The sequence below is a fragment of the Sphingopyxis sp. BE235 genome (genome assembly GCF_031457175.1).
Taxonomy (GTDB): domain Bacteria; phylum Pseudomonadota; class Alphaproteobacteria; order Sphingomonadales; family Sphingomonadaceae; genus Sphingopyxis.
This window is the reverse complement of sequence record NZ_JAVDWC010000003.1, coordinates 389120-446790: the sequence shown is the minus strand read 5'-3', so window position 1 is coordinate 446790 and position 57671 is coordinate 389120. Positions and strand designations below refer to the sequence as shown.

Sequence of the window (57671 nt, the reverse complement as noted above, 5' to 3'; positions counted from 1 at the left end):
ATCACCATAGCCGGCCGAAACCGGCACGAGTGATATAGGGTGCCCGCGCGCCGATGGAAAGGGCGCGCGTGCAATTCATCGTGGATAGGTCACGCCTTCTTTCTCAGCTCGTCGCGGATTTCGGTAAGGATATCAATCTCGGTCGGGCCGGCAGGCGCCTCCTCGGCCGGCTTGATGAATTTGGCCGCCTGCCGCACCAGCAGGAACACCACGAAGGCGAGCAGGATGAAATTGATCACCGCGGTGACGAAGCTGCCGAGCGCCATCACATTCGCGCCCGTCGCCTTCGCCGCGGCCAGCGTCATGCCCGCGGCCACCTTGTCGCCGCCCGACAGCACCAGATACTGGTTGGTGAAATCGACCCCGCCGCCGGTGACGAAGCCGATGAAGGGCATCAGTACATCGTCGGTCAGCGACTTGACGATCGTCCCGAACGCCGCGCCGATGATCACACCGACGGCCAGCCCCATCACATTGCCCTGGTTCAGGAATGCCTTGAAATCCTTGATCATGTACCAACCCCTTTGGTCGCTGCGCCTGTCATTCCAGACTGCATGACACGATTATCCGCGTCAATGATTGCGGGGTGCGAAGCGTCTTACTATATTAAACCAGTTGGCGCGGCGCCCTGCCGCGCGGAGGGAGTGTCCGACCATGACTTTGCGTTCCGCCCGTTGGTTGATCGTGCCCGTTGCCGCGATGTCGCTGTCCGCTTGCGGCATCAACAGCGTTCCCACCAAGGAAGAAGCCGCCAAAGCCAAGTGGGCGAATGTCGAAGCCGCGTACCAGCGCCGCGCCGACCTGATCCCCAATCTCGTCGAAACCGCCAAGGGTGCCTCGCAGATCGAGCAGTCGACGCTCGAAGGCGTGATCCAGGCGCGCGCCTCGGCGACGCAGGTCAAGCTCAGCACCGACGACCTCGAAGATCCCGCGAAGGTGCAGGCGTTCCAGCAAGCGCAGGGCAATGTGTCCGGCGCGCTTGGCCGCCTTCTTGCCACGGTCGAAGCCTACCCCGACCTCAAGAGCCAGGCGCGCTTCGCCGACCTGATGACCCAGCTTGAGGGCACCGAAAACCGGATCAACGTGTCGGTTCAGGATTATAATGGCGCGGTGCAGGATTATAACACGACGATCCGCACCTTCCCCGACATCATCGGCGCCAAGATCGTCCATGGCGCGCAGCCGATGACCCCCTATAAGGCGATCACGCCGAACGCCAACCAGGCGCCGAAGGTCGATTTCGGCAAATAAGGTGGCCCTGACCGCCCTTTTGCGTCCACTGGTAACAGCGGCCCTGACCGGGCTGCTGGTACTGGCGGGACCCGCCGCTGCGCAGACCTTTCCCAAGCTCGCGGGCAATCCGGTCGTCGACCAAGCCGACATCATCCCCGCCGGCAAGGAAGCGGCGCTCAACACGCAGCTCCTCGAACTCGAGAAGACGACCGGGCACCAGCTTGTCGTCGCGACGGTCAGCGACCTCGAAGGCAATGATGTTTCGGAATATGGCTACAAGCTGGGCCGCGCCTGGGGGATCGGCGACGAAGCGAAGGACGACGGCGTCGTTTTCCTGATCGCGCCGAACGAGCGGCGGATGAATATCGCGGTCGGCCTCGGGCTCGAACCGGTGCTGACCGACGCGCTGTCGGGGCGGATCATCCGCGACGTTGTGACGCCCAAGTTCAAGGCGGGCGACATGCCCGGCGGCATCCAGGACGGCGTCAATGCGATCGCGCAGCAGATCCAGCTGCCGCCCGAGGAGGCCGCGGCACGGGCGAAAGCAGCGGATTCCGCCGAACGCGACCGCGCCAACGACGGCAATTTCGGCGGACTTTTCTTCGTCGGCTTCATCATCCTGATCTTCTTCGTCCTGCCGATGCTCTCGCGCCTCGGGCGGCGGGGCAAGAAGCGGGGCAAGGGCCGGCCATGGGATGCGCCGATCATCATCTGGGGCGGCGGCGACGACGACCATTGGGGCGGCGGCGGCTGGGGCGGTGGCGGCGGTTCGTCATGGGGCGGCGGGGGCGGCGGCTTTGGCGGCTTCTCGGGCGGCGGCGGCTCCTTCGGGGGCGGCGGCGCCTCGGGCGGCTGGTAGGGGACGCAGGATATGCCACATAAAGTCAGCCATGTGAGCGAGGCCGATCACGACATCGTGACCGCGGCGGTCGCCGCGGCCGAGGCGCACACCAGCGGCGAGATCGTCACTGTCGTTGCGGCGAAGTCGAACGATTATGACGATGTCGCGCTCGTCTGGGCGAGCGTCATCGCGTTCATCGCGATGTCGGTGATCGCGCTGTTCCCCGAATTCTACCGCGGCGTGTACGACCGCCTGACCGGCGGCTGGGGGCACGATCTCACCGCCAATCAGTGGCTTGGAACGGTGATTGCCGTGGGCGTGCTCAAATGGATCGGCATGTGGCTGATATTGCTGTGGCGCCCGCTCCGGATGGCGCTGACCCCGCGCGCGATCAAGGCGCAGCGCGTCCGCGCCCGCGCGATCGACCTGTTCAAGGTCGGGACCGAGGCCAAGACGCTCGGCCGCACCGGCGTCCTCCTCTACCTCAGCCTGAAAGAGCATCGCGCCGACATCGTCGCCGACGAAGCGATCGACGCCAAGGTCACGCCCGAAATCTGGGGCAATGCGATGGCCGCGCTGATCGAGCGCGTGCGCGTCGGCAAGCCCGGCGAAGGCATGGCCGAGGCGGTGCGCCAGATGGGCATCGTGCTCGCGCAGCATTTCCCCAAGGGCGATGAAAATCCCAACGAACTTCCCGACCGCCTGATCGAGATTTAAGCCCATCGTCATTGCGAGGGCCGAAGGCCCGTGGCAATCCAGAGCAGTGCAAGGCCGCTCTGGATTGCTTCCCCCGGCCTTCGCCGGGGTCACAATGACGATAAGGACAGATATGACCCGCCCCTCCCCCGACGCCCCCATCGAGACGCGATGGGAAGGCCGCTTTATCTCCGTCAAGCAGCAGGGGACGTGGGAATATGTCTCGCGCGCCCGCGGCATCCACGCCGCGGTGATCCTCGCGATCGACGAGGATAGCGACGGGCGTCACGTCATATTGGTCGAACAATATCGCGTGCCGCTGAAGGTGAATTGCCTTGAGCTACCCGCGGGGCTGGTCGGCGACGACACCGCCGGCGAGGCATCGGAGATCGCGGCGCAGCGCGAACTCGAAGAAGAGACCGGCTATCGCGCCGACCATTGGCGTGTCGTCGGCGAATTCTACAGCTCGCCGGGCATGGTCAGCGAAAGCTTCACCTTGCTGATCGCGACCGGATTGACGAAGATAAGCGAAGGCGGCGGGGTCGATGGGGAGGATATCATCGTCCACCGTGTCCCGCTGGACAGTGTCGCCGATTTCGTCGCGGCAAAGCGCGCCGAAGGCTGCGGGATCGATGTACGCGTCGCGATGCTGCTGGCGGGCGGATTGCTGGGGAACCTCTAACCCGTTCGTGTCGAGCGAAGTCGAGACACCGTGAGGTCGAGCGCAAGCGAGAGGCATCTCGACTTCGCTCGATGCGAGCGGAATTTTAGGACCCGCTATCTCGCCCCGAAACGCCAGCGGAGCAGCGGGCGCGCAAGCAGCAATCCGGCAAGGAACCCGCCGACATGCGCCCATATCGCGACCGCGCCAAAACCGCCGCCGCCGGCGAAACCAAGCAGCAACTGAAGCCCGATCCACGCCGCGGCGAGCCATAAAGCGCGCACCCAATGCCCCGGGATCGGTCCGATCGCGGGCGCCTGCGAGCGGCTGAAGATCAGCGCGTACACCGCGATCAGCGCCGAGATCGCGCCGCTGGCGCCGATCATCGGCACCGCCGACTGCGGGTCGGAAAGAAATTGCGCGAGCGCGCCGCCATAAGCGCCGGCGAGCAGCACCACCGCCATCGCCTTCGCCCCGAGCGGCGCTTCGAGCTGGCGCCCGATGAACAGCAGCACGATGACATTGAAGACAATGTGCAGCACCCCGCCGTGCAGCAGGGCCGACGTCAGCGGAGTCAGGATGAAGGGCACCATCGTCCCCGGCGGAAGGATCAGCTCGTTACCGAAACGCGCAGGGATAAACCCCGCGCGCACGATCGCGTCGACCTGAAATCCCGTGATCGACAGCAGGACAAAGACGATGACACAGACGAGCGCGTAGCCCGTGACCAGCGGCGCTTCGTGCGGCTTCATCGTCAAAAACCCATCAGATGAATTCGATTTTCTTCACCAGATAATATTTATCGCCCGCGGGCACGGTGACTTCGATCTCGTCGTCGACGCGGCGGCCGATCAGCGCACGGCCGAGCGGCGAATTATAGCTGATCTTGCCATCCTTGGCGTCCGCCTCGGCCTGACCGACGATCTGATACTTCACCGGCTTGTCGTCCTCGTCGGCGAGCGTGACGGTCGCGCCGAACACGATGCGGTCGCCCGACAGCATCGTCGGGTCGATCACCTGCGCACGCGAGAGCTTGTCTTCGAGGTCGCCGATCGTCGCTTCGACCTGGCCCTGACGCTCCTTCGCGGCGTGATATTCGGCATTTTCCGAAAGGTCGCCATGCGCGCGCGCTTCCTCGATCGCATCGACGATCAGCGGTCGCTCGGCTTTGAGCGCGGTGAGCTGCGTGCTCAGCTTCTCATAGCCTTCTGCCAGCATCGGCACCTTTTCAACGCTTGCCATTATCCTGTTGTCCTTCGTCAATAATCCAGCGCCAGCGAAGTTTCGCCGGGCGGCTGCGCCGCTGATCCGTCAATGTCGGGGGGTGGAGCGGTGGTTCAATAATAGTCCTGAAGCGGCTTCACTTCAAGAGAGTGCGAGCGGAGCGCCCCGATCGCCTGCGTCGATGCATCACTCGCAGCAGCCGTCGTGTAGTAGGCGATATCGGCCGCCAACGCCGACGCGCGGATCGATTGCGAGTCCTGCAGGCTCTGCCAGCCTTCGGTCGTGTTGAAGATCAGCTGGACGTCGCCATCCTTGATCCGGTCGACGATATGCGGGCGGCCTTCGGCAACCTTGTTGACGCGCTCGACCTCGATGCCCTGCTCGATCAGATAGTCGGCGGTGCCGCCGGTCGCGATCACCTTCCAGCCCCAGTCGGTCAGCTGCTTCACCGCGCCGATGATGCGCGGCTTGTCGCTGTCCTTGACCGACACGAAGACGCGGCCCTCGGTCGGCAGGCGGTCGCCCGCGCCGAGCTGCGCCTTGGCAAAGGCAAGGTTGAAATTGCTGTCGATTCCCATGACTTCGCCGGTGGACTTCATTTCGGGCGACAGCACCGGATCGGTGCCGGGGAAGCGCGCGAAGGGGAAGACCGCTTCCTTCACCGCGACATGCGCGATGTCGCGGTTGATCTTCGGCAGGTCGGCGAGTTTTTCGCCCGCCATCACGCGCGCCGCGATCTTCGCGATCGGCGAACCGACGGCCTTGGCAACGAAGGGCACCGTGCGGCTGGCGCGCGGGTTGACCTCGATCAGATAAACCTCGTCGCCCTTGACCGCGAACTGGATGTTCATCAGCCCGCGAACTTCGAGCGCGCGCGCCAGCGCCTCGGTCTGGCGCTCGATTTCGGCGACGATTTCGGCCGACAGGCTGTACGGCGGGATCGAGCAGGCGCTGTCGCCCGAATGGACGCCGGCTTCCTCGATATGCTGGAGTACGCCCGCGACGACGACGTCAGTGCCGTCGCACAAAGCATCGACGTCGACCTCGATCGCGTCGCGCAGATAGCGGTCGATCAGAACGGGGCTGTCGCCCGACACCTGCACCGCGGTCTCGATATAATTTTCGAGCTGCGCCTGATCGTCGACGATCTCCATCGCGCGGCCGCCAAGCACATAGCTCGGGCGCGTCAGCACCGGATAACCGATGCGCGCCGCGACCGCGACGGCTTCCTCGCGGCTGCGCGCGATGCCGTTTTCGGGCTGTTTCAGGCCGAGCTTGTTGACCAGCGCGGCGAAGCGTTCGCGATCTTCGGCGAGGTCGATCGCGTCGGGCGAGGTGCCGAGGATCGGGATACCTGCGTCCGAAAGCGCCTGCGCGAGCTTCAGCGGGGTCTGCCCGCCGAACTGGACGATCACCCCGACGAGTTCGCCCTTCGACATTTCGACGTGGAGGATTTCGAGGACGTCCTCGGCGGTCAGCGGCTCGAAATAGAGGCGGTCCGATGTGTCATAGTCGGTCGACACCGTCTCCGGGTTGCAGTTGATCATGATCGTCTCGTAACCCGCCTCTTCGAGCGCGAAGCAGGCGTGGCAGCAGCAATAGTCGAACTCGATCCCCTGCCCGATCCGGTTCGGACCACCGCCGAGAATGACGACCTTTTTGCGGTCGCTCGGGTTCGCCTCGCACTCGGGCTCGCCGAAGGTCGGGGCTTCGTAGGTCGAATAAAGATAGGGCGTCTTTGCAGCGAATTCGGCGGCGCAGGTGTCGATCGTCTTGAACACCGGACGCACGCCGAGCTTGTGGCGCAGCGCGCGCACTTCGGCCTCGGTAACGCCGCCGGTCATCGCCTTCACCGCGTCGTGGATCAGCCCGCTGCCGCGCGCGGTCGCGCGGCGCGTGCCGGGATGGAGGTTCGCCGACTGGAGCGCGAGATAGGCCAGGCGCTTGTCGGAGAAGCCCATCGCCTTCAATTTACGCAGCGCTTCGGCATCGCGCGGCAGGCCGTTGGTGCAGACGTCCACCTCGGCCGCGACGATCTCGGCGATGCGTTCGAGGAACCACATGTCGTAACCCGCGACGCGGTTGATCTCGGTGAGCGGCAGGCCTTCGCGGATCGCCTGCGCGGCGTTGAGCAGCCGGTCGGGGGTGCGCTTCGCGAGTTCGCTGCGGAGCTGGTCGTGCGTCGCGCCCTTGAGGCGGTCGACGAAGTTGAAGCCGCTAAGCCCCGTCTCCAGCCCGCGCAGCGCCTTTTGCAAAGACTCATGGATCGTGCGGCCGATCGCCATCACCTCGCCGACCGACTTCATCGCGGTCGACAGCGTCGCCTCGGCGCCCTTGAACTTTTCAAAGGCGAAGCGCGGGATCTTGGTGACGACATAGTCGATCGTCGGTTCGAACGACGCGGGGGTGACCCCGGTGATGTCGTTCATGATTTCGTCGAGCGTGTATCCGACCGCGAGCTTCGCCGCGACCTTGGCGATCGGGAAACCCGTCGCCTTCGACGCGAGCGCCGACGAGCGCGACACGCGCGGGTTCATCTCGATCACGATCAGGCGGCCGTCCTTGGGATTCACCGCGAACTGGACGTTCGACCCGCCCGTCTCGACCCCGATCTCGCGCAGCACCGCGATGCTCGCGTTGCGCATGATCTGATATTCCTTGTCGGTCAGCGTCAGCGCCGGCGCGACCGTGATGGAATCGCCCGTATGCACGCCCATCGGATCGACATTTTCGATCGAACAGATGATGATGCAATTGTCCTTGCGGTCGCGCACCACCTCCATCTCATATTCTTTCCAGCCGAGGAGCGATTCCTCGATCAGGACTTCGGTGGTCGGCGAGGCGATCAGGCCGCCGCGGACGATATGCTCGAACTCCTCGCGGTTATACGCGATGCCGCCGCCGGTGCCGCCCATGGTAAAGCTGGGGCGGATGATCGACGGCAGGCCGGTGCGTTCGAGCACCGCGAATGCCTCGTCGAGCGTGTGCGCGATGCCCGAGCGCGCGCTTTCGAGCCCGATCTTGTCCATCGCGTCGCGGAACTTGATCCGGTCCTCGGCCTTGTCGATCGCCTCCGCATCGGCGCCGATCATTTCGACGCCATATTTCTCCAGCGTCCCGTCGTTGAACAACGCCAGCGCGGTGTTGAGCGCGGTCTGTCCGCCCATCGTCGGCAGCACCGCGTCGGGGCGCTCCTTCGCGATGATCTTCGCGACGATCTCGGGCGTGATCGGCTCCACATAAGTCGCGTCGGCGAGGTCGGGATCGGTCATGATCGTCGCGGGGTTGGAGTTGACGAGGACGATGCGATAGCCCTCCTCCTTCAACGCCTTGATCGCCTGCGTCCCCGAATAGTCGAACTCGCACGCCTGACCGATAACGATCGGGCCGGCGCCGATGACGAGGATGGATTGGATGTCGGTTCTTTTGGGCATTATACGAGCTCAATTCCAAATTTCGTTATCGCGTCGCGGACGCATTTTTCTTTTGCTTCGTCGAGTGGTGGCAGCAGCACTGGGCCGACGACGGTGATTTTTGCGGCGGTCGGGCTTAGAGCCTTCAAATGATAGCCATCGAGACCGCCACATTGGACTTCAATTCGATCAAGCTGAGCTTGCAGTTCTTCTTCGGAAGAAAAAGTGCTTCCAGGCCCGCACCCCGCGAGAAAAAGCAAGCAAAGTGGAGCAATAAGCCTCACTTCAGCCCGCCCACGAACTTCTCAAACAGGTAAAAGCTGTCCTGCGGCCCCGGACTCGCCTCGGGATGATACTGCACCGAGAATGCGTTCTTGCCCGTGATCGCGATGCCGCAGTTCGATCCGTCGAACAGGCTCTTGTGCGTCTCGACCACGCCGGCGGGCAGCGTCGAGGCGTCGACCGCGAAGCCGTGGTTCATGCTGGTGATCTCGACCACGCCGTCTTCGGCACGCTGCACCGGATGGTTCGCGCCGCGGTGGCCCTGATGCATCTTAACGGTCTTGGCGCCCGCCGCGATGCCCAGCATCTGGTGGCCGAGGCAGATACCGAAGATCGGCACGTCGCGCTCGAGCAGCCCCTGGATCACCGGCACCGCATAATCGCCCGTCGCCGCGGGGTCGCCGGGGCCGTTCGACAGGAACACGCCCGCGGGCTTGTGCCCCAGCACCTCGTCGAGGCTCGCGGTCGCGGGGACCACGGTGACGCGCGCGCCGGCTTTGACGAGATTGCGGAATATATTGTCCTTCGCGCCATAGTCGATCGCGACGACATGCGGGCGTTCGCCGTCGTCCTCGGTCGCATAGCCATGCCCCAGCGTCCACGCGCCGCCGGTCCAGTCGCCGGTGTCGGTGCGGCTGACCGTTTTCGCAAGGTCCATGCCCTCGAGCCCTGCCCAGCCGCGCGCCATGGCGAGCAGCTCGTCGATGTCGAACTTGCCGTCGGGGCTGTGCGCGATCACGCCGTTCGGCGCGCCCGCGTCGCGGATGCGGCGCGTCAGCGCGCGCGTGTCGATGCCCGCAAGCCCGATGACGCCCTGTTCGATCATCCACTCGGGCAAGGTCTGCACACTGCGGAAGTTGCTGGGCTGCGTCGGCAGTTCGCGCGTGATGGCGCCGAGCGCGCCATGCACGCCGCGTTCCATATCCTCGGGGTTCGCACCAACATTGCCGATATGCGGGAAGGTGAAGGTGACGATCTGACCCGCATAAGAGGGATCGGTCAGGATTTCCTGATAGCCCGTCATCGACGTATTGAAACAAATCTCGCCCACGGCGGCACCGCTCGCGCCATAGCCGACGCCCCACAGGATCGTGCCATCGGCAAGGACGAGGACGCCAGTCGCGCCAGATGGCTGGCTTTTGGGCGCGGCAGAGGGGTTGGCTGGTGCCATTCAACATGCTCCGGACGGGGGGCTAAACGGCCGACCAAGTAGGCGCCAAAAAAGTGATTCACAAGCTATCGGATTAGGAAACTTCTCGCTAGAGAGGGCCTTTCCGAAATTTGCAGCGCATGGGGACACGCATGATTCGTGACGACATCAAGGCTGCGCAGGTCGCCGCGATGAAAAGCGGCGACAAGGCGCGGCTCGGCACCATCCGGCTGATGCTGGCCAAGATCAAGGACAAGGACATCGAGCTACGCACCGGCACCGCGCCGGCCGACGACGATGTGCTCGTCACCGACGTGCTCCAGAAAATGGTCAAGCAGCGCCGCGAATCGATCACCATGTTCGAACAGGGCGGCCGTCAGGAGCTCGCCGACATCGAGGCGGCCGAGGTCGCCGTGATCGAGGATTTCCTGCCCGCGCAGCTCTCCGACGACGAAGCAATGGCCGCGATCAAGGCGATCGTGGTTGAACTCGGCGCCGAGAGCCTGAAAGATATGGGCAAGGTGATGGCCGCGGTGAAGGACCGGCTCGGGAGCCAGCTCGACATGAGCAAGGCGAGCGGGTGGGTTAAGGCGGCGCTCTCCTGAGACACGCCCTCCCCTAACCCCTCCCGTAAGCGGGAGGGGGACTGGTCGGCCGCGAGCGTATATTCTCCCCTCCCGCTTGCGGGAGGGGTCGGGGGAGGGCCTGTTTGGACAAGGGCTACAAACGACCGACGATGCGCTCCCGCGAGCTGAGGCTGAACGCCACTGACGCGGAACGGAAGCTTTGGGCCCAGCTCAGCGCTCGCAAGATAGCCGGTGTCCGCTTCAATCGCCAATTTCCGATCGGCCCGTTCATTTGCGATTTCGTCTCGCGGTCGGTCAAACTCGTCATCGAAGTCGATGGCGGGCAACATGCGGTTGATGTAGAAAAAGACCAAGCCCGCACGGCCTATTTGGAAGCACAGGGATATCGAGTGATCCGGTTCTGGAACAATGATGTGCTGGACCGGATCGAGGGCGTCGTGAGCGAGATCGAGGCTGCTCTGGAAACATGCCCTCCCCCGACCCCTCCCATAAATGGGAGGGGAGCTAAGTGACCCTCACCCCGCAATGGCTGGACGAATTGCGATCGCGGATCACGCTGTCGACCCTCATCGGGCGGACGGTGAAGGTCACGCGTGCGGGCCGCGAATACAAAGCCTGCTGCCCCTTCCATAACGAGAAGACGCCCAGCTTCACGATCAACGACGAGAAGGGCTTCTACCACTGCTTCGGTTGCAGCGCGCATGGCGACGCGATCCGCTGGATGACCGACCAGCGCGGGCTGTCGTTTATGGACGCGGTAAAGGAACTCGCCGCCGAAGCCGGGATGGAGGTCCCCGCCGCCGACCCGCGCGCCGCGAAAAAGGCCGAGGAGGCGGCGAGCCTGCGCGATGTCGTGCAGGGCGCGGCCGATTGGTTCACGCAGCAGCTTGGCAGCAGCAACGGCGCCCCGGCGCGCGAATATCTGGCCAAGCGCGGCATTTCGGAAGCGACGCGCAAAGCCTTCGGTTTCGGCCTCGCGCCCGACAGCCGCAGCGCGCTGAAAGAGGCGCTCAAGAAATTTCCGACCGCGATACTCGTCGAATCGGGGATGCTGATCGCGGTCGAGGAGAAGGAACCCTACGACCGTTTCCGCGGCCGCCTGATGATCCCGATCCGCGACGCCCGCGGGCGCGTGATCGCGTTCGGCGGACGCATTTTGGGCGATGGCGAGCCCAAATATCTGAACTCGCCCGACACGCCTTTGTTCGACAAGGGCCGCGTCCTCTATAATCTCGACAAGGCGAGCCCGGCGTCGCGGCAAACGAACCGGATCATCGTCGTCGAAGGCTATATGGACGTGATCGCGCTCGCCGAGGCGGGGATCGCCGACGCCGTCGCACCGCTCGGCACCGCGCTGACCGAGGCGCAGCTTGGGCTGATCTGGCGGATGGTGCCGGTGCCGGTGCTGTGTTTCGACGGCGATGCCGCGGGGCAGAAGGCGGCGATGCGCGCCGCGATGCGCGCGCTGCCCCTGCTCCGTCCCGGCTTCAGCCTTGCCTTCGCAACGCTGCCGGCGGGGCAGGATCCCGATGATATTGTGCGTGCGCGCGGTGCGGAGGGGTTCAACGCGATCCTGAGCGAAACGCAGCCGCTCGTCGAGCGCCTGTGGGCGCACGAGGTCGCGGCGGGGCCGCTCGCGACCCCCGAGGAACGCGCCGCGCTCAAGACGCGCCTCCTCGCGCACGCCGATGCGATCGAGGACGCCGACGTCCGCCACCATTATCGCGAGGCGTTCCGCGAGCGGCTCGATATGCTGTTCGCGCGCAAGCAGCCCGAGCGCGCGCAGCGCCAGCCATGGACGCCGAATCCGCCGCGCGGGGGCGGCAATCGCCGCTTTGGTCCCGACCCGCGATTGCAACCTCCGGCCGACGAGACGCGTTCCATCGGGCAGGCCGGGATTTCGGCGCCTTATGTCGCGGCGTTGATCGGCGGATTGCTGCGTTACCCCGAAGCGCTCAGGCGCAACGAGGAGGCGCTGACGCGGCTGCCAGTGAGCGATTCAGGCGACGCCGAACTGCTCGGCGTAATGCTTGACAGCGCAATGCGTCAGGAAGGGCTTGATTGCGAGGGGTTGCTTGCCATATTGGAGCCAATGAAAGTGTATAATAGGGCGATGACATTGCTCAGAGCCGACGGAATGCACTTCTCGTTCAATCGCAGGCTGGAAAGCAAGGAAGAGGCCGCAGCGGCGCGGGAAACGGCGCTTCGCGACCTTGACGAATATATCGGCGTGCTGGTGACCCAGCCCGAAATCCGGGAGCGGCTTGCCGAAGCCACCGCGGATTTCCAGCGCACGATGGACGACGAAGGATTCGCGCGGCAGCAGAAGCTGTCCGCCATGGATAAAGAATTGACCCGCCGCCTGGCTGCGCTGTCCGAAGACAGCAACCAGAGCTGAACGATTACGCCCTTAGGCAGGAACCACGAATGGCCACCAAAAGCACCGCCGACACCGATACCGACACCGACAGCCCGCTGATCGACCTCAACGAGGCCGACGTCAAAAAGCTGATCGCGCGCGGCAAGAAGCGCGGTTACCTGACCTATGACGAGCTGAATGCGGCGCTGCCGCAGGACGAGATGTCGTCCGAGCAGATCGAGGACATCATGTCGGCGATCTCCGACATGGGCATCAACATCGTCGAAAGCGACGAGGATGTGCAGGAAGAGGCCGACCAGGAGCCCGACGACGAAGTCGACGTCAGCGCCGGCACCGGTTCGGTTTCGAACCCCGCGATCGAAAAGAAGAAGGAAACGGTCGATCGCACCGACGATCCCGTTCGCATGTACCTGCGCGAAATGGGCGCGGTCGAGCTGCTCAGCCGCGAAGGCGAAATCGCGATCGCGAAGCGCATCGAGGCGGGCCGCGACACGATGATCCTCGGGCTTTGCGAAAGCCCGCTGACCTTCAACGCGATCATCGACTGGTCGACCGCGCTGAACAATGGCGACATGCAGCTGCGCGAGATCGTCGACCTCGAAGCGATGCTGTCGAAGGACCCGGCGCCCGAGAATCTTGAGGAAGAAGGCGCCGACGACAACGGCGAAATCAGTGAGAAGACCGCCGGCGTTTCGTTCAAGGACGAGGACGAGGTCGAGGAAGAACCCGCGGCCGACGGCGACGACGAGGATGGCGAAGGCTCGTCGGGCAAGCGCGAAAGCTTCGAAGAGGATGAGGAAGACAACACCCTCAGCCTCGCGGCGATGGAAGAGCTGCTGAAGCCCGACGCGCTCGAAAAGTTCGCGAACATCACCAAGAGCTTCAAGGCCTTCTCGAAGCTGCAGGAAGCGCGCCTCGAAGCACTCTCGGGCGGCGAGGAATTCCCCGCGGCGTCGGAAAAGAAGTACCACAAGCTGCGCGAGGAACTCACCGCGCAGGTCGAGAGCGTGCAGTTCCACGGCACCAAGATCGAATATCTCGTCGACCAGCTCTACAGCTATAACCGCCGCCTGACCGCACTCGGCGGCCAGATGCTGCGCCTTGCCGAGCGCCACAAGGTGCCGCGCAAGTCGTTCCTCGACAATTATGTCGGGCGCGAGCTCGAAGAAAACTGGATCGAGAGCGTCAGCGGGCTCGACAAGAAATGGGCCGCCTTCGCCGAGAATGAAGCCGGCGCGGTCGACCGCATCCGCATCGAGATCAGCGAAATCGCGCAAGCCGCGGGCATGAGCCTGACCGAATTCCGCCGCGTCGTGAACATGGTCCAGAAGGGCGAGCGCGAAGCGCGCATCGCCAAGAAGGAAATGGTCGAGGCGAATTTGCGCCTCGTGATTTCGATCGCGAAGAAGTACACGAACCGCGGCCTGCAATTCCTCGACCTGATCCAGGAAGGCAATATCGGCCTGATGAAGGCGGTCGATAAGTTCGAGTATCGCCGCGGCTACAAATTCTCAACCTATGCGACCTGGTGGATTCGTCAGGCGATCACCCGCTCGATCGCCGATCAGGCGCGCACGATCCGCATCCCGGTCCATATGATCGAGACGATCAACAAGCTGGTCCGGTGCAGCCGCCAGTTCCTCCATGAGAGCGGCCGCGAGCCGACCCCGGAGGAAATGGCCGAGCGTCTGTCGATGCCGCTCGAAAAGGTCCGCAAGGTGATGAAGATCGCCAAGGAGCCGATCAGCCTCGAGACGCCGATCGGCGACGAGGAAGACAGCCACCTCGGCGATTTCATCGAAGACAAGAATGCGGTCATCCCCGTCGACGCCGCGGTGCAGTCGAACCTCAAGGAAACGGTCACGCGAGTTCTGGCGTCGCTTACGCCGCGTGAGGAGCGCGTGCTTCGCATGCGCTTCGGCATCGGGATGAACACCGATCACACGCTGGAGGAAGTCGGCCAGCAGTTCAGCGTGACGCGCGAACGCATCCGCCAGATCGAGGCGAAGGCGCTCCGCAAGCTGAAGCACCCGTCGCGCAGCCGCAAGATGCGCAGCTTCCTCGACCAGTAAGGCCGAAGACGGCGAAATTTGAGGGGCGGTCCGGTAACGGGCCGCCCCTTTTCCATGCCTTTGCGAGATTGGAAGCCGTCGCTGCTTCACCTCCTTCGTCATTCCGGACTTGATCCGGGATCCCGCTTTTTGAGCCACCGACTGGCTTCGACTTCAAGCTGGACCCCGGATCAAGTCCGGGGTGACGATGATTGATAAGTCCCTTCAGGGTGCGACCAGCCATGCCCAAATGCTGCGCTGCACAATTTTTTTGCTCCTTGATCTTTAAATCTTCATATTTGCCCACCAGATAGCGCTCGTTACGCGATGCGGGGGCTTCATCAGCCGTTCAGGCGCCACCCATCAAATGGCAATCATTCCCACAAGATGGGATTGATTCACGATCCAGAGCAGGCCGCCCAACGCGGCTGATATAAAAAAGCTCGGAAATCTGGGGCTCGCAAAAATTGGCACGACCTTTGCGATGCATTCGGCATCGGCGCGGGGCAGTGCCTGCAGCCAAAGGGAAAGACAAAAAAGATGGAAAACGAAACCACCAACCTCTTCCGCCGCCGCGATACCTTCTTCGGTATCTGCGAGGCCGTTGGCCAGGATTTTGGCTTCAACCCGCTGTGGCTGCGCCTCGCCTTCGTCGCGCCGCTCTTCTTCTTCCCGGTCCAGACCTTCATCGGCTATTTCGCCCTTGGCCTGGTCGTCCTTGCATCGCGCCTGATCTTCCCGGCCAAAGCGGTGGTCCAGCCCGCGCCGAACGCGATCGACGTCGCCGCGCCGCAGACTGAAAAAGCCGGGGAACTCGCCCTCGCAGCTTAAGCGGAACGGCCGGACGCTCTCTCCCTCCAAGTCCGGCCAACCCCGTCCTTTATGGCGTCCACTGGCGCCATAGATGGGACCGGCAAGCTTCTCCCCGGGGCTTGCCGGTCCCTTTGCTTTTTTGTTCCCGATTGCCTTGATCCCCGAGCGCTTTTTGTCCCCGGCTGGAACAAACATGGGCAAATCGGGGGCAAATCAATCGCCGCGCATAAACGCGTCGTTTACGACGTTGATCTATGACCGATCGCTGTAATTCCATTGGCTTGGGCTCCGGCGCCCCGCCACAGCGAGGATCAAGCCTTGAGCCAGTCGCCCCAGCCCAAAGCACAGACGCGCGGCGTCGCCGAATTGCTCGATGCGCTGGTCGCCAGCGACGGCACCGGCGCGCATCCGCACGTCCGCTCGGGCGCACTGTCGAGCGGGCCCGAAGCGATGCGCAACCTCGCCGACGCGGTGCATTTTCTCTGCCTGCTCCACGGCCGTTATCCGGGCGTGATCGACAATGCCGCGCGCAAGGCGGTCGACCCCGCGTCGCGCCGGTGGATGGGCGAAGCGGCCGACGCTTTCGTCCAGGAACGCGCCTTCCTGACCAAGATCGCCTCGGCGGTCGGCCCGGTGCCGAGCACCCAGGGGCAGGCGCAGTGCGAGGCCGCGGTCGCCGCGCAGCGCAAGGCGATCGACATGCTCGCCGAGTCGGACCGCCACGGCTGCGCGCTGGGCGCCGCGATCGCGCTGACGCTCGACTGGCGGACGATCCGCGTCCTGCTCGACATCAGCGCGCTGCGGCTCGACCTCAGCCCGCCGACCTGCACCCTCCCCGACCTCCGCGACACCGCGCGGCTCGCGGCCACGGTCGCCGATACCCCAGCGGTCGAGCGCGCAATGGTGTTCGGTGCGCAGCAGCTGATCACCCAGCACAGCGGCCTGTGGGACCTGATGGCCGCGCGGGCGGCAAGCCGGGCGCATCCGTAAATAACGAGCAACTCGACGCGATAAGTCCCCCTCCCGCAAGCGGGAGGGGAGAAGAAGCGTCCGCTTGCACCGCTCCGCCACCCCCGCTATGCCAGCTTGACGTTCACGTTAAGGGAAAGAGCCGATGCGTTTCGAAGGCACCAGCGCCTATATCGCCACCGACGACCTGAAGGTCGCGGTCAACGCCGCGACCTTGCTGCGCCGCCCCTTGCTCGTGAAGGGCGAACCCGGCACCGGCAAGACCGTGCTCGCCGAGGAAATCGCCAAGGCCTTCGACGCGCCGCTGATCACCTGGAACATCAAGTCGACCACCAAGGCGCAGCAGGGCCTCTATGAATATGACGCAGTCGCGCGCCTGCGCGACGGCCAGCTCGGCGAAGAGCGCGTCCACGACATCCGCAACTATATCCGCAAGGGCAAATTGTGGGAGGCATTCACGTCGCCCAAGCTCCCCGTGCTGCTGATCGACGAGATCGACAAGGCCGATATCGAATTCCCGAACGACCTGCTCCAGGAACTCGATCGCATGGCCTTCCATGTCTATGAGACCGACGAGACGGTGACCGCGAAGGAACGCCCGATCGTCGTCATCACCTCGAACAATGAAAAGGAACTGCCCGACGCCTTCCTGCGCCGCTGTTTCTTCCACTATATCAAATTCCCCGACCGCGACACGATGGCCGAAATCGTCGACGTCCATTTCCCGGGCATCCAGAAGACGCTGGTCAGCCGCGCGATGGACATCTTCTACGAAGTCCGCGAAGTCCCGGGCCTCAAGAAAAAGCCGTCGACGAGCGAGCTGATCGACTGGCTGAAGCTGCTGCTCAACGAGGATATGCCGCTCGAGGTCCTGCAGAACCGCGACGTCGGCAAGGCGATCCCGCCGCTCCATGGCGCGCTGCTCAAGAATGAGCAGGATGTGATGCTGTTCGAAAAACTGGCGTTTATGGCGCGGCGTCAGGGTAGCTGATTCTTGTCCTCCCTGTGGCGAAGCCATGGGGAGGTGGCAGCGCGAAGCGCTGACGGAGGGGCCAATGGCGCACCGTCGCGGCCCCTCCACCATCCGCTTCGCGGACGGTCCCCCTCCCCATCGCTTCGCGACAGGGAGGATCTAATTAAAGCTGATACGCCACCTCGACGTCGCCCCAGCGGCGGCCGTTGATCATCGCGGGCATATAGACGTTGCGCACGGTCACATAATTGATGCCGTCGCCTTCCTGCCGATAGACCGTCATGAAAAAGGGCGCGGTGCTGCGCTTCGCCGCGGCGTCGACCCCGTCATAGAGGATGCGGCCGTTGCGGCAATGCGCGGTGTCATGCTCAAGTTCGCCGGTCGGCGCGCGCGAGCATTCGGTGATATGCGTCGGCAGAAAGCCGTTCATGTCACCCGCCGACGACATCTTGATCTCGGGATGCTGCGCCACGATGCGGTCGAACAGCGGGCGCCAGTGCGCGTCGGCCCAGTCGCAGAGTGACGTGCGAAAACGTTCGGGGTTCGAATTCGGCACGCGCACATAATCGGTGTCGAACAGCTGCTCCATCGACAGCTCGCCGTGCGCGACCGCGCGTTCGGCCAGTCCGACGAATTCGTCGCGCACCTTCGCCGCCAGGGCGACGATCGCCGAATCCTGAGGGGATACCCCCGCCGAGATCACCGCGTTGAACATGCGGTTCGACACATGCTCCATCGACAGGATCGAATCGCGCGTGCCAACCAAAGTCGAACTGTTATCGCGCACCGAGGTGACGACACCGTCGAGCGCCTCGCGCACCTTCGCGCCATTCGCATGCACCATCGCGCTCGATTGCGCGATACGGTCGCTCTGGTCGTCGAGCAGCGCGACGAGGTGCGTCGCGTCGTGGAGCGCGTCGGTGATCGTTTCGAACTGGGCCTCGGCGCGGCTCGACTGTTCGACCCCCGACTGGATTTCGGTCACGAGCCCGCTCGCCTCGGCGGCGAGGCTGCCGATGCTGCGGCGGATCTCGTCGGTCGCGCCGCGCGTGTTCTGCGCCAACTTCTTCACCTCGGCGGCAACGACCGCAAAGGTGCGGCCCGCATCGCCTGCGCGTTCGGCCTCGATCGCGGCGTTCAAAGCGAGCATGTTCGTGGTCTTGGCGATCTGTTCGATCGACTGGCTGACCTGCTGCACCTGTTCCATCACCGCGGCGAAATTGGTGACATGTGTGCCAAGCCGCGCGACAAGGTCGATCACCGAACGGAATTCGGAGACCGCGGCGTTGACGCGCTCGGCGCCGGTGTCGAGCTGTTCGCACGCGCGCGCCGAGAGCAATTTAGCCTCGTCGGTCGAATCGGCGATCTGGCGCTGGTCGGCCTCGAGGCTGACGACATATTCCTCGAGCCGGCCGAGTTCGGCGATCTGGCGATCCATCTGGTCGGTCGCCCGCTCGATGCGCCCCGCCGCGTCGCTGCACCCGACGGCAAGCTCGCCGCAGTCGCTTGCGACCGACTGGTCGAGTATCTGCGCCGCCGGGTTGATCGGATCATATTTCATTGGCTTGCCCACGTCCCTGAATGATCGAGGAGATATGGCGGACAATGGTTAACGCGGCGTCAATTTCGCGGCCCGATCGCGGGATCGAAGGCGCATTGCACACCGCCCGGCGACGCGTTACGCCTTCGGACGGGCTGTTGGGGAATACGGGGGGAATATCATGCGTCTTTGGCCGGTTCTGGCGGCGGTCGCCGCAATATCCGCGCTGCCCGCAGGGGCGCAGGAAATGGTCGGCGGACATCGCATCATCCGTACCGCGGACCCCGCAATCTGGTCGGGCAGCGAAACGAGCGGGCCGATCACCCATATCGCGACGGGCACCGTCTTTTCCGAAAGCATCGACGGCTTTCAGCGCACCAGCCTTATGGCGGTCGACAATGGCAATGACGTCATGCTGCATTATCGGCTGAAGCGCGAAGCGGCCTCGACCGAGATTTCGGCGTTCCTGTTCCAGCGTGGCGATCTTGCCGAGCATCGGCTGAAGGGGGCGATTGCCTCGCTCGGCCATGGCCGCGACGTGATGACATTTCTGTGGGCCGATGGCCCCTTCGATATCGAAGCACCGCAGAAGCTGCGGGGCTTCAAGGCCACCTACAAGGTCGGCATCGGCGGCGACACCCTGCTCGAATATCTCTATTTCATCGAATTGGGGAAATGGACCGCGAAAGTGCGAGCGACGCTCCCGGCATCGAAGGAACCCGCCGAGGAGGGCCAGATCGACGCCTTCGTCCGCGCGCTTCCCTGGGCATCGATCCTCGCCGCGAACGGCGCCTGCAACGGTTCGGCCTGCGACGGTGAGCAGGCAATGCCCTTCAACAACCATATGGCAGAGATGTTCCTGACGAAAATCGTCGCGAGCGGTCAGGGCAAGGCGTTGCTGGGCGATGCGGCGGAGCCCATTTATGCGCGCGAAGCGGGCGGTAAACGCTGGACGCTCTATCCGCTCGACGAAAAGATAGCGCCGTTGTTCGCGGAGGCATTCGGCCGGATTTCCGCGCGCGCGCCGCTTTATAGCCTGTCGTGGTCGGCGAAGAAGGAAAGCGGCGTCGTCCGCTTCTTTGCTGGCAAACCCAACGAAGAAGCATTCGCCGCGACGGTCGACGGCCTCGTCGCGCATCCCGAGACATCGGCCTTCATCTCGCCGGCCGATGCGGCCGCCTACGCGCCCGATTGAGGTTCGGGCCGATATTCATCGGCGGGGACAGCTTTACGTTCACGTAAAGTGATTGCACGCGCCGCGCGAACGCGATACGCCTACCCCATGTTTTTCGGCTTTCTCGACGAGCTTCGCGCCGCGGGCATTCCCGCGAGCCTGAAAGAGCATCTGATGCTGCTGGAGGCGCTCGACCGCGAGGTGATCGATCGCAGCCCCGAGCAATTCTATTACCTGAGCCGCGCGATCTATGTGAAGGACGAGGGCCTGCTCGACCGTTTTGATCAGGTGTTCAACAAGGTCTTCAAGGGCATCATTTCGGACTATGGCCAGAACCCGGTCGACGTCCCCGCCGACTGGCTGAAGGCGGTCGCCGAGAAATTCCTGACCCCCGAGGAAATGGCCGCGATCGAGTCGCTCGGCGACTGGGACAAGATCATGGAGACGCTGAAGGAGCGGCTCGAGGAACAGCAGAAGCGCCATGAGGGCGGCAGCAAGTGGATCGGCACCGGCGGCACCTCGCCCTTCGGCAATTCGGGTTACAACCCCGAGGGCGTGCGGATCGGCGGCGAGAGCAAGCACAAGCGCGCGCTCAAAGTCTGGGAAAAGCGCGAGTTCCAGAATCTCGACAACACCAAGGAGCTCGGCACCCGCAACATCAAGATCGCGCTTCGCCGCCTGCGCAAGTTCGCGCGCGAGGGCGCGGCCGACGAGCTCGACATTCCGGGCACGATCGACGGCACCGCGCGGCAGGGCTGGCTCGACATCAAGATGCGCCCCGAACGGCGCAATGCGGTCAAGCTGCTGCTCTTCCTCGACGTCGGCGGATCGATGGACCCGTTCATCAAGCTCTGCGAAGAATTGTTCAGCGCGGCGACGACCGAATTCAAGAATCTCGAATTCTTCTATTTCCACAACTGCCCGTACGAAGGCGTGTGGAAGGATAACAAGCGCCGCTGGTCCGAACGCCATCAGATGTGGGATATCCTCCACAAATATGGCCATGATTATAAAGTGATCTTCGTCGGCGACGCGTCGATGAGCGCGTACGAGATCACCCATCCGGGCGGCAGCGTCGAACATTTCAACGAGGAATCGGGCGCGGTCTGGCTCCAGCGGATCACCCATGTCTATCCGGCCGCGGTGTGGCTGAACCCGGTGCCCGAGGCGCATTGGGGCTACACCCAGTCGGTGAAGCTGATCAAACAGCTGATGAACGACCGCATGTACCCGCTCAGCCTCGCCGGGCTGGACGATGCGATGCGCGAGCTGACGCGAAAGCATTGACGCGGCGTGGGCGGGGTGTAGGGGCGCGAAGATGATCGATCTCCCCCTCGTCACCATCCTGCTCCTCACCGGCTTCATCAACCTCATCGGCGCGCTTGCCTATGCCGCGCGCATTGCCGGGGTCCGCACGCGGCGCATCGCGATGTCGTTCGCGCTGTTCAACATCCTCGTGCTCTTCTCGCGCACCTCGAACAGCTTCCTCGGCCCTTTCCTCGCCAAGCGCATCGAGACGCGCATCCACGACGGCAGCGGAGCCCAGCTCTTCATCGACATGCAGCTCGTGCTCGCGGCGGCGAGCGTCGCGACGTTGATCGGCATATTGCTGGTGCCCACCGGGCAGCGGATGTTCGCCGCGGCGATCGGCTGGTATCAGAACAACCGATCGACGACGAAGCTTGCGCTCAAGGCCGCGAGCCCGAGTGGCCTGCGCACATTGGGCCGCTCGCTGACCCTCCCCAGCCTGTCGCACCTCAAGAGCTGGCGGATGCCCAAGGGGATTGGCTGGGGCGTCCTCATCGCCAACTGCCTCGCGCAATCCTTGCTCGCGGTCGGCGTCGTCGCGTCGCTCTATGCCGGCTATCTCGCCCCCGAATTTCGCGTCACCGCGTCGCAGCTCTCGGCGCTGATCAACGGCTTTGCGACGATCCTCCTGTTTGCCTTCATCGACCCGCAATTGTCGGTGATGACCGACGATGCGGTCGAGGGCAAAGTCGACGAGGCCGATTTCCGCCGCGCGATCACGCTGATCTCGCTGAGCCGCCTCGCGGGCACGGTCCTGGCGCAGGCGCTGCTGCTGCCCGCCGCGCTGCTGATCGCATACGTCGCCGTGCATGTCTGACACGCAGCGCGGCCACAGCCGCTTCCTTGCCGTCCGAGCGCGGCTGGAGGCGTTGGCGGTCACACCGGGGCCGCGCGGCTGGTTTCTCGAATTTCTCGTCTTCGGCTTCAAGCAGGGATGGGCGTGCCTGTTCGGCGCGCTGATGCTCGCGCTGCTGCTCGGCACGCATCTCTTCTGGCCCGACGATGCGCCGCTCCACCGCTATGACGCGATCACGATCGGCGCCGTGCTGATCCAGCTCGGCATGCTCGCCTTCCGGCTCGAGACGCCGAAGGAAGCGCTCGTCATCCTGATCTTCCACATCGTCGGCACGGTGATGGAATTGTTCAAGACCGCCGCGGGGTCGTGGCAATATCCCGAGGCGAGCCTGCTCCACATCGGCGCCGTACCGCTCTTTTCGGGCTTCATGTATGCCGCGGTCGGCAGCTATATCGCGCGCGTCTGGCGCATCTTCGATTTCCGCTACACCGGCTATCCGCCCGTTTGGGCGAGCTATGCGCTGGCGGCGGCGATCTACGTCAATTTCTTCGCGCACCATTGGGTATACGACATCCGCTGGTTCCTTTTCGCCGCGACCGCGCTGCTATTCTGGCGCTGTCAGGTGTGGTTCCGCCCGCTCCACACCCACCGCCGCATGCCGCTGCTCGTCGGCTGGGGGCTCGTCGCGCTGTTCATCTGGTTCGCCGAAAATATCGGCACCTTCGCGCGCGCCTGGACCTATCCGAGCCAGAACGACGGCTGGCACATGGTCGGCGTCGAAAAGCTCGGCAGCTGGTATCTGCTGATGATCATTTCGTTCGTGCTCGTCAGCCTCGTCCAGCGGCCGAGGGCGCCCGATTAACCGAACGGCTTGTCGATCGACGGCGGCGGCTCGCTGAACCACTTGGGTCCGCTGTCGGTCATATAGAAACAATCCTCGAGCCGGATGCCGAACTCGCCGGGGATATAGATGCCCGGTTCGTTCGAGAAACACATGCCGGGCGCGAGCTTCGTCGTTTCGCCGTGCACCAGATTGACCGGCTCGTGCCCGTCGAGGCCGATGCCGTGGCCGGTGCGGTGCGAGGTGCCGGGAAGCTTGTAACCGGGTCCCCACCCGAGGCTTTGGTAATAGGCACGCACCGCGTCGTCGACCTGGCCCGCGGGCGTGCCGAGCTTTGCCGCGGCGAAGGCGACGTCCTGTCCCTTGCGCATCTGGTCCCAGACCTGCCGCTGGCGTGCCGTCGCCTTGCCATGGACGAAGGTCCGCGAGATGTCGGATTGATAACCGTGCACCGTCGCGCCGCAGTCCATCAGCACGACCTCGCCGCTCTTCACCGCTTGCGGCTTGCCCGACCCGTGCGGATAGGCACTCGCCTCGCCAAGCAGGATCAGCTCGAACTCGCTCTTGCCGCCAAGTGCTTCGGTCGTCCCCTTCATGATCGCGCCAATGTCGGCGGGGGTCATCCCCGCCTCGACCCGCGGCGCGGTGTGGCGATAGGCGGCGAGCGTGATGTCGGCGGCGATCTGCATCAGCGCGATTTCGGCGGGCGATTTATGCATCCGGCAGCCGCGCACGACCGGCGCGCCGTTGACGACAGTCGCCTGCGGCATCGCTTTTTCGAGCCCGTCGACCGCGAAATAACGCACCGTCTCCTCAACCGCGATCCGGCCCTTGCTCAGCCCGCGCTTGCCGAGCCACGCCGCGACTGCGGCGAGCGGATTTTCATCCTCATTCCACGTCAGCACCTCGGCATCGATCCCAAGGCTTTCGCGCACCGAGGGTTCCTCGAAGAAGGGTGTGACGATCGCGACGTCACCCTCGCGCGTCAGCACCGCGGCGGTCAGCCGCTCACTGCGCCACCATTCGACCCCGGTGAAATAGATGAGGCTCGACCCCGGCTCGATCAGCAGCGCGCCGATATCGTTCGCGCGCATCAGCTCTTTCGCCTTGGCGATCCGTGCCATGCGCTCGGCCTTGCCGATCGGCACCGCCTTGGCGGCGAGATTGGGGAGACCGGCGGTATCGGCGGCGAACGCAGGCGCGGGCAAAGTCGCCGCCAGTCCGCCGATCGCCGCGGTGCCCAGAAATTGCCGTCGCTGCATCATTGCTTTCTCTCCGTCAGTTTCGGGGCGTCATGGGTATACTTAAGGGCGGCGGCAATTTTTCATTGATGCGCTGCATCTCTTCGCTGCGGCGATCACTATATTGCCTCATCAGGTCTTGGCAGAACCGCCGGGCGGTCTCCGTCCCGAGTAGGCCCGGCTCTGCCACGATATCGGCCCATGACAGTCCATCGGCAACGCACATCAGGTCTTGGAAGTCCCCCGCGTAAATTCTGTCGGAAAAATAGGCAAACAATCGTCCGCGCCGCGTCGCAACGACCGATGCGGTCCAGTTATCGTCGATCAACGGTATCGCCCAAGCTTTCGGCCGAACTTCCCGGATCAGCGTAACGCTGACCTCGCCTGCCGAGACCTTGTCTTCGACGATATAGTCCGGCTTTGCTTTGCGGCCTTTCCACTCATCCAGCATGGCCAATTGGTCGGCCGGCGGCGGCTTGCAACCGAGGTCCGACATATACATGCCCGCCCAGTTGAGCCCGGGCGCGATCGGCCCGCCCGGAAGCCGGTCCCATCGCATTTCCATCCGGCACAGGTCGACCTTGTCCTTCCGCTCGATCCGGCCATTGTTGTAATCGTCGAGCGATGCATAATGGCCTAAAGGCATGACGTAGAACACGCCCTTGCGGGGTGTCACCGCGCCAATGATGATCCGCGGGCGCGATGAGTCGCTGGGAAAAACAGAATAAACGCTGACCTGAGGCTGATATTTTGAGTCGCGCGCTTCTTCTGCTGCCCGTTTCCGCAGCAGGCCGACGACATCACGATGGGACTGCTTCAGACGCTCGATATCGGTCCCGCCGGGGAACGGCAGCGTAACGACCTCACGCTCGACAAAGGATGCTGCTGACGGCTCGGCCGCGCAGCTTGCGATCGGGAACGCAAGGGCAATGCTGATCGCAGCCGTCAAGCTTTGCCGCCAGATCGTCAGCATTTGTTCGCCCCTCAATAAATCAGCAAATCCGCGATTTCCGCGCGCCACGCCGCCTCGTCGGGCAGCGCCAGCGCGTCGAGATCGCCCGCATCTGCACCCGCATCGTCGACCCACTCGCGCAGGCCCGGTCCGCCGTTGATCACGTCGATCGCGAGCACATCGTCGGTATACTCATATTTGAAATCCTTGCCGCGCCAGATCGGATAGTCCGGATAGAGGCTGCGGATCGCCTTGAAGCCCAATGCCTGCACGCGCCACGGCTGGAAGGCATCGTCGTCGTACCACGGCCCGTCGGCATGGATATGCACGCCGCTGCTCAGCTGGCCGACATGCTTGTGAAAGGTCGGCTGGAACCAGATATCGCGCAGCTTGCACCCGCCGAGCCATTGCGGCGCGAGGCGCTGCATTTCGGCGATCACCGCCTTGGCGTCGATGTCGGGCGCGCCGAACAGTTCGAGCGGACGCGTCGTGCCCCTGCCCTCGCTCAAGGTCGCGCCCTCGACCATCACCGTGCCAGCATAGGCGCGCGCCATATTGACGTTCGCGGCGTTCGGGCTGGGGTTGATCCACACGCGGTCGGTGGGCCAGCCGAAGCCGGGGCCTTTCGGGTCCCACCCCTCCATCTCGATGACGCGATAATCGACATCGAGCCCGAAGTGGCGGATGAACCAATGTCCGATCTCGCCCATCGTGAGGCCATGACGCATCACCATCGGCCCCGCGCCGACGAAACTTTCCCAGCCGGGCAAAAGCCGCGTGCCTTCGACCGGGCGCCCCGCGGGGTTCGGCCGGTCGAGCACCCACACCGCCTTGCCATGCTGCGCCGCGGCCTCGAGGATGTAGAGCAGGGTCGTGACATAGGTGTAGATGCGGCAGCCGAGATCCTGCAGGTCGACCAGCATCACGTCGAAGGTGTGCATCGACTGGCCCGACGGCCGGCGCACCTCGCCATAGAGGCTGAACACCGGCATGCCATAGGTCGGATCGGTGAAGTCGGGCGACTCCATCATATTGTCCTGAAGGTCGCCGCGAACGCCATGCTGCGGCCCGAACACCGCCGTGATGTCGAGCCCCGAAGCGACGAGCGCATCGACGCTGTGCGTCAGGTCGGCGGTGACCGAGGCGGGGTGCGCGAGCAGCGCGACGCGCTTTCCTTCGAGCGGTTTGCGAAGCGCCGGGTCGGCGAGCAGGCGGTCGATGCCGAAGTTTACTGTCATGCCGCGTCGGGTGCCCCAAGCGTGAGCGCAAAGCAATCGGGATGATGGAAGTCGGGCTTGCCCGGCGGGTGCGCGAGCGCCCAATAGCTTTTGGTGCCGTCGAGCTCCTCGATCACCGCCGACAGCGCCAATTTTGCGCCATTATCGGGAAAAATGCCGGGCTCGACGCGCAGCGCATAGCTTTGATCGCCCTTCTCCGCCGCCATTTCCCAGGGCGCAAGGTCGTCGGTGCGGAGCAGCGAGCGATAATCGTCGAACTGGTAGCAGGCCCAGCGGCCGTCGGGCGAATAGTTGAACTCGGTATAATCGGGCTCGCCCTCTTCGGTCAGGAATGCCTCGAAGCAAGTGCTTTCCCACAGGCCATCGGTCGCGCTGTCGGCGATGACGAGTTCGCCCTGCCCGTCGGGCAGCACCAGCGCGGCGATCGCGCCATCGACGATGAAGCGCAGCGCAAAACCGTCCTCGAACGACAGCGAGACCTCGACCGCGACGGCGCGCACGGCCTTTCCCGGGGTGCCGGGGTGACAGATCAATTCCCTGCGCATGCTATCCAAATATCAAACCCCATGCTAAGCGCCCGCCCGCTATGACCAGTTACAAATCCGACCTGCTGCGCCTGCTCGACGAGCGAGGCTATATCCATCAGACGACCGACGCGGAAGGGCTCGATGCGCTCGCCGCCAAACAAGTCGTCCCGGGATATATCGGCTTCGACGCGACGGCGCCCAGCCTGCATGTCGGCAGCCTCGTCCAGATCATGATGCTGCGCCGCCTGCAACAGACGGGGCACAAGCCCGTCGTGCTGATGGGCGGCGGGACGACGCGGATCGGCGACCCCACGGGCCGCGACGAAAGCCGCAAGATGCTGTCGGACGAAACGATCGCGGCGAACATCGCGTCGATCTTCAGCATCTTTCAGCAATTCCTCAGCTTCGGCGACGGGCCGACCGACGCGGTGATGGTCGACAATCAGGACTGGCTCGGCCAGCTCGGCTATATCGAGCTGCTGCAGGAAGTCGGCACACACTTCACGATCAACCGCATGATGACCTTCGATTCGGTCAAGCTGCGGCTCGAGCGCGAACAGCCGATGACCTTCCTCGAATTCAATTACATGATCCTGCAGGGCTATGATTTCCGTCATCTGTCGAAGGACAGGGGCGTGCGGCTGCAGATGGGCGGATCCGACCAGTGGGGCAATATCGTCAACGGCATGGAGCTGGGCCGCCGCATGGACGGCGCCGACCTTTACGGCCTGACGACTCCGCTGCTGACCACCGCGGCGGGCGCCAAAATGGGCAAAACCGCCGCCGGCGCGGTGTGGCTTAATCCCGAACAGCTGTCCCATTTTGACTATTGGCAATATTGGCGCAACTGCGACGACCGCGACGTCGGCAAGTTCCTCAAGCTCTTCACCGACCTGCCGCTCGATGAGATCGCGCGGCTCGAAGCGCTCGAGGGCGCGGAGATCAACGAGGCGAAGAAAATCCTCGCGAACGAAGCGACCGCGATGTGCCGCGGCGCCGACGCCGCAAAGGCCGCCGCCGAGACAGCGACGCAAACCTTTGAAAAGGGGCAGATCGGCGGCGACCTTCCGCAAGCCGTCGCGCCCGCCGAGGGGATCAGCGTCGTCGATGCGCTGCGCGAACTGGGCTTCGCGGGCTCGAACAAGGAAGCGCGCCGCAAGCTCGACGAAGGCGCGGTGAAGGTCGATGGCGTCGTCATTCGCGACCCCCAGCACCTGATCGTGCCCAGCGCGGACCCCGTTCCGCTGAGCCTCGGATCAAAAAGACATGGCCTTGTGACCCGCTAGGGCGCAGGGAAGCGTTTACGACTTCTTCAGCAATCGGATGGATCGTCATGGCCAAATCAACAAGGTCCACGAATATGCGCAAGATTGACACGAGCAAGGCCCATTATGTCGGCCTCGACCAGCGGATCGCTCCGCGTAGCGACGTCTATTGCCGCCTCCCCTTCGTCATGCCCGACGGACGGCAGGAAATGTGCACCTGCGTCAACATCAGCGCCGACGGTATGCTGATGCGCTTCGAACGCGGACTGGAGATCGGCGATCTCGTCGTTTTCCGCATGCCGATCATCGGCCGCACCTCGGCGAAGGTCGTCTGGTCGCTCGCCGGTAAGACGGGTGTGCAGTTCGACAAGTCGATCTCGGTCGAAGATTATCTGCCGATGATCCGCGCCATGGGTGCACGGGGCGACGTCAACTAAGAACATTGCAAGCAGCGGCACGTTCTTCCCCCCCCTCCCGCTTGCGGGAGGGGGGGGGGGAGGGTCTGTCTATGCAAACTGCCGACGGTGGAAGGACATGCCCTCCCCTAACCCCTCCCGCAAGCGGGAGGGGGACTATCAACCACTCCGCAGCAGCGGCACCGCCGCGTCGCGCTCGAACAGATAGAGGCAGAGCCGCACCGCTTCCGCGCGCGCGCCATCCATCCCGCCGTCGCGTTCGACGAACAGCCGCGCGTCGTCGTGCGCGACGGGCAGCAGCCGCACCAGCTGTTCGGGGGTTGCCAGCCGGTAGTCGGCATCGCCCGACTGTTTGAGCCCGAGCAGTTCGCCGCCGCCGCGCAGCTCGAGATCCTTTTCGGCAATCACGAAACCGTCGTTCGTATCGCGCATCAACGCGAGCCGCTCGCGCGCGGTTTCGGACAGATTTTGCGAGCGCAGCAACAGGCACACCGATTTCGCGGTGCCGCGCCCGACGCGGCCACGCAGCTGATGGAGCTGCGCGAGCCCGAAATTCTCGGCATGCTCGACGATCATCAGGCTGGCGGCGGGCACATCGACCCCCACCTCGATCACCGTCGTCGCGACGAGCACCCCGATCTCGCCCGCCTGGAAACGCGCCATGACGGCATCCTTTTCGGGCCCCTTCATCCTCCCATGGACGAGTCCGACGCGATGCTCGCCGAGCCGCGCGCGCAGCAGGGCGGCGCGCTCCTCGGCCGCCGCGAGTTCGCTGACCTCGCTCTCGGCGACGAGCGGACACACCCAATAGGCTTGCGCGCCGCTCGCGAGATGGCGGTCGAGGCCGTCGACGACGTCGTCGAGCCGGTCGAGCGAAATGACGCGCGTATCGACCGGGGTGCGCCCCGGCGGCATCTCGTCGATCTGTGACACGTCCATCTCGCCATGATTTGCGAGCTGCAGCGTGCGCGGGATCGGCGTCGCGGTCATCACCAGCAGATGCGGCGGACGCGCCGCCTTTTGCGTGAGCATCAGCCGCTGCGCGACGCCGAAGCGATGCTGTTCGTCGACGACGACGAGCGCGAGATCCTTGTAGGTCACCGCCTGCTGGAAGATCGCGTGGGTGCCGACGAGGATATCGATGCTGCCGTCGGCCAGCCCCATCAAAGTCGATTCGCGCGCCTTGCCCTTGTCCCGCCCGGTGAGGATCGCAAGATTCACCGGCAGGCCGCCAAGCATCCGCTGCAAGGTCGCAAAATGCTGGCGCGCCAAAATCTCGGTCGGGGCGAGCAGCGCCGCCTGCGTCCCCGCCTCGACCGCCGCGAGCATCGCGCGCAGCGCGACGAGCGTCTTGCCCGACCCGACATCGCCCTGCAGCATGCGCAGCATCGGCGTGTCCTGCGCCATGTCGCCGGCGATCTCGCGCCCGACGCGCTCCTGCGCGCCGGTGAGCCCAAAGGGCAGCTTCAGCGCATCGGTCAGCCTGCCATCGCCGACGATCGGGCGGCCCTTGCGCGTCCTGAGGCCCTGGCGGATCAGCATCAGCGCGACCTGGCTTGCGAAAATCTCGTCATAGGCGAGCCGGTCGCGCGCCGCTTCGTCGCGCGGGCTGGCGTGCGCACGCCCCATCGCTTCTCGCCACGCGGGCCAATTCCGGCTGGCAAGCAAGGGCGTGTCGATCCATTCGGCGAGTTCGGGCCGTCGTTCGAGCGCGACCTGCCCCAGCTGCGACAGCCGCGCGTTGGTGAGGCCCTCTGTCAATGGATAGACGGGCTCGTGCTCGGCGATGCCCGCCTCGTCGCCGGGCTCGACGACCTGATCAGGATGCACGATCTGGCGCATGTCGCCATAGAGATCGAGCCGCCCCGACACGCGGCGCTTCTCGCCGAGCGGGAACAATTTACGCGCGAGCCCCGACGTGCGCCCGAAATAGACGAGCCGGACATGGTCGCCCGCATCGTCGAACGCCTCGACCCCGAACGGCGCGCGCGGGCTGCGTCCCGGGCGGTAATCCTGCGCGGTCAGATCGACGATGATCGTCTGCCCCGCCTGCGCCTGATCGAGCCGATCGACCGGAAAGCGCGAGATCAATCCGGTCGGCAAATGGAACAGCACATCGACGACGCGCTCCAGCCCCAGCCGCGTCAGCGGCTTGGCAAGCTGCGGCCCGACGCCTTTCAGGTCGGTGAGCGCGGCAAAGAGCGGATTGAGTATCTCGGGTCGCATGATCGTGCAGGGTATCTAGCGCGAGCCTTTCCAACTTGCACCTCTCCTCTCCCCTTGCGGGAGAGGAAAGCGAGACTTGCCCCGGACCTGTCCGGGGCTTAGTCGCAGCCGGAGAGGGGTATGCGCTTGCAAAGCAAGCGCGCGCTCGCCATGCGAGCACTTCACCCTCTTCCAACTTCGCCTAGCCGCTATCGCGACAAGGCTCCGTATCCTTCTCCCGTCAAGGGAGAAGGGAAAAGAGAACCAGATGGACGACCGCCTCAAACGCCTGAAATTCCGTGCCTGGCACCGTGGCACGCGCGAGGCCGATTATATGATCGGCGGCTTTTTCGACCGCTATGCGAGCGAATGGAGCGAAGCGGAACTCAGCTGGTACGAAGCCGTTGTCGAGGAAGACGACGTCGACATCATGGCGTGGGCGCTCGGCACGGGTCAGCCGCCCGCGCATCTCGACCGACCGGAGATGATCGCCGCGATGCGCCGCCTGGACTATATCCCGCTGCCATGACGATGCCCGCCGCCGACATTTTTGCCGCGATCGGATCGGCGTCGGCGCCGCTGACGCTGGCGCGCGCGGCCGACGGCTTCCTGCCGCTGCTGCTCGCCGATCTGGCGCGCGCAAGCGACAAGCGCCTCGTCTATGTCGCCACCGACGATACGGCGATGCAGGCAATTGCCGACGCGGCGCCCTTCTTTGCACCTGACCTCATCGTCCACCGCTTCCCGGCGTGGGATTGCCTACCCTACGACCGCGCGGGCCCGTCGATGCGCGTCAGCGCCGACCGGCTTGCCACGCTTTCGGCGCTGCAACTGCCAGCCAAGCGCGGCGAACTGATCCTCACCACCATCGCCGCGATCACCCAGCGCACGCTGACGCCGTTCCGCATCCGCCAGCTCGCGACGACGCTCGCGGCCGGGCAGCGGATCGACCGCGATGCGCTCGCCGAACTGCTCGTGTCGAACGGCTTCAGCCGCGTCGACACCGTCGCCGACCAAGGCGAGTTCGCGGTGCGCGGCGGCATCCTCGACCTGTTCCCCGCGGGCGAAGAGACAGGGCTGCGCGTCGATTTCTTTGGCGACGAGATCGAGAGCATCCGCCGCTTCGACCCCGCCGACCAGCGCAGCCTTGGTCCCGCCAAGGCGCTGCAGCTGCTCCCGGCATCCGAAACCTTGCTCGACGAGGCGACGATCAAGCGTTTCCGCTCGGCGTATCGCGACCTGTTCGGCGGGCAGTCGACGGGCGATCCGCTCTATCAGGCGGTCAGCGACGGGCGGCGGCAGGCGGGGATGGACCATTGGCTGCCGCTGTTCGAGGAACGGCTCGCGACCCTGTTCGACCATATCGATCCCGCGACCCCCGTCCTTCGCGGCCACCGCACCGAGGCGACCGCCGAGACACGCTTCGCGGCGATCGCCGACTATCATGCGAACCGCGTCGCCGCCGAACGCGAGTCGCCGGGCAGCTATCGCCCGCTGGCGCCCGAGACGCTGTATCTGACCGAGGAGGAATGGGCCGGGGTCTCTTCGGATCGCCCGATCCATATCGTCACCCCCTTCGATGTCCCGCCCGCCGCGACGGTCGTCGATCTCGAAACCTTTGCCGCGCGCGATTTCACCCCCGAGCGCACCGCCGATCTCAACGTCTACGACAAGGTCGCCGATCATCTGTCGGACGAGCGCCGCAAGGGGCGGCGCACGATCATCGCGAGCTATTCGGGCGGCGCGCGCGAACGCCTGTCGGGGTTGCTGCGCGACCATGGCGTCACTTCGCTGGTCCAGGTCGAAACGTGGCAGGAGGCGCTGGGCGTATCTTCTCCCCTCCCGCTTGCGGGAGGGGTCGGGGGAGGGCCTGTTGCGAAGCGCGCCGACGAAACAAGCCCTCCCCTAGCCCCTCCCGCAAGCGGGAGGGGAACAAGTGTCGCGATGGTCGTCCTCCCCCTCGATCACGGTTTCGCGTCCGACGCGATTAGCCTGCTCACCGAACAGGACATTCTCGGCGAACGCCTCGTCCGCCGTCAGAAACGCCGCAAGAGCGCCGACGCCTTCCTCGCCGAACTCGCGACGCTCAGCGTGGGCGACCTTGTCGTCCACCTCGACCACGGCATCGGGCGCTACGAGGGACTGACCCAGATCCCCGTCGGGAGCAGCCCGCACGATTGCGTCGCGCTCACTTATTCGGGCGGCGACAAGCTCTACGTCCCGGTAGAAAATCTCGACGTCCTCTCGCGCTACGGCGGCGAGAGCGACGGCGTCGGCCTCGACAAGCTCGGCGGCGAGGCGTGGCAGCGCCGCAAGGCGCGGATGAAGGAGCGTATCCGCGAGATCGCGGGCGAACTGCTCGCGACCGCGGCGCAGCGCGCGCTACGCTCGGGCGAATTGCTCGCGCAGGACGCCGCCTATCCCGCCTTCGCCGACCGCTTCCCCTATCAGGAAACCGACGATCAGGACCGCGCGATCGGCGACGTGCTCGCCGACATGGCGTCGGGCCGCCCGATGGACCGGCTCGTCTGCGGCGATGTCGGGTTCGGCAAGACCGAGGTTGCGCTCCGCGCCGCGTTCGTCGCGGCGATGGCGGGGGTGCAGGTCGCGGTGGTCGTGCCGACGACGTTGCTCGCGCGCCAGCATTACACCAATTTCTCCGAGCGCTTCAAAGGCTTCCCGGTCAACATCGGCCGCCTCTCGCGCCTCGTTCCGGCGGGTGAAGCGCAGAAGACGCGCGACGGGCTCGAAAGCGGTCATATCGACATCGTCGTCGGCACCCATGCGGTGATCGCCAAATCGGTCGAGTTCAAGAATCTCGGCCTCGTCATCGTCGACGAGGAACAGCGCTTCGGCGTCGTTCACAAGGAACGGCTGAAGCAGCTCAAGACCGACGTCCATGTCCTGACCCTCACCGCGACCCCGATCCCGCGCACGTTGCAGATGGCGATGTCGGGTCTGCGCGAACTCAGCGTCATCCAGACCCCGCCGGTCGACCGCCTCGCGGTGCGCACTTACGTCGCGCCGTGGGATCCCGTCGTGCTTCGCGAAGCGTTGCTGCGCGAGCATGACCGCGGCGGGCAGAGCTTCTTCGTCGTCCCGCGGATCAAGGATCTGCCCGATATCGAGGAGTTCCTGCGCAACCGCGTGCCCGAAATCAAATATGTCGTCGCGCACGGCCAGATGACCCCGACCGAGGTCGAGGACCGGATGAGTGCGTTCTACGACCGCAAATATGATGTGCTGCTGTCGACGACGATCGTCGAAAGCGGGCTCGACATTCCGAGCGCCAACACGCTGATCATCCACCGCGCCGACCGCTTCGGCCTCGCGCAGCTGTATCAGCTGCGCGGGCGCGTCGGACGCGCGAAGACACGCGCCTATGCGTATCTCACAACCCCCGAGCATGGCGCGATCACCGACACCGCCGAAAAGCGGCTCAAGCTGCTCGGCGATCTCGACACCCTCGGCGCGGGCTTCCAACTCGCGAGCCACGATCTCGACATTCGCGGCGCGGGCAATCTCGTCGGCGACGAACAGTCGGGGCATATTCGCGAGGTCGGCTTCGAACTGTACCAGTCGATGCTCGAAGAGGCGATCCTCGTCGCCAAGGCCGAGGGCGCCGGAAAGCTGCCGCCGCGCGAGGCGTTGTCGCCGACGATCACCGTCGACGCGCCGATCCTCATCCCCGAGGATTATGTTCCCGACCTGCCGCTGCGCATGGCGCTCTACCGCCGCCTGAACGATGCGCAGGACCGTCCGGCGCTCGATGCGTTCGCGGCCGAGATGATTGACCGCTTCGGCCCGCTGCCGCCCGAGACCGCGAACCTCGTCCAGCTGATGGAGATCAAGGCGAACGCCAAGCTCGCGGGCATCGCCAAGCTCGACGTGGGCACCAAGGGCGCGCTCGTCAGCTTCCACGGCGACCAGTTCGCCAACGTCCCGGGGCTGATCGCCTATGTCGAGCGGCTGAAGGGCCGTGCGCGCATCCGCCCCGACAACAAGCTGTCGATCAGCGGCGACTGGGTGAGCACCGGCGCACGCCTCAACGGCGCGTTGCAGCTATCGAAGGGTTTGGGGAAACTGGCGAGACAAGTGGCTTGATCGTCGCCCCTGCGGAGGCAGGGGCCGCTGGCAACCTTGCGCCAAGCCGGTAGCGGCCCCTGCCTTCGCAGGGGCGACGTGTTTCTATGCTTCCATCAACGCCAGCAACTGATCCGCCGGCACCGGCCCCGACTTCAAAAATCCCTGCCAGGTCGCAACCCCCAACTCGGTCAATCGGGCGAGCTGGCGCTCATTCTCGATCCCCTCGGCGACCACGAGCAGCCCCAGCGCGCGCGCGAGGTCGACGATCGCGCGCACGACGATGCGGTCGCGGTCGCTGCCGTCGATCGTGCGGGTAAAACCGCTGTCGATCTTCAGATAATCGATCGGCAACCGCGCGAGCAGCGACAGGCTGGAATAGCCGGTGCCGAAATCGTCGATCGCGACCGCGACGCCCAGCGCACGGATCTGCGCCAGCTGGTCGGCGGCGCTCGCGGGGTCGCTCAGCATCGCCTGTTCGGTCAGTTCGAGCGTCAGCCGGTCGGGATCTATCTTCGCCGCCTTTGCCATCGCAGCGAAGCGGCCGGCAAATTCGGGGTCGCCGAGATCGGCGGCGGTGATGTTGAGCGACACGCGCAGCTTCGCGAGCGCCTTGGGCCACGCCGCCATTTCGGCGAGCGCAACGCGGTGCGCATGTTCGGTAAGCTCGCATTCGAGCCGTGCCGCGCGCGCCGCGGTCACCAGCGGCCCGGCGCCGAGCAGGCCGAGTTCGGGATGCTGCCAGCGCAGCAACGCCTCGACCCCGGTCATCTCCCCGGTCGCGACGTCATATTGCGGCTGGTAATGGATCACGACCTCATTCTGCGACAGCGCGGCGTGGACCATCACGCCGTCGCGGGCAGACGCCGGCCGCGCCAGCTGATCGCAGGCCGCACGCAATTGTTCGGCGACCGAATCATCGCGCGTGATCAGCGCCGCCGCGATGCGGATCGACAGGCGGCCGTTCGGATCGCCGACGATCGGTTCGGCCAGCGCGACGTGGAGCGCGCGCTCCTGCGCGCGGAGGGCGCCGAGCGACATCGGTGTCGACGGGACGATCAGGAAGCGCGGGCCGTCGAGCCGGTCGACGCACGAACCCTGCCCGAATTCGTCGCTCGCGAAATTTTCGAGCCGCCGCCCGATCTCGTCGAGCACCGAATCGCCCGTTGCCGTGCCCGCACTGTTGTTGATGCGCGCCATCTGGTCGACCTGGACCAGGATGACGCCCGCGTCGGCATCATAGCGCGCGTGCAGGGCTTCGAGTTTGCGGGCGCAGGCGGAAAGGGAGTCGGACAGGCGATTCATCGCATTCCTCTAGCAGGCTTTGCTTGCCAAGTTCCTGCCTTTTGCATCAATATAGGTGCGTGGCTGCCACATTTTCCCATAGCGCTGCGCCCGCGGCGCCGCTCATCGACGGACATGGCCGTCGGATCAGCTATTTACGGCTTTCGGTCACCGATCGCTGCGACCTGCGCTGCCGTTATTGCATGGCCGAGGACATGACCTTCCTGCCCAAATCGGCGGTGCTCAGCATAGAGGAAATGGGCGAAATCGCCGAGCGCTTCGTTGCGCGGGGCATCCGCCGCATCCGCCTGACCGGCGGCGAGCCGCTGGTTCGGCGCGGGATCGATACGCTCGCGATGCGATTGGGGGCGATGATCGGCCACGGCCTCGACGAACTGACGCTCACCACCAACGCGATGCGGCTCGCCGAGCATGCGCCGATGCTGGCCGCGGCGGGGGTGCGCCGCATCAATGTCAGCCTAGACACACTCGACGCCGGGGCCTTTCGCCATATTACCCGCGTCGGCGACCTTGCCGTCGCGCTCGGCGGGATCGATGCGGCGCGCGCCGCGGGGCTGGCGGTCAAGATCAACATGGTCGCGCTCGCCGGGCTCAACGAAGATCAGCTCGTCCCCATGCTCGATTATTGCGCCGCGACCGGCTGCGACCTGACGCTGATCGAAACGATGCCGCTCGGCGAGGTCGAGGGCGACCGCAGCGATCATTATATCCCGCTCCACCAGTTCATCGCGCCGCTTCGCGAAGCGCGCGCCATCTATCCGGTCGACAAGCGCACCGGCGGTCCCGCGCGCTATTTCGCGGTCGAGAACAGTCCCGTGACCCTCGGGCTGATCACGCCGCTCAGCGACAATTTCTGCGCGACGTGCAACCGCATCCGCCTGACCGTTGAGGGCCGCGTCTATATGTGCCTTGGCCAGGACGATCATGTCGACCTGCGCGCCGCCTTGCGCGACGGCGGCGACGTCGATGGGTTGATTGATGCGGCATTGGCTGGCAAACCCCGCGCGCATGACTTCCATATCGATGGAAAGTCCAAACCGGCGGTCGCGCGTCATATGAGTGCAACGGGCGGCTGACAGGCAGCCCCGTTTTCTGAAGACACGGGGGAACCGGACCAATATGCATCGCAAGATTGCGCTCGTCGCATCGAACGCGCCCGCCGCCATGGAAGCGGAAGCCGAGCTGCGTCCGCTCTACGACTTTGTGGAGCTAGCCGAGGCCGACCTGCTGATCGCGCTCGGCGGCGACGGCTTCCTGCTCCACATGCTGCACCAGCTGCTCGACCAGCGCCGCAGCATGCCCGTTTTCGGCATGAACCGCGGCACGATCGGATTCCTGATGAACGAGTTCCGGATCGAGGGGCTGGTCGACCGGCTCGCCGCGGCGCGCCCCTTCCTGATCCATCCCTTGTCGGGCGACATCACGACGATCAGCGGCGAGCGCCACATATTGCCCGCGATCAACGAGATTTCGCTGCTGCGCGAAACGCGCCAGGCGGCGAAGCTCGAGGTGATGATCAACGAAAAGACGATGCTGGAGGAACTGGCGTGCGACGGCGTGCTCGTGGCGACCCCGGCGGGATCGACTGCCTATAACCTCAGCGCCAACGGCCCCATCCTGCCGCTCGAATCCGAAATGCTGGCGCTGACCCCGATCAGCCCCTTCCGTCCGCGGCGCTGGCGCGGTGCGCTGGTCCCCGAATCGACGAGCATCCGCTTCAACGTCCGCGAAGCCGCGAAGCGTCCGGTCAGCGCGGTCGCCGACCAGCGCGAGATCCGCGATGTGAAGACCGTTTTGGTCACCACCGACCGCAGCCGGCCACTGACTTTGCTGTTCGATCCCGACCAGGGCCTCGACGAACGCATCGCGATGGAACAATTTATCGTCTGAGAGTCACAAAAGGCCATAAAAGCCCCTTGATAAAGTTGTCGGTTGGCGGCAAAGGGGCCGCCTTGTCCGCTTCGGCGGCGTGTTCCTCGGTAGCTCAGCGGTAGAGCAATCGACTGTTAATCGATCGGTCGTAGGTTCGAATCCTACCCGGGGAGCCATTTCTTTCCAGACGCACGAAAGCTTACGCCAAAGCACCCTAGCTTTGCGCGACGTTCGCCGACAGCCCCCGTACTCCGGGGCAGCGATGAAAAGAGCCTCAACTCTTATCGCAGAGCAAAATATCGTAGGTCGCCCCCGCACCGTAAGGGAAAATCGACTTCGCATAACCGCCAGCGCGCCTGCGATTTCGGCCCGCCGGGAAAAAAGCGGCGCGGCCAATCAATAATAGTCCTCGAGAACCAATTCCACGTCGTCTTTGGCAAGCATCGAGAGCGCATAGCGTGTCCCTGGCGGCCGCTTGCCGAGATTGCGGTGGCTCTGGACGTTGCCCGGGCCGACCTGCTCGTCGTTGATTGCGACAATGCTGTCTCCTTCATGGAGGCCTGCTTTTGCTGCCGGGCTGTCTTTGGCCACGTGGATGACTTGCAGGTGATCGCCCGCGTGAAGCACGTTGAGCCCGGACGCGTCTCGCACAAATGGCCTCTTCGATCGGCTTGCCCGAACCAGCTGCATCCGGGCGCGCCCGAAAGCCAGACGACAACGAAAGCGCATGAGAAGCGGAAGGCCCATTATCATGGGCGCAGCGAAACGCCAGACGGGTGGAACCGCGAAGGGCACGTCATGAAGAACGACGTCGCCCACACGCAAGCTTTCCAAACGGCCGAGCTGGCTGATAGCGACGCCTTCGACCCCGAGGCTTGCGCTGGAACCTCGCCTCATGCCGCCGAACAGATCATTTGCCTCGGCATACTCGGGGTCGACGTAGAGCGGCGTCGAGCAGCCCAGATCGATGATCGCTGCGGCCTCCAAACCCTCCTTCGGCGAGATGGTGGTGCAGAACAGCCCGTCGGCCGTCTGCATCACCGGCAGCCAGTGATTTATGTTATCGCCGCCATTGGTCCAAAACCGGAGCGCGGCCCGATCGGGGTCTATCTCGACCATGTTGCGTACAAAGAATTCTTGCCCGAGCACCAGTTCGATCGACATTCGTGCCGCGCGCGCCATCGGTGCCAGATCGAGTATCAAGGCTGACGTCGTGAGCAAATGCTCGGCGCCAGCCTCGATGCGTAACGGTCCGGTCACTCTGGCTACGGTCTCTCGTGTGAGCGCCGTAACGCGATGATCCCGCACGCCATGCAGCCGATGACGAGCCGCAAAGCCAGCATCCACCGCGGAGCGGGTGGCGCCGCTGTCAAGAACCGCTCTCGTTTCGACGCCGCGGATATTAACCGGGAGAGTCAGCAACGAATCCTCCCCGTTCCCGCATGCGACCCATTTTCCAGGGGGTGCCTCGCCTCCTCGCTCCGGTACGGCACGCGCTGGCGAGGCACCGATCATGCCGCGGCCGCCAGTCGTTCGAGCCTTCCCGTTGCACCCTGGAGTTCGACAATGAGGCCCGAGCTACGCCGCCGCTTGATCCACTCTTCGAGCATTTCGGCGCAGGTATGGTCGATGTGCTTCAGCCGTTCGACATTGAGTTTCAGTCGTCCCGCCGCCGGGAGGTCATCGAGGAGCGCGGTCAGCTTGGGCAGCGCAACGAAGGTCGCTGTGCCGTCGAGCACGATCTCCCGCGTCTCACCCTCTTGCCGCTGATCGGTGCGCAGCCGCAACCTCCGGACGTGCGGCGCGAGTTCGAGCGTCGACAGCGCCAGACCCACGAGCACGCCGGTCAGCAGATCGGTCGTCACAACCATCAGGAACGTGCCCGCCCAGATCAGCGCGGGAAGCGGGCCATAGCGGTCGAACAGATGCCTTACATGATCGAGGCTGACGAGCTTGACGCCGGTGACGACGAGGACACCGGCAAGCGCCGCCATCGGGATTTCGCGCAGAAGCCAGGGCAGCAGCGCGACGAACCCGAGGATCCACACACCGTGCAGGATCGTCGAAAGCCGCGTGACGCCGCCAGCCTGCACATTGGCCGAGCTGCGCACGATCACGCCGGTCATCGGAAGCGCGCCAGCGACGCCGCAGAGCAGATTGCCGATACCTTGCGCGCGCAGTTCCTTATTATAGTTTGTCCGCACGCCGTCGTGCATCCGGTCCACCGCCGCTGCGGAGAGCAACGTCTCGGCGCTTGCGATAAAGGCGATCGCAACCGCCGTGGCGATCAGCGTGGGCTCGGCAAAACGCTGCAGCATGCCCGCATCGGGTAGAGCAATCGCGCCGACGATCGATTGCGGAACATCGACGCGGATAACCTCGAGCCCGAAACCATAGGCGACCAGGGTGGCAGCCACCACACCAATGAGTGCGCCGGGCACGAGGCGCAGGCTCTGCGGACGCACGCGTTCCCACCCCAGCATCGCCGCTATCGTCAGCACGCCAACAGCGAAAGCGGCCAGCGCTCCGCCACCGGGCGTGAGCCCAAGGATGCGGCCGGGCATCGCCACGAGATTGTCGATCCCACCTGGAAGCGGCTTGGCATCGAACAGCACATGGAATTGGCCGAGCACGATCAACAGGCCAATGCCCGCGAGCATTCCGTGAACGACGGCGGGCGAGATTGCGCGAAACCAGCCGCCGAGCCGGAAAACGCCGGCCGCAATCTGGATGAGCCCGGCAAGAACGAGGATAGGACCAAGGGCCGAAAGCCCCTGGTCGCGCACGATTTCGAAGACGATGACGGCCAGTCCGGCTGCCGGCCCGCTCACCTGAAGCGGAGATCCGGCAAGCGCACCGACGACAATACCGCCGATAATTCCGGTTATCAGCCCTTTCTCGGGCGGCACTCCCGAGGCGATCGCGATCCCCATGCACAATGGCATCGCAACCAGAAAGACGACGATCGACGCGGTCAAATCGCGCGAAAAGGTCTTGCCGAGTGACGGCACGGCGACGTTCATCACACCGCTTCCGCGAAATCGGCGGCGCGCCGCGAGGCATGCGGCAGAGCGACGGGCAGCGGAGCGTCCTCGCGCAGCGACATGAAGCGGCCGGTCGCTCCGTCCAGGCCGAGTATGCAGCCGGCATGAATATCGACGAACCAGCCGTGCAGCGCGATTTCCCCGCGCGCGAGACCCGCCGCCACCGCGGGATGCGTGCGCAGATGGGCAAGCTGAATGACCACATTTTCGAGCGAGACCGCGCGGATCCGCTGGATGTCGTTCATCGCCGGATAACTATCGGTCACAACCTTGTGCGCGGCGTGCGAATGACGCAGCCATGCCGCGACATTCGGCATGCTACTCAGGTCCTGATTGACGGCCAGCGCCTTCATCGCGCCGCAATCCGAGTGCCCGCACACGATGATGTCTCGAACGCCAAGCGCGGCGACCGCATATTCGACGGTCGAAGAGACACCGCCATTTTGCGTGGCGAAGGGCGGCACGATGTTGCCCGCGTTGCGGCACACGAACAGATCGCCAGGCTCGGCCTGCATGATATGCTCCGGGACGATGCGCGAGTCCGCGCAAGATATCATCAGCGCCTTCGGACTTTGTCCGTCGCTGGCGAGACGTCCATAGAGTGTGCTTTGATTGGGAAAAGTTTGCTTTTCGAAAGAAAAGACGCGACCGATCAGCTCGTTCACCGAGGGGACTCCTTGATTGGCGCCGAAGGGAGAGGCGGCGCGAACCCGGAGTTAGGCCCCGAACTTTGCTGCGACGCAGCAATTGTGTAAGCAAATGTTTCCGCTTGTAAGGAAGTGTTTCCGCCCGCTCAGCCTAGCGGAATATCAATCTCGGCGCGCAGCCCGCCTGTTGGCCGGTTCGACAGACGCAGCATGCCGCCCTCCCGGTGCGCAACGCGCCGCGCGATCGGGATTCCCAATCCCAACCCGAGCGTATCGCGGCTCCGCGCAAGGTCCAGCCGGACGAAGGGTTCGAGCACATGCTCCAGTTCATCTTCAGGAATGCCCGGGCCGTCGTCCTCGACGCAGAGGACGACCCGGCCATCCTCCGTTCGAATACTGACCTGCGCCCCGCCGGCATATTTGATCGCATTCTCAACGAGATTGGACAGAGCGCGTTTGAGCGCCAACGGACGCACGACGATCTCGAGATGGTCCGGTCCTTGATAGGCCGCCAGATCGCCCATGTCCGAAGCATCGTCGACGATTGTCGCCGCCAAGACCGCTATGTCCGTCTGTACGGGCTTTTCAGGATCGCTGTCGCCGCCATAGAAAGCGAGGAGCGAAGCCACCATCGCTTCCATTTCGCCGACGTCCTTCTCGATCGAAAGGCGCAAAAACGGATCGTCGATTGCCTCGGTGCGAAGCTGCAACCTTGCGAGCGGCGTGCGCAAGTCGTGGCCGACAGAGGCAAGCGCCTCCGTGCGATCGGTGATCAGCTGATGGATGCGCGCCTGCATTTCGTTGAAGGCGGCGATCACACGCCGGATTTCCGATACGCCGACCTCGGGAAGAACCACGGCGTCGCCTTCGCCGATCCGTACCGCGGCGCGCGCGAGCATTCGCATCGGGGAGAGCACGCGGCGCATGAGCAGTCCGCCGATAAGGATCAGTGCGATCGCGGGCACCAGCGCCAACAGGAACCGGTTGATCCGCAGCCGCGAGGGATCGACGAGCTGCGTCGCCTTGAACTCCAGCGAGCTTCCGTCGGCAAGCGACAGTTGGCCGGTAACCTTGCCGTTACGTCCCGGCTCCTTCAGATGCAGGCGCAAATTCTCATGCCCCAGAGCTGGCTCCCATCCGATGATCTGCATGCGCATTTCGTTCAGCGGCGCCGCCATTGGCATGAGCGGGAGGCTGGTAGGGTGCCATTCGACGATGAAGGTTTCGCTCGACAGGCGGGCCGCGAGGGCCGGGCGTTCGCTGCGCGGACTCGCGTTCAGCAAACGGCTGGCAGCGGCGAGATGCTCGGCCACGCGGTGCGCCTCGTCCTCTTCGACGCGCAACTGTCCCGCGCGCTCGTGAAGGAAGGTGCTGACGGTGAATTCGATCGTCATCGCCAATAGCAGGATCAGAAAGATCCGCCCGACCAGCCCGAGCGACGGCCGCATGGCGTCGGTCACCGACGCGACACTTCGACGTTGAACATATAGCCGACGCCGCGAACAGTGATGATCGGCGCGCTCGCATCCTTGTGCGAAAGCTTGCGCCGCAAGCGGCTGACCAGCACATCGACGCTGCGATCCGAAGCGTCGCCGAGCCGCGTTCGCGACAGTTCGATCAACCGTTCACGGGCAATCACACGTTGAGGGTTCTCCAGAAAGCTAGACAACAGATCAAACTCTGCACCCGTCAACTCGACGATCGCGCCCGTCGGAGAATGCAGCTCGCGCCTCGAAAAATTGACTATCCAGCCAGCAAATTCAGCGACCTGCTGTCCGCCTTTTCCATGCTGACGGTCCAGACGCCCACGGCGAAGCACGGCACGCACGCGAGCGGTCAGCTCGCGGGTGCTGAATGGCTTGGCGAGATAATCGTCGGCACCCAGTTCGAGCCCGACGATTCGATCGGTCTCGCCGCCTTTGGCGCTCACGAAGATGATAGGCACTTCGCTCTGCTGGCGAAGCTGACGGCAGAGATCGAGGCCGCTGGTCCCGGGCAGCATGACGTCGAGCAGCACAAGATCGACGGCCCCGACATCCAGCGCCAGCCACATTTCGGGAGCGGAAGCTGCAGGCCGGACTTGATAGCCATTTTGCTGAAGCGCGCGAGCCGTAAGCGTGCGCAAGGCGGGATCGTCCTCAACGATCAAAATTGTGGAGGCAGTCATTGGGGAATATATGCCGTTCGTTCGTAGTCTCTGGTGATGAAAGCCCGGAGGGCAAATGGTCAGGCGACCCGCCAGCTCCAGATAGGGACGACGCGCCGCCCTTCCAGTGCGCGCGTGGGCGCAGAAACATTTTCTTACAACATACCCGGCACGCGCCCGTGCTTCGCGACAACGAGATTTGGGCCTGCTGACAAGACAGACGGTCGGCAGCGGGAGAGCAGAGGTTGCGGAAAAATCCGATCGAGCTGCTTGATGGCTGAGACCATCCGCGCAGTTCAGCAATGTTTCCTTACGTTGGCGACACCTGAGTGCATTGTTCGGCCGGTATTTGCTCGAGCCATGGCGGCGTCCCCCCGCCGGTTTCATGGTTTTCAAGGAGTTTCACTCGTGCGTTTTTCCAGCCTGACCCTTGGCGTGGTCGCAGTTGTCCTGGCTTCGCCCGCGGTGGCGAACGCGCCCGCGGTGCCGAGACAGCTCGCGAAGATGGATGCGGAAGCGTTCCGCTCCAAAGCCACGATCGACGACGACGATCTGGAGTTCGCAACAATTATCTCGACCCGTAACGGTTTTCGCAAAGAACGGCGCTTGAATGGCTCGACCTCGTTCGACAGCCATGTCGAAGCCCATGTCGACAAACGCACCGGCGAAACCCGGTTCGAAGTGCACCAGTCCCTGCGCTATTGGGGCTCGCAGCGTCTCTATGATACGGTCCACTTCGCGGATCGCGATGGCAACCTCGTGGCACAGCGGCTCGATCACGCGCGGCGCGGCGACGACACCATGTGCCCGAACAGCGACTTCAACGGCGATTGCGCGCTGACGATGAAGCTGGTCTTCTCGGTCGACGAGACCCAGCTCAGGGCCGCCATGACCCGCGCGGAAGGCTGGGATCTCAAATTCAAGGGGCGGCCGAATGGCCGAGACGACCTCCGGATCCGGATCGTTCCGGCCGAGATCGAAGGGCTATTGCTTGCCGTCGACGACTATCGCGCGACGTTGTCGGCTTAGGTCAGCGATTGATCGGCAAGCCGATCCCTCCACCGCACGGGCGTTCCGCCAAATAAGATTAACTCGGCAGCGCTTCCCGCGAAGTTATCACTTCGTGCGCACTTCGCGATTGCCCTCTGTCGATCTGCTTGGGGTGAGGAACGATTCGCCGACTGTCTTGAAGCTCGGGATCGGCGGAAGCGAGATTGTCGATCACATGGAACAGCAGTCGCCTGAGGGTCTCGACTTCGGTATCCGATAAATTTTGGGTGGCAAGCGCCTGGATTTCGGCGGTCCTCGGCATGAGCAGCTTTTCCAGACGCCTGGCATGCGGAGTCAGATGAACCAGTATTTCACGCCGGTCGCGGCGGTTGACGGCGCGGCGCACCAAACCCGCCCGTTCCAGCGCGCGGAGCGTAACCGCAGTCGTCGCATCGCGCATCGCGAGCCGGCGGCTGAGTTCGCGCTGACTGATCCCGTCGTCGCTCCAAAGTTGGCGGAGGAACGTCCATTGACCCGAGGATATATCATATTCGCGGGTGTGCTGCTCGCGTAGCCGGGAAAAGGAGCGGAAGATCAGGCGAGCGAGATAGCCGAGGCTGTCATCAAAAGCCCAGTAATTCCCGGCAGGCAGCCGCTCGCTCATCATTTCCCTTCGACCGCTTCGTGGCGGACCGCACCTGCCACCGTGTCGACCAGTTCATCCAGCAGGGTCCGAAGGAGGGGATCGGCGAGCTTGCCGGTCGCGTCGAACGCGCGATGGGCGTGCGGCACGCTGAGCTGTTCGGGCACCACCCAGGCGTTCACGGTGGTCAGAATCTGGCGAAGCTGGGACAGGCCGCGCAACCCTCCGAACGGGCTCGACGATGCCGACAGCAGCGCGAAAGGCTTGCGGCGAAAGGCGCCATAGGCCTGCGCCGCCTCGCCTTCCCCCGGACAGGAAATCCAGTCGAGCGCGTTCTTCAGCATCGCGGTGACCGAGCCATTATGCTCGGGGCTCGCGATGATCACGGCGTCATGGCGCCGGAACATCGCCTTGAGCGCCAACGCCTCGGGCACCTCGTCGATCGACAGCGCTTCGGCGCCGAACAACGGCAGGCGATAGTCCGCCAGCGACAGGCGCGTCGCGGGCAGCCCGCGATCGCGCGCCGCCTGCACCGCGCAGCCGATCAGCTTCTCGTTGAGCGAGCCCGGGCGAATGCCCCCGGCGAGCAGCAAAAGTTCGGGCCGCTCCATCCTGCCTCGTCCGCGCAATCAGAAGTCGAGCGACAATTGCAGGGTCACCGTCCGCGGCGATCCGACGAGCGCCATGTGGCTGTTGCCGCCAAATACCGGAGTATTGAATCCCTGGCTGGTGGTGACCTTGTTGGTGAGGTTGCGGCCCACCAGCGCGAGTTCCCATCGGCCGTCTTCGCGGCCCACCGCCAGCCGAGCGTCATATTTGGTGAAAGCGGGCTGCGAGTTGAGCGGACTCATGTCAGGCTGGAAGAAGGAACGCGACTGATAGTTCGCCGAGACATTGCCGAGCACATATAGGCTGCCGGACACCGGATATTTGGCCTCGATGAACGCATTGCCCGTCCATTCGGGCGCGCGGACAAGGCGAACCCCCGCCAGATTATTGGTTCGCGGGTTACACGTCGCCGGTGCATTATAGAGGCAGGCGCCGCCCGGATAATCCTTGTAGTGGGCATCCAGATACCCAAAACTGCCGCCGACGCGCCAATGGTCGCCGAGGCCGATATTCGCGTCCATCTCGACCCCTTGGGCGATCGCCGACGCGGCGTTGCCGGTGATGAAGGCGGTGCCATTATATTCGGACACCTGCAGGTCGGCGAAATTGGTGCGGAACAGCGCGACGTTGAATTGCCCTTTGCCGCCCAGGAAACGGAATTTCCCGCCGAGCTCCCATGACCTCGCCCGTTCGGAATCATATTGGAAGGTCGCGACGCCGCTTTGGATGTTGAAAAGGAGTAGCGCATCGTTCGACACGAAACCGCCGCCCTTGGTGCCCGTCGCATAGCTGAGGTACACATAGGCATCGCGCGAAAATTCGTACCGGATGCGCGCCGAATAATCCCACAGGCTCTCCTTGCGCGTTTCGGTCAGATCATAGGGCAGATAGGTCGGCGGAAAGACGCCGATATTGCTCGAGATCGCGTTGCCCACGCGGCGTTCCTTCGAATAGCGCAGGCTGCCGCTGAGCATGATCCGCTCGCTGACCGGCACCTCGACCGACACAAAGGGCGACCAGGATTCGCCGGTCTGGTTGAACTGACGGAGCGACAGGCCGTTGAGCGGGGCGGGAAATCCCGCGCTTGCTGCGTTGAAGGTCGACGCCTGCTGGATGTGCAAATCGGTGTCGATATAGGTCAGCCCGGCGATAAAGGCGCCATCGTCGCCGATCGGGTGCTGCGCGCGCACTTCCTGAAACAGCGAATTGGACTGTTCGGTGATGTCCGATTCCAAAAAGGTCAGCGGACCGTCATAGTCCATATTCACGCCGCCCTTCAGCTCCTGCCAGGCGGTAACCGACGTAAAGCGCCAGTCGCCGGCATCGAGGTTCATCGTCAGCTGCGCCATCGTCGTTTTGGTGTCGTCATATTCGGGATTGGTCCCCGCGGACGCGCGGCGGAACGACGGATATTCGGGGACGTTGGCACCCGAATTGCGCACCTTGTTGCAAAGGAAGCAGCTCGCATCGCCGATATAATTGAACACCAGCGCGCCGCCATCGACGCGGTTCGACGAATGCTCGACCTTGACCAGCGCCTCGAAATCGTCGCTCGGCTCCCACAGGATCTGGCCGCGCACCGCTTCATAGCGGGATCCGAATTCGTCGCGGCCGGTCAGCGTATTTTTCATATAGTCGCCGATCGCGCCGGCGCGTCCGGTCAGGCGAACACTGATCGTGTCCGATACGGGTCCCGACACCGCGCCGTCGAGGTTCCAGCCGCCATGCTCGACCTCACCGCTCGCGCGGGCGAAGCCCTCGAACTCGCGCGTCGGGCGGCGCGTGACGACGCTGATCGCACCCGCGTTGGTATTCTTGCCGAACAGCGCGCCTTGCGGCCCGCGCACGATCTCGACGCGCTGGATATCGAGCAGCGGGTTTTGGAAGGCGCGCGAACGGCTGAGATAGACCCCGTCGATGAACAGCCCGACCGACTGCTCGAACGACAGATTGCCCGTCCCGGCGCCAAGGCCGCGCATCGTGATCGCGAAATTGCCATTGGTGCGGTCGATCTGGAGGTTGGGGACGCTATCGGCGACATCGTCGAACAACAGCGTGCCCTTTTCCTCGAGCTGTTTACCACCGACCACCGCGACCGATATCGGCACTTCCTGCAGCGTCTGCTCGCGGCGGGTCGCGGTGACGATGATCGTCTGATCATCGCGCGCGCTGGCGCCGTCTGCCGCCGCCTCCTGCGCAAAGGCCGGTGTTCCGAGGGCGAGCGCCATCGCGCCGCCGCAAAGCAGTGTTTCCATTTTCATAGTCCCTCTCCCAAGGTGACGGTCAGGCGAGTTTCAGCGTCTCATATTGTGTGGCCGGACCCGGATATTCGGCGCCCTTGTCCTCGCCAACCTCGGCTTCGATCAGCTTGTTGGTCTTGGCATTAAGGCGTTCGATCAGCGATTTGTGGGCGTCCGGTCGCCAGGCGAGATTGTCGATCTCGTCGGGGTCGGCCGCCGTGTCATAGAGTTCGAGGTCGTTATGGGCGACGAGGTCGTCCCAGCGCGCAGGCAAATGATGCTGCGCGGGCGCGAAATAGCGTGCGAATTTGTAGCGGCCGTCGTGGACGCCGCGGTGCAGGCGGCGCAACATCAGGTCGTTTTCGGGCAGCGGCTTCGTTTCGGCGACGCCCTTCGGCACATCGGGGGCGTTCCACCCGTAGCGCACCGCATAGTTGAAGAGGATCCCGGCCTCGTCACGTCTTGTCCGCGCGGTGGACGCAGCGATCGCCGCCGACAGGTCGTGACCGGCCAGCTTCGGCTGCATTTCGCGACCCGCCGCTTCTTCGACGCCGGCGAGCGCCAGCATCGTCGGGACCAGGTCGACCGCGCTGCCGAGCGCGTGGGTCGTGCGCCCGCCCGGAAGGTCGGGGTGGACGACGATCAGCGGGACGCCGACATCCTCCTTATAGATCGTGCCGCCCTTCTGCCGCATCCCGTGCGCGCCGGCGCGTTCGCCATGGTCGGAGGTGAAGAGGATGATCGTATTGTCGAATTGCCCCGAGGCGACGAGCGCGTCGAACACCGTCTGCATGTGCCGGTCGACGTCGCGGATGCAGTTAAAATAATAATTCTGGTTGCGACGCCAGACCGCCTCATCCGCGTGCCGCATCCGGCCGTAGAAGGCGCCCGAACTGGCGTTGATCGCGGCGTGGGCGCGCGGTTTGCGCGACAGGTCGTCGGCATAAAAGCTGCGTGGCAGCGGGAAATTCCAGTCGCGGCCGTAAACCGGGTCGCCCGGCGCGGCGAGCAGCGGCGCGACAAGGTTCGGCCGCGCGCGCGTCGCCTCGCCCTCGCCGCTCGGGTCATAGAACATGATGTCGTGCGGATTGACGAAATTGACCGCCATGAACCACGGTGCCGTATCGTCATCGTCGGCAAAGGCACGGAGCTGGCTGGCGGCCTCGGCGGCGGTCACCCCGTCGCTCATAAAGCCTTCCCACGAAAGCCCCTCGCGCTCGCCGTTGAAATTATAGCCCGAAAAACCGAAGGGCTCGAGAATGTCGCGCGTGTTGGGAAAAATCCCGCCGGCGACGCCGCGCAGGTTCAGTCCCTCGTTGATGTTCGAAAGATGCCATTTGCCCTTGTAGGTCGTGCGATAACCGGCGCGGCGCAACATCGTCCCGACCGTCGGAATCTGCGGGCTGAGCTCTGGGTGCGGCGGCGAGTTGGGGTTGGCATAGACGCCGCTATGCTGCGTGTGCAGCCCGGTATAGATGTTCGAGCGCGACGGGCCGCACGGCGTCGTGTTCACATGGAAGCGATCGAAGAGAATGCCGCGTTCGCGCAACCAGTCGTGCGCGGGCAGCGGCAAACCGGCGGGAATGTCGGCGAGCGCCCGTTCCTGGTCGTTGACCACCAAGAGGATGTTCGGGCGGCCGCCGCGCCGCTTTGGGTCCGCCCGCACCGGCGCGGCGCGTTCGGCGGCGGCAGCCCCCGTCGCGCTTGCGCCCTGCACCGCCGCCAGGGCCGCAGCGCCTCCGGCGAGCAATGTCCGCCGGTCGATCTCTCCCATATCGCGCATCCCGTACCTCCCAAAGCCGGTCGTGCCGAAGTTTCTTAGTATACTAAGATCATGGCAGGCGAAAAATATTTGTCAAGTTGCTTGCGCAAATTTTCGCCGATCTCAAAAAACCGGGGTGTTGGGCGGCAAGCCGATCAGGGACCGTCCGAGCAGTTCGGTCGCGCCGTCGAAGTCGTAGACGACGTGGCTGGCCATCACGTTGACGTCGCGCAGCGCGCGCTGGAGCGGGCTGCTCGTCATATGCGCGCTCGACCCCGCGCCTTCGACCAGCATCCGGATCGCGTCGCGGCACAGATCCATCGCGAGCGCGACCTGTGCGCGGAGCGCGATACGGTCCTCGTTGCTCACCAGCCCGTCTCCGGCCGCTTCGGTCAGTGCGACATTGCGCCGCCCGACCTCGCGCAGGATCATTTCGGCGGTCTGCGTCTTCGCTGCGGCTTCGCCGAGCCGCATATGCGCCGAGGCCTTTTCGTTCTGCTTGACCGTGGTGCCGAGCATGGTGCGAACCCCGATGCGTTCGCGAAAATGATCGACCGCCGTCCGGGCGACGCCGACCGCGCCGATCGCCGCGGTAATCGCGAGGAAGGGCGTCATCGGCATCCGGTAAACCGGATTGTGCGCGTGGATCTTCGCGCCGGGCGCGCAGCCCATGCGCATTTCGCCCATGTCCATCACGCGATGTTCGGGGACGAAAATGTCGTCGCAGCGGATGTCGTTGCTGCCCGTGCCGATCATCCCGTCGACATGCCAGGTGTCGAGCACCTCCACCTCGTCCGCCGGCAACGCCAGGAAAAGCTGGCGCGGCGGGTTTTCGCCAGGAATCATGCCGGTCACCATCACCCAGTCGGCGTGCATGACGCCCGTGCCCCATTTCCAACGGCCCGTCAGGCGATAGCCGCCGTCGGCGGGCTCGGCGATACCCGGCGGGTTGGTCGCGCCCGGCGCGATGACATAGGGAAAGTCGCCGCCGAAGGTCTCGTCCTGCAGCTTTTCGGGGAATTGCGCGAGCATCCAATTATGCTCGACGCAGAAAGCGGTGACCCAGCCGGTCGAACCGCAGCCTTCGGCGATCGGCAGCATCGCGTCGATGAAACTGTCGATATCGAATTCCAGCCCGCCATAGCGCTTGGGAACGAAATGATAGAAGACGCCGGTCTTGCGGATCGCGTCCCACACGGCATCGACCGGACGGCGCAGCTGCTCGCATTCGAGCGCGTGCGCGGCGACGAGCGGCTTGAGCGCGGTGGTGCGGCGCACCAGCTCCTCGGGCGTCAGCGCCGCGAGCTCTTCGCGCGACAGCCAGTCGCCGCCTTTCGGAATCCGGCGATCGGCGAAAGGCTCGGCGGCATCCTCCGCCCGGCGCGTTTGAACGGCGATATTCATGACATCCTTTCTCCCGGCAGCCGGAATCGGCTTATGCGGCCAGATTAGGCCGCCCGGAAATAATGTCAAGAAACTTAACTAAATTGACGAGGGCCGGGCCGTCGCCGCCTCGGGCCCTTCGAGCGCTTCGGGCGGCACGCGCGGTGGATCGCCCCAGTCCATGCGCATCGCATCGCGAAGGCCGTGATAGGCCGGCAGGCCGATCCGTTCGACGAGTTTGACTTCGAGATATTGCAACGCCTTCGCGGCGGCGCGGCGGGTGTCGTTCGCCTGTTCGGCGAAACGGACGATCCGCGCGCGCCGGTCGGCGGGATCGGGGACGAGTTCGACGATGCCGCGCGCCTCAAGCTCGCTGAGCATCAGGCTGATCGCCTGCCGTGTGACGCCGAGATTGCGGGCGATGCGCGTCGCGCGATGTTCGCCCGCCGATATGTTCGCGATCAACATCGACTGCGCGCGGCTGACGTTGGGAATGCCGGCCTCCTTGAGCGCCGCCTGCAGCGCCTCGTCAAACCAGTAGACGGCGCTCAGCAGGTTCATCATCAGGAACGGGCTATCCATCGTCGTCTTCCTTTTGGCCGCGGGGCGGGCCTGTCATAAGGTCCGCCACGACCTCCGCGCAATCCGCAGTGGCATGGAGCCCGGTCCGGTCAGGGTCAACCGGCGTCCGTCATTTTGGCGAGATCGCGCGCGAAAGCCGAAAAGCCCGCAGTGAGGATGATCGCCGCGAGCGGCAGCGCGATGCCCGTCACCAGCGCAATCGAATAGCGCAGTGCGCCGTCGTCGCCGAACAGATGATCGGTGAGCAAAGCCATCAGCATCGGCCCGAAACCGAGCCCGACAAGGTTGACGACAAAGAAATAGAGCGCGGTGACGCGCGCGCGATATTCGTTCGGCGTGATGAACTGCAACGCCACCGTTCCGACGCCGTGCATCGTCAGCATCGGAAAGGCGAGCGCGAGCATGACGAAGGCAAGCGTCGCATCCGGCATCAGCGTCGCCGCGAGCAAGGGCGGCCCGCCAAGCAGGATCGACAGCCGCATCACGCGCAGATGCGCATCGGCGACCCCTTTTGCGAACAGCCGGTCGGCGAGCGTCCCACCCGCCACCAGCCCCGCCGCGCCGCCTGTTGCCATGATGATACCAAACCACAGGCCGGCTTGCGCCACGTCCATGCCATAGGTGCGGGCGAAGAAGGTCGGCACCCATGCGATCACACCGTACATGACGAGCCCGATCAGCGACATGCCCGCAAACAGCGCCCCGAGCGCGGCGCGGTGTGCCTTCAGATGCGCGAGGAAGCCGGGCGCCGCGGCACCCTGCGATCCGGCCTGCACCAGCCCCCGCCGCAGCGGCTCGCGGATCGTCAGGAGCAGCAGGCAGATCAGCAGTCCCGGCGCCGCGACCCACATGAAGATCGTCCGCCACGCCTCGACCGGGCCGAACAGCGGCAGCTCTATCATCGGCTCCGCGAGCACCGCCTGGACGACAAAGGCGCCGAGGATCATCGCGACTCCCGAGCCGAGCGGCACACCAATCGAATAGACGGCCATCGCGCGAGCGAGCCGGTCGCGCGGGAAGGTGTCGCTGAGCATCGAATAGGCGGCGGGCGAAAGCGCCGCTTCGCCGACCCCGACCCCCATGCGCGTGAGAAACAAGGTCGCATAGCTTCCGGCGAAGCCGCACGCTGCGGTCATAACGCTCCACAGCGCCACGCCCGACACAATCAGGTTCCGGCGGTTCCACCGGTCGGCGATCCACGCGATCGGAAGGCCTAGCACGGTATAGAAGAGCGCGAAGGCGAGCCCGATGAGCAGGCTGACTTCGGTATCCGAAATATTCAGCGCGGCACGGATCGGCGCGACGAGCAGGCTGAGGATCATCCGGTCGACGAAGGATAGCGTATAGGCGAGCAGCAGGACGCCGACGACGTACCAGCTATAGGCGGGGCGCGGCCAGCCCGGCTCTGCATCCGCTTCCCCGCCCAGTTCGCCTTGCGGCGCGCCTGTCGCGATCTCCGTCGCCATCGATCCTGTCCTCCCGATCGCCGCTCGCTCTTGCACCGCAAGCCGGCCTGTTATATAGAAACAGTTACTTAGCAAACTAAGTAAATTGCCGACCGAGTCAAGCATGATCGGGACGCACGAAAAAACAACGTGTTGGGAGACGCGATATGACAAATTTCGGAAGGAAGCAGTCCATCCTCTTCTTGGCCGGCGCGGCGATCGCCGCGCTGCCCGCGGCCGCTGCGGCGCAGGACGCCACCGACGACACGAGCGGCGACATCATCGTCACCGCGCAGCGACAGGAACAGCGGCTTCAGGACGTCCCGGTCTCGGTCACCGCGTTCGGCGCCGAGCAGCTTCGCGACAACAGCATCGAAACGGTGCAGGACATCGCGATCCGCACCCCGGGCCTTGCGGTCAGCGCGGTCGACCCGATCAACACCAACTTCGCGATGCGCGGCATCGGCAGCGCGCCGGGCATCAGCCAGAACGCCGGCGGCGATCCCTCGGTCGTCGTCTTCATCGACGGCGTCTATGCGGGACGCGGCGGCACCCCCGACCTCGACGCGCTCGACCTCGAACGCGTCGAGGTGCTGCGCGGACCGCAGGGCACCTTGTTCGGCAAGAATGCGATCGGCGGCCTCGTCCAGTTCATCAGCCGCAAGCCGACCGATGAGGAAAGCTTCTTTTTCGAGGGCACCTACGGCAATTACGACCGCGTCGGCGTGATCGCTCGCGGCAATATGGCGCTGACCGATAAGGTGTATCTGTCGGCAGGGCTGTCGCACAAGCAGCGCGACGGCTTCGAATATAATGAGACGACGGGCAATGACGTCAACGACCTCAACCTGACGACGGGCCGCGTTGCGCTGCGTTTCGTGCCCACCGACACGCTCGACATCATCCTGCGCGCCGACATCGCGCGTCAGGACCAGAAGGGCAATCCACGCCACAATAATTGCGACACCAGCTTTCAGGGCGGCATCCATTGCGTCGGCATCAACCCCGATCCACGCGTCGTGAACGCCTATATCGACGGCGAGGTCAAACGGACGATCCAGACCTATTCGGCCGAAGCTAACCTCGACCTGCCGTTCGGGACGCTGACCTCGCTCACTGCGCTCCGCAAGGTGAAGTTCAATTTCGTCACCCCCTTCTTCAGCAACCCGGTCAACCCGCCGGCACAGATCGAATCGACGAGCTTCGGCGAGGAGGACAACAGCCAGTTCAGCCAGGAACTGCGCCTGTCCTTCGACGCATGGGGCGGGCGCCTGAAGGGCCAGACGGGCGTCTATTTCCTGAAGGAGAATAACGACCGCGTGGAAGGGCAGATTCAGGACTTCCCGAGCCCCGCCAATTCGGGGATCGGCATCTATCCGCAGTCGGTCAATGCGCGCAGCGTCGCGATCTTCGGGCAGGTCGATGTCGAGATCGTCCCCTCGCTGACCGCAACGGTCGGCGCGCGCATGACATGGGAGCGCAAGAGCGGCCGTTTCGCGGGTTTCAAGGCCGACAGCGGCCCCGGCCTGCCGCCGCCGCTCGGCTCGCTCGCCGGCTATGACGTGACCGGCAAGAAGAGCTGGAAAGCTTTCACGCCGCGTTTCGCGCTCAACTGGAAGGCGACCGACGACGTGCTGCTCTATGCCTCGGTCGCGCGCGGCTACAAGAGCGGCGGCTTCCAGGGGCTGTCGGGCACCGCCGCGGGCGCCTCGACTCCTTATGATCCCGAATTCGCCTGGGGCTATGAGGTCGGCGCAAAGACCGATTGGCTCGACCGGCGCCTGCGGCTCAACGTCGCGGCGTTCCGTACCGACTATTCGGACCTCCAGGTCTCGCAGCTCGTCCCGCTGTGCTGCGTCGTCGTCAGCAACGCGGCGAAGGCGCGGATCAAGGGGATCGAGGTCGAAGCCGTCGCGCGGCCGTTCGAGGGATTCCAAATCGACGGCAGCTATGCGTATCTCGATGCGAAGTTCACCGAATATACGATTCCGGGTCTGAACTATACCGGCAACCAGCTGCCGCGCTCGCCGAAGAACAAGTTCAACATCGGCGGCCAGTTCGAAACCCCTGTCGGCGACCTGTCGGCGAAGCTGCGCGTCGATTACAGCTGGGTCGACGACGCGTTTTTCGAGGCATCGAATATTCCGCAGCAGCTCTGGCCTTCGCACGACAATCTGGATGCGCGCCTTTCGCTTTCGGGGCCGGGCGATCGCTGGGAAGTCTCGCTGTGGGGCAAGAATCTGACCGACGAGCTGACGCCGACTTACGTCACCTATTTCGGCCCCTTCCGCCAGATTCTGACGCCTTACGCGCCGCCGCGCACCTATGGCGTAACGGTCGCATTCAAGATCTGACCCGCGGGCGCGGCGGCACCCCTTTCGCCGCCGCGCCCGCTCCCCTGCACTAGAGAGAGGATGACCGATGGAAGAACCCCGTTTCCGCTATCTCTGCTCCTACAAGGCCAGCTTCACCGAGCCGCAGCAGATGATCGGCAAGGCGCATTTCGGGCGCCGGATGATCGCCGCGCTGACCGGCGGCGAAGTCGAGGGCGAGCGGCTGCACGGCCGCGTGATGCCAAGCGGCGGCGACTGGGCGACGATCGACGACAATGACACGCTGCGGCTCGACGCGCGCATCACGATGGAAACGCACGATGGCGCCTTGATCTATGTCTCCTATCGCGGCGTGCTGCGCCCGCTTTCGGCCGCGCACAAACATGCGCGGAACGGCGGCCCGCGGACGCCGGAGGAAAAGGCCGAAGTCTATTTCCGCACCACCCCGATGTTCGAGACCGGGGACGAGCGCTATCTATGGCTCAACGACATCGTCGCCGTCGGGCTCGGCGCCAGCATCGGCGGCGCGGTACGCTACGATGTGTTCGAGCTGCTTTAGGAGGGTCCGATCGCCGGCGAACCGGACTTCCGGGAGCGCATAGCGGACATCGGAATCGCTCGCAGGAAAACTCAGGCCGCCCCTCTCGGTGTACCCAATCGGTTGGCGACCATGGCTCGCCTTCCTCTGGAATCAGGCTTCTATGACCTGGATCCTGCGGCGGAGCAAAAAGAGCCCGCCAGCAAGCATCGCCGTCGGGACAAGCATCAGCGTGAACGCGGTGCGCCCGTCGAGATGCGCGAAGATGGCGCCGGTAATGACCGATCCGGTCGTCCCGCCGAGCGCCGAGAAGACGACGACGAGCCCCATCAGCGACGGGTGCTGGCGATTGGGCATGGCGCTCAGCATCACCGAGATGATCGTTGGATAGACCGGCGCCAGCGCGATGCCGATCAGCGGAAAGAGGAAGGCCGCGATCGGCGCGTCGCCCCACCTATGGATCGCCCCGGGGGCGAGGCCGTCGGCAAGCGGCAGCACGAGGATGATCAGCGCCGCAAGCGATGCGAGGCAGACATTCAGTACCGGATACCAGTCGAAGCGCGCCATGACCGCGCCCGCGCCGAAGCGCCCGATCGCAAGGCACGCAGCGAACAGGCTGGCCGCCTGCACGCTCATCTGCGCGGGCAAGTGCAGCACCTCGTTGTTGAAGGTCGGCAGCCAGCTCTGGATTCCCTGTTCGATCAGCACGAACAGAAAGGCGCAGGCGACGAAGACCAGCACCAGCGGCAGCGCCGCGAGCTTGAGCATCGCGACGAACGGTGGCCCCTCGCTTGCGGCCGCTTCTTCGCCCTCGTGCGTGCGATGTTCGTCGACCCGCGCTGTGAGTAACAGCGCGAGCGCCAGTGCCGTAATCGCGCCGAGCACCCAATAGGCGTTCAGCCAGCGGAGGCCGGTCGGGTCGATGAAGGCGCTGAACACCCAATAGGAGGAGAGAACGCCGACCATGAACATGCCTTCGATCAGGCTGGTCAGGCTGGCATGCTTTCGCGGGCTGTCGGTGACGAGGCCGATCATCGAGTAGACGACGACCTTGGCAACCGCAAAGGCCGCGCCGACCATCGCAAAGTGGAGCTGCGCGGCGCCGAAGCTGCCGACCAGCGGCATGACGATACAGCCGGCGATCGCGAGGATGAGCGCGCCGATCAGCGCGTTGCGAAGGCCAAGACGCGGCAGATAGCTCGCGGTCACGAACGACACGACCGCGATCGTGATGTCCTTGAACCCCTCCAGCGTGCTCGCCTGCGGCTTGGTG

At 64.4% G+C, this 57671-nt stretch carries 50 protein-coding genes, 1 tRNA gene and 1 other RNA gene (2 of these 52 running past the window's edge); 25 read left to right on the top strand and 27 right to left on the bottom strand.

Annotated elements, in window-relative coordinates:
* Together ssrA and mscL are read right to left on the bottom strand one after the other, a co-directional pair.
* Positions 1-64: a transfer-messenger RNA gene (ssrA, locus tag J2X38_RS15755) on the bottom strand; it reaches 293 nt to the left of the window's first position.
* A 25-nt stretch (positions 65-89) separates the two neighbouring features.
* Positions 90-512 (bottom strand): large conductance mechanosensitive channel protein MscL, encoded by a 423-nt coding sequence (gene mscL / locus J2X38_RS15750; RefSeq protein ID WP_310255329.1) that lies wholly within the window; start codon positions 510-512, stop codon positions 90-92.
* 142 nt (positions 513-654) lie between these two features.
* Between mscL and J2X38_RS15745 the strand changes: the two genes are divergently transcribed.
* From J2X38_RS15745 to J2X38_RS15730, 4 genes are all read left to right on the top strand, one after another.
* Positions 655-1251 (top strand): LemA family protein, encoded by a 597-nt coding sequence (locus J2X38_RS15745; RefSeq protein ID WP_058537221.1) that lies wholly within the window; start codon positions 655-657, stop codon positions 1249-1251.
* Positions 1252-1258: 7 nt separating this feature from the next.
* On the top strand, positions 1259-2092 hold the full coding sequence (locus J2X38_RS15740) for a TPM domain-containing protein (RefSeq protein ID WP_405053465.1): 834 nt from the start codon (positions 1259-1261) through the stop codon (positions 2090-2092).
* 12 nt (positions 2093-2104) lie between these two features.
* The gene (locus J2X38_RS15735) at positions 2105-2791 is read left to right on the top strand and encodes a hypothetical protein (protein ID WP_310255327.1); all 687 of its coding nucleotides are present in this window, start codon (positions 2105-2107) and stop codon (positions 2789-2791) included.
* A 112-nt stretch (positions 2792-2903) separates the two neighbouring features.
* Entirely contained in the window at positions 2904-3452 is a 549-nt protein-coding gene (locus J2X38_RS15730) for an NUDIX hydrolase (RefSeq protein WP_058537223.1), read from the top strand.
* A gap of 95 nt (positions 3453-3547) precedes the next feature.
* On the opposite strand, the gene J2X38_RS15725 is transcribed toward J2X38_RS15730, so the two are convergent.
* The 5 genes from J2X38_RS15725 to carA all read right to left on the bottom strand — a co-directional run bounded on the left by J2X38_RS15725 (position 3548) and on the right by carA (position 9521).
* Positions 3548-4183 carry a rhomboid family intramembrane serine protease gene (locus J2X38_RS15725; protein WP_058537224.1) on the bottom strand — a complete coding sequence of 212 codons (636 nt, stop codon included), beginning with the start codon at positions 4181-4183 and terminating at the stop codon, positions 3548-3550.
* A gap of 13 nt (positions 4184-4196) precedes the next feature.
* A complete protein-coding gene (gene greA, locus J2X38_RS15720; protein ID WP_310255326.1) occupies positions 4197-4673 on the bottom strand; it encodes a transcription elongation factor GreA in 477 nt (158 codons plus the stop codon).
* Between the two features lie 95 nt (positions 4674-4768).
* A complete protein-coding gene (gene carB, locus J2X38_RS15715) occupies positions 4769-8089 on the bottom strand; it encodes a carbamoyl-phosphate synthase large subunit (protein WP_310255325.1) in 3321 nt (1106 codons plus the stop codon).
* Entirely contained in the window at positions 8089-8352 is a 264-nt protein-coding gene (locus J2X38_RS15710) for a hypothetical protein (protein WP_156419628.1), read from the bottom strand. Before J2X38_RS15710 ends, carB begins: the two co-directional genes overlap by 1 nt.
* Positions 8349-9521: a glutamine-hydrolyzing carbamoyl-phosphate synthase small subunit gene (gene carA, locus J2X38_RS15705; protein WP_310255324.1), complete on the bottom strand. Its 1173-nt coding sequence runs from the start codon at positions 9519-9521 to the stop codon at positions 8349-8351. The genes J2X38_RS15710 and carA overlap by 4 nt, the downstream gene beginning before the upstream one ends.
* 131 nt (positions 9522-9652) lie before the next feature.
* Here carA and J2X38_RS15700 point away from each other — a divergent pair, with 131 nt between their 5' ends.
* The 7 genes from J2X38_RS15700 to J2X38_RS15670 all read left to right on the top strand — a co-directional run bounded on the left by J2X38_RS15700 (position 9653) and on the right by J2X38_RS15670 (position 17291).
* On the top strand, positions 9653-10105 hold the full coding sequence (locus tag J2X38_RS15700; RefSeq protein WP_310255323.1) for a GatB/YqeY domain-containing protein: 453 nt from the start codon (positions 9653-9655) through the stop codon (positions 10103-10105).
* Between the two features lie 104 nt (positions 10106-10209).
* A complete protein-coding gene (locus tag J2X38_RS15695; protein WP_310255322.1) occupies positions 10210-10599 on the top strand; it encodes an endonuclease domain-containing protein in 390 nt (129 codons plus the stop codon).
* The gene (gene dnaG, locus J2X38_RS15690) at positions 10596-12485 is read left to right on the top strand and encodes a DNA primase (RefSeq protein WP_310255321.1); all 1890 of its coding nucleotides are present in this window, start codon (positions 10596-10598) and stop codon (positions 12483-12485) included. Before J2X38_RS15695 ends, dnaG begins: the two co-directional genes overlap by 4 nt.
* Before the next feature lie 29 nt (positions 12486-12514).
* Positions 12515-14539, top strand: coding sequence for an RNA polymerase sigma factor RpoD (gene rpoD / locus J2X38_RS15685; RefSeq protein WP_058537231.1), 2025 nt, complete (start codon positions 12515-12517; stop codon positions 14537-14539).
* A gap of 519 nt (positions 14540-15058) precedes the next feature.
* Positions 15059-15349 carry a PspC domain-containing protein gene (locus J2X38_RS15680; RefSeq protein ID WP_310255320.1) on the top strand — a complete coding sequence of 97 codons (291 nt, stop codon included), beginning with the start codon at positions 15059-15061 and terminating at the stop codon, positions 15347-15349.
* A 300-nt stretch (positions 15350-15649) separates the two neighbouring features.
* Complete coding sequence (locus tag J2X38_RS15675; RefSeq protein WP_058537233.1) at positions 15650-16321, top strand: DUF6975 family protein; 672 nt, start codon at positions 15650-15652, stop codon at positions 16319-16321.
* 124 nt (positions 16322-16445) lie between these two features.
* Positions 16446-17291 carry a MoxR family ATPase gene (locus tag J2X38_RS15670; RefSeq protein ID WP_310255319.1) on the top strand — a complete coding sequence of 282 codons (846 nt, stop codon included), beginning with the start codon at positions 16446-16448 and terminating at the stop codon, positions 17289-17291.
* Positions 17292-17436: 145 nt separating this feature from the next.
* On the opposite strand, the gene J2X38_RS15665 is transcribed toward J2X38_RS15670, so the two are convergent.
* Positions 17437-18834 carry a methyl-accepting chemotaxis protein gene (locus J2X38_RS15665; protein WP_310255318.1) on the bottom strand — a complete coding sequence of 466 codons (1398 nt, stop codon included), beginning with the start codon at positions 18832-18834 and terminating at the stop codon, positions 17437-17439.
* Between the two features lie 160 nt (positions 18835-18994).
* Between J2X38_RS15665 and J2X38_RS15660 the strand changes: the two genes are divergently transcribed.
* The 4 genes from J2X38_RS15660 to J2X38_RS15645 all read left to right on the top strand — a co-directional run bounded on the left by J2X38_RS15660 (position 18995) and on the right by J2X38_RS15645 (position 22953).
* Positions 18995-20008 (top strand): hypothetical protein, encoded by a 1014-nt coding sequence (locus tag J2X38_RS15660; RefSeq protein ID WP_310255317.1) that lies wholly within the window; start codon positions 18995-18997, stop codon positions 20006-20008.
* A gap of 87 nt (positions 20009-20095) precedes the next feature.
* On the top strand, positions 20096-21274 hold the full coding sequence (locus tag J2X38_RS15655; RefSeq protein WP_058537236.1) for a VWA domain-containing protein: 1179 nt from the start codon (positions 20096-20098) through the stop codon (positions 21272-21274).
* 31 nt (positions 21275-21305) lie between these two features.
* Positions 21306-22112 carry a lipid II flippase Amj family protein gene (locus J2X38_RS15650; protein WP_082639656.1) on the top strand — a complete coding sequence of 269 codons (807 nt, stop codon included), beginning with the start codon at positions 21306-21308 and terminating at the stop codon, positions 22110-22112.
* Positions 22105-22953, top strand: a complete 849-nt coding sequence (locus J2X38_RS15645; protein WP_310255316.1) for a DUF817 domain-containing protein — start codon at positions 22105-22107, stop codon at positions 22951-22953. The genes J2X38_RS15650 and J2X38_RS15645 overlap by 8 nt, the downstream gene beginning before the upstream one ends.
* Here the strand turns inward: J2X38_RS15645 and J2X38_RS15640 are convergent.
* The 4 genes from J2X38_RS15640 to J2X38_RS15625 are packed head-to-tail and all read right to left on the bottom strand — an operon-like array spanning position 22950 to position 26908.
* Positions 22950-24194, bottom strand: a complete 1245-nt coding sequence (locus J2X38_RS15640) for a Xaa-Pro peptidase family protein (protein WP_310255479.1) — start codon at positions 24192-24194, stop codon at positions 22950-22952. The genes J2X38_RS15645 and J2X38_RS15640 overlap by 4 nt on opposite strands.
* A 16-nt stretch (positions 24195-24210) precedes the next feature.
* On the bottom strand, positions 24211-25146 hold the full coding sequence (locus J2X38_RS15635) for a hypothetical protein (RefSeq protein ID WP_310255315.1): 936 nt from the start codon (positions 25144-25146) through the stop codon (positions 24211-24213).
* Between the two features lie 11 nt (positions 25147-25157).
* Entirely contained in the window at positions 25158-26363 is a 1206-nt protein-coding gene (locus J2X38_RS15630) for a DUF1343 domain-containing protein (protein ID WP_310255314.1), read from the bottom strand.
* Positions 26360-26908 (bottom strand): DOMON-like domain-containing protein, encoded by a 549-nt coding sequence (locus J2X38_RS15625; RefSeq protein ID WP_058537240.1) that lies wholly within the window; start codon positions 26906-26908, stop codon positions 26360-26362. The genes J2X38_RS15630 and J2X38_RS15625 overlap by 4 nt, the downstream gene beginning before the upstream one ends.
* Before the next feature lie 41 nt (positions 26909-26949).
* Here J2X38_RS15625 and tyrS point away from each other — a divergent pair, with 41 nt between their 5' ends.
* Positions 26950-28176 (top strand): tyrosine--tRNA ligase, encoded by a 1227-nt coding sequence (gene tyrS / locus J2X38_RS15620; protein ID WP_310255313.1) that lies wholly within the window; start codon positions 26950-26952, stop codon positions 28174-28176.
* 74 nt (positions 28177-28250) lie between these two features.
* Positions 28251-28592 carry a PilZ domain-containing protein gene (locus J2X38_RS15615; protein WP_058537242.1) on the top strand — a complete coding sequence of 114 codons (342 nt, stop codon included), beginning with the start codon at positions 28251-28253 and terminating at the stop codon, positions 28590-28592.
* A gap of 138 nt (positions 28593-28730) precedes the next feature.
* Here the strand turns inward: J2X38_RS15615 and recG are convergent, their stop codons facing one another.
* Entirely contained in the window at positions 28731-30797 is a 2067-nt protein-coding gene (gene recG / locus J2X38_RS15610) for an ATP-dependent DNA helicase RecG (protein ID WP_310255312.1), read from the bottom strand.
* A 247-nt stretch (positions 30798-31044) separates the two neighbouring features.
* On the opposite strand from recG, the gene J2X38_RS15605 reads away from it, so the two are divergent.
* The gene (locus J2X38_RS15605; RefSeq protein ID WP_310255311.1) at positions 31045-31305 is read left to right on the top strand and encodes a succinate dehydrogenase assembly factor 2; all 261 of its coding nucleotides are present in this window, start codon (positions 31045-31047) and stop codon (positions 31303-31305) included.
* Positions 31302-34880, top strand: a complete 3579-nt coding sequence (gene mfd, locus J2X38_RS15600; RefSeq protein WP_310255310.1) for a transcription-repair coupling factor — start codon at positions 31302-31304, stop codon at positions 34878-34880. The genes J2X38_RS15605 and mfd overlap by 4 nt, the downstream gene beginning before the upstream one ends.
* Before the next feature lie 84 nt (positions 34881-34964).
* Here the strand turns inward: mfd and J2X38_RS15595 are convergent, their stop codons facing one another.
* Positions 34965-36164 carry a GGDEF domain-containing phosphodiesterase gene (locus J2X38_RS15595; RefSeq protein ID WP_310255309.1) on the bottom strand — a complete coding sequence of 400 codons (1200 nt, stop codon included), beginning with the start codon at positions 36162-36164 and terminating at the stop codon, positions 34965-34967.
* A 59-nt stretch (positions 36165-36223) separates the two neighbouring features.
* On the opposite strand from J2X38_RS15595, the gene moaA reads away from it, so the two are divergent.
* The 3 genes from moaA (at position 36224) to J2X38_RS15580 (ending at position 38212) form a co-directional block, all read left to right on the top strand.
* Positions 36224-37240 (top strand): GTP 3',8-cyclase MoaA, encoded by a 1017-nt coding sequence (moaA, locus tag J2X38_RS15590; protein WP_310255308.1) that lies wholly within the window; start codon positions 36224-36226, stop codon positions 37238-37240.
* Between the two features lie 43 nt (positions 37241-37283).
* The gene (locus tag J2X38_RS15585; protein ID WP_310255307.1) at positions 37284-38054 is read left to right on the top strand and encodes an NAD kinase; all 771 of its coding nucleotides are present in this window, start codon (positions 37284-37286) and stop codon (positions 38052-38054) included.
* A gap of 83 nt (positions 38055-38137) precedes the next feature.
* Positions 38138-38212, top strand: a tRNA-Asn gene (locus J2X38_RS15580).
* A gap of 220 nt (positions 38213-38432) precedes the next feature.
* On the opposite strand, the gene J2X38_RS15575 is transcribed toward J2X38_RS15580, so the two are convergent.
* The 5 genes from J2X38_RS15575 to J2X38_RS15555 all read right to left on the bottom strand — a co-directional run bounded on the left by J2X38_RS15575 (position 38433) and on the right by J2X38_RS15555 (position 43894).
* The gene (locus tag J2X38_RS15575) at positions 38433-39458 is read right to left on the bottom strand and encodes an aspartyl protease family protein (RefSeq protein ID WP_310255306.1); all 1026 of its coding nucleotides are present in this window, start codon (positions 39456-39458) and stop codon (positions 38433-38435) included.
* Between the two features lie 89 nt (positions 39459-39547).
* Complete coding sequence (locus J2X38_RS15570) at positions 39548-41059, bottom strand: SulP family inorganic anion transporter (protein WP_310255305.1); 1512 nt, start codon at positions 41057-41059, stop codon at positions 39548-39550.
* Complete coding sequence (locus J2X38_RS15565) at positions 41059-41745, bottom strand: carbonic anhydrase (protein ID WP_310255304.1); 687 nt, start codon at positions 41743-41745, stop codon at positions 41059-41061. Before J2X38_RS15565 ends, J2X38_RS15570 begins: the two co-directional genes overlap by 1 nt.
* A 128-nt stretch (positions 41746-41873) precedes the next feature.
* Positions 41874-43187: an ATP-binding protein gene (locus J2X38_RS15560; protein WP_156419630.1), complete on the bottom strand. Its 1314-nt coding sequence runs from the start codon at positions 43185-43187 to the stop codon at positions 41874-41876.
* Entirely contained in the window at positions 43184-43894 is a 711-nt protein-coding gene (locus J2X38_RS15555) for a response regulator (protein WP_058537252.1), read from the bottom strand. Before J2X38_RS15555 ends, J2X38_RS15560 begins: the two co-directional genes overlap by 4 nt.
* Positions 43895-44281: 387 nt before the next feature.
* Here J2X38_RS15555 and J2X38_RS15550 point away from each other — a divergent pair, with 387 nt between their 5' ends.
* Entirely contained in the window at positions 44282-44902 is a 621-nt protein-coding gene (locus tag J2X38_RS15550) for a hypothetical protein (RefSeq protein ID WP_058800993.1), read from the top strand.
* A 58-nt stretch (positions 44903-44960) separates the two neighbouring features.
* Here the strand turns inward: J2X38_RS15550 and J2X38_RS15545 are convergent, their stop codons facing one another.
* The 7 genes from J2X38_RS15545 to J2X38_RS15515 form a co-directional block, all read right to left on the bottom strand.
* Positions 44961-45527 carry a MarR family winged helix-turn-helix transcriptional regulator gene (locus tag J2X38_RS15545; RefSeq protein ID WP_310255303.1) on the bottom strand — a complete coding sequence of 189 codons (567 nt, stop codon included), beginning with the start codon at positions 45525-45527 and terminating at the stop codon, positions 44961-44963.
* On the bottom strand, positions 45527-46117 hold the full coding sequence (locus J2X38_RS15540; RefSeq protein WP_310255302.1) for an NAD(P)H-dependent oxidoreductase: 591 nt from the start codon (positions 46115-46117) through the stop codon (positions 45527-45529). Before J2X38_RS15540 ends, J2X38_RS15545 begins: the two co-directional genes overlap by 1 nt.
* Positions 46118-46135: 18 nt before the next feature.
* Positions 46136-48370 carry a TonB-dependent receptor domain-containing protein gene (locus tag J2X38_RS15535; RefSeq protein WP_310255301.1) on the bottom strand — a complete coding sequence of 745 codons (2235 nt, stop codon included), beginning with the start codon at positions 48368-48370 and terminating at the stop codon, positions 46136-46138.
* A 28-nt stretch (positions 48371-48398) separates the two neighbouring features.
* Positions 48399-50138: a sulfatase-like hydrolase/transferase gene (locus tag J2X38_RS15530; RefSeq protein ID WP_310255300.1), complete on the bottom strand. Its 1740-nt coding sequence runs from the start codon at positions 50136-50138 to the stop codon at positions 48399-48401.
* Between the two features lie 102 nt (positions 50139-50240).
* Positions 50241-51521 carry a hypothetical protein gene (locus J2X38_RS15525; protein ID WP_310255299.1) on the bottom strand — a complete coding sequence of 427 codons (1281 nt, stop codon included), beginning with the start codon at positions 51519-51521 and terminating at the stop codon, positions 50241-50243.
* Between the two features lie 78 nt (positions 51522-51599).
* Positions 51600-52082: a MarR family winged helix-turn-helix transcriptional regulator gene (locus J2X38_RS15520; protein ID WP_058537258.1), complete on the bottom strand. Its 483-nt coding sequence runs from the start codon at positions 52080-52082 to the stop codon at positions 51600-51602.
* 95 nt (positions 52083-52177) lie between these two features.
* Positions 52178-53548, bottom strand: coding sequence for an MFS transporter (locus J2X38_RS15515; protein ID WP_058537259.1), 1371 nt, complete (start codon positions 53546-53548; stop codon positions 52178-52180).
* A 146-nt stretch (positions 53549-53694) separates the two neighbouring features.
* Between J2X38_RS15515 and J2X38_RS15510 the strand changes: the two genes are divergently transcribed.
* Positions 53695-55881, top strand: a complete 2187-nt coding sequence (locus tag J2X38_RS15510) for a TonB-dependent receptor (protein ID WP_310255298.1) — start codon at positions 53695-53697, stop codon at positions 55879-55881.
* 67 nt (positions 55882-55948) lie between these two features.
* Positions 55949-56419, top strand: a complete 471-nt coding sequence (locus J2X38_RS15505) for a DUF3237 domain-containing protein (protein WP_058537261.1) — start codon at positions 55949-55951, stop codon at positions 56417-56419.
* Between the two features lie 132 nt (positions 56420-56551).
* Here the strand turns inward: J2X38_RS15505 and J2X38_RS15500 are convergent, their stop codons facing one another.
* Positions 56552-57671: the 3' portion of a sugar MFS transporter gene (locus tag J2X38_RS15500; protein ID WP_058537262.1), read on the bottom strand. The gene runs 110 nt beyond the window's last position; 1120 of the gene's 1230 nt are visible here — the last part of the coding sequence; its start codon lies beyond the right edge, outside the window — the gene reads right to left on this strand; it ends in the stop codon at positions 56552-56554.

Excerpts from the sequence above, each read along its gene's own strand:
- mscL (WP_310255329.1), bottom strand. The coding sequence starts at position 512 with ATGATCAAGGATTTCAAGGCATTCCTGAACCAGGGCAATGTGATGGGG.
- J2X38_RS15745 (WP_058537221.1), top strand. The coding sequence starts at position 655 with ATGACTTTGCGTTCCGCCCGTTGGTTGATCGTGCCCGTTGCCGCGATG.
- J2X38_RS15735 (WP_310255327.1), top strand. The coding sequence starts at position 2,105 with ATGCCACATAAAGTCAGCCATGTGAGCGAGGCCGATCACGACATCGTG.
- J2X38_RS15730 (WP_058537223.1), top strand. The coding sequence starts at position 2,904 with ATGACCCGCCCCTCCCCCGACGCCCCCATCGAGACGCGATGGGAAGGC.
- J2X38_RS15725 (WP_058537224.1), bottom strand. The coding sequence starts at position 4,183 with ATGAAGCCGCACGAAGCGCCGCTGGTCACGGGCTACGCGCTCGTCTGT.
- greA (WP_310255326.1), bottom strand. The coding sequence starts at position 4,673 with ATGGCAAGCGTTGAAAAGGTGCCGATGCTGGCAGAAGGCTATGAGAAG.
- carB (WP_310255325.1), bottom strand. The coding sequence starts at position 8,089 with ATGCCCAAAAGAACCGACATCCAATCCATCCTCGTCATCGGCGCCGGC.
- carA (WP_310255324.1), bottom strand. The coding sequence starts at position 9,521 with ATGGCACCAGCCAACCCCTCTGCCGCGCCCAAAAGCCAGCCATCTGGC.
- J2X38_RS15700 (WP_310255323.1), top strand. The coding sequence starts at position 9,653 with ATGATTCGTGACGACATCAAGGCTGCGCAGGTCGCCGCGATGAAAAGC.
- rpoD (WP_058537231.1), top strand. The coding sequence starts at position 12,515 with ATGGCCACCAAAAGCACCGCCGACACCGATACCGACACCGACAGCCCG.
- J2X38_RS15680 (WP_310255320.1), top strand. The coding sequence starts at position 15,059 with ATGGAAAACGAAACCACCAACCTCTTCCGCCGCCGCGATACCTTCTTC.
- J2X38_RS15670 (WP_310255319.1), top strand. The coding sequence starts at position 16,446 with ATGCGTTTCGAAGGCACCAGCGCCTATATCGCCACCGACGACCTGAAG.
- J2X38_RS15665 (WP_310255318.1), bottom strand. The coding sequence starts at position 18,834 with ATGAAATATGATCCGATCAACCCGGCGGCGCAGATACTCGACCAGTCG.
- J2X38_RS15660 (WP_310255317.1), top strand. The coding sequence starts at position 18,995 with ATGCGTCTTTGGCCGGTTCTGGCGGCGGTCGCCGCAATATCCGCGCTG.
- J2X38_RS15655 (WP_058537236.1), top strand. The coding sequence starts at position 20,096 with ATGTTTTTCGGCTTTCTCGACGAGCTTCGCGCCGCGGGCATTCCCGCG.
- J2X38_RS15650 (WP_082639656.1), top strand. The coding sequence starts at position 21,306 with ATGATCGATCTCCCCCTCGTCACCATCCTGCTCCTCACCGGCTTCATC.
- J2X38_RS15645 (WP_310255316.1), top strand. The coding sequence starts at position 22,105 with ATGTCTGACACGCAGCGCGGCCACAGCCGCTTCCTTGCCGTCCGAGCG.
- J2X38_RS15640 (WP_310255479.1), bottom strand. The coding sequence starts at position 24,194 with ATGCAGCGACGGCAATTTCTGGGCACCGCGGCGATCGGCGGACTGGCG.
- J2X38_RS15635 (WP_310255315.1), bottom strand. The coding sequence starts at position 25,146 with ATGCTGACGATCTGGCGGCAAAGCTTGACGGCTGCGATCAGCATTGCC.
- J2X38_RS15630 (WP_310255314.1), bottom strand. The coding sequence starts at position 26,363 with ATGACAGTAAACTTCGGCATCGACCGCCTGCTCGCCGACCCGGCGCTT.
- J2X38_RS15625 (WP_058537240.1), bottom strand. The coding sequence starts at position 26,908 with ATGCGCAGGGAATTGATCTGTCACCCCGGCACCCCGGGAAAGGCCGTG.
- tyrS (WP_310255313.1), top strand. The coding sequence starts at position 26,950 with ATGACCAGTTACAAATCCGACCTGCTGCGCCTGCTCGACGAGCGAGGC.
- J2X38_RS15615 (WP_058537242.1), top strand. The coding sequence starts at position 28,251 with ATGCGCAAGATTGACACGAGCAAGGCCCATTATGTCGGCCTCGACCAG.
- recG (WP_310255312.1), bottom strand. The coding sequence starts at position 30,797 with ATGCGACCCGAGATACTCAATCCGCTCTTTGCCGCGCTCACCGACCTG.
- J2X38_RS15605 (WP_310255311.1), top strand. The coding sequence starts at position 31,045 with ATGGACGACCGCCTCAAACGCCTGAAATTCCGTGCCTGGCACCGTGGC.
- mfd (WP_310255310.1), top strand. The coding sequence starts at position 31,302 with ATGACGATGCCCGCCGCCGACATTTTTGCCGCGATCGGATCGGCGTCG.
- J2X38_RS15595 (WP_310255309.1), bottom strand. The coding sequence starts at position 36,164 with ATGAATCGCCTGTCCGACTCCCTTTCCGCCTGCGCCCGCAAACTCGAA.
- J2X38_RS15585 (WP_310255307.1), top strand. The coding sequence starts at position 37,284 with ATGCATCGCAAGATTGCGCTCGTCGCATCGAACGCGCCCGCCGCCATG.
- J2X38_RS15570 (WP_310255305.1), bottom strand. The coding sequence starts at position 41,059 with ATGAACGTCGCCGTGCCGTCACTCGGCAAGACCTTTTCGCGCGATTTG.
- J2X38_RS15555 (WP_058537252.1), bottom strand. The coding sequence starts at position 43,894 with ATGACTGCCTCCACAATTTTGATCGTTGAGGACGATCCCGCCTTGCGC.
- J2X38_RS15545 (WP_310255303.1), bottom strand. The coding sequence starts at position 45,527 with ATGAGCGAGCGGCTGCCTGCCGGGAATTACTGGGCTTTTGATGACAGC.
- J2X38_RS15540 (WP_310255302.1), bottom strand. The coding sequence starts at position 46,117 with ATGGAGCGGCCCGAACTTTTGCTGCTCGCCGGGGGCATTCGCCCGGGC.
- J2X38_RS15535 (WP_310255301.1), bottom strand. The coding sequence starts at position 48,370 with ATGGAAACACTGCTTTGCGGCGGCGCGATGGCGCTCGCCCTCGGAACA.
- J2X38_RS15530 (WP_310255300.1), bottom strand. The coding sequence starts at position 50,138 with ATGCGCGATATGGGAGAGATCGACCGGCGGACATTGCTCGCCGGAGGC.
- J2X38_RS15525 (WP_310255299.1), bottom strand. The coding sequence starts at position 51,521 with ATGAATATCGCCGTTCAAACGCGCCGGGCGGAGGATGCCGCCGAGCCT.
- J2X38_RS15520 (WP_058537258.1), bottom strand. The coding sequence starts at position 52,082 with ATGGATAGCCCGTTCCTGATGATGAACCTGCTGAGCGCCGTCTACTGG.
- J2X38_RS15515 (WP_058537259.1), bottom strand. The coding sequence starts at position 53,548 with ATGGCGACGGAGATCGCGACAGGCGCGCCGCAAGGCGAACTGGGCGGG.
- J2X38_RS15510 (WP_310255298.1), top strand. The coding sequence starts at position 53,695 with ATGACAAATTTCGGAAGGAAGCAGTCCATCCTCTTCTTGGCCGGCGCG.
- J2X38_RS15505 (WP_058537261.1), top strand. The coding sequence starts at position 55,949 with ATGGAAGAACCCCGTTTCCGCTATCTCTGCTCCTACAAGGCCAGCTTC.